This is a genomic window from Adhaeribacter aerolatus, from assembly GCF_007991635.1.
GTDB classification, from domain to species: Bacteria; Bacteroidota; Bacteroidia; order Cytophagales; family Hymenobacteraceae; genus Adhaeribacter; species Adhaeribacter aerolatus.
Genome location: NZ_BJYS01000021.1, coordinates 1 through 57,671 on the forward strand (window position 1 = coordinate 1; position 57,671 = coordinate 57,671).

Sequence of the window (57,671 nt, forward strand, 5' to 3'; positions counted from 1 at the left end):
AGTTTGGTGAAGCACTAGTAGAGAGACGACATGAAATTTAGTTTAGACCGACCTGTTTCAAAGCCAACGAAGTCATTAGCTTAATTTCTCTATTGTTCCTGTAAAAAAATGTATTTCCTTAATTAAATTCTATAATTTCTCAGAATTACTACGTAATGAAGGTGAAACTACTTAAAGAGAAAATTGAAGTAGATACTTAATTTGATTCGTTCAATACTGATTTAAGGGCATAACAGGCACTCTTTCTGGCCTGATTTGATTAAATTTATAGGATAAAATTAAGGAGAATAGGAACCATGAAGAAAGAAAAAGAAGCCCCTGCCTTTCCTATCAGAATCGAGAATTTTGATCAGTACGAAATAACCGATTGCTCAGCAATTTTAAGATACCTGGAATCGGTAGAAGCCAATAAAGTAAAAGATCAGGACTACCAAAAGATTGCTGATCGGGCCGAGCGCCGGATCAACTACATGATGTTTGAATAGAAAGTCGGCTTGTTCCAGGAATATTTACTCTCTGAAAGATATATGATTTCTCGGAGCAAGCATTAACTTTCTATATCTAATCCTTCCCTGATTTTACCCGCAGCAGTTTGTCTGCCATCTAGGTCAGGAAACCACTTTTAAATTAAAGTTCGGCGTTTGTAAATAGCCGTACAAGCGCACCCACAAGGGTAATATCATTTCGGTGGCCCGCGCATTGGTAATATCGCCTAAATCAATAATAGAAGTCCAGTTAAAATCTTGCTGTAACATTTGTATTACGCGCTCCTTAGCAGCTTTATCGTTGCCGCAAATAAACAAATCGTGCTCTCCGGCTACTAAAGAGGCATCTACCATTAAATTGCAGTTTACGGTATTCAGCGTTTTAACTACTTTGGTTTCCGGAAAAGCTTTCTGAATTTCTTCGCCCAGCGAAGTAGTATTGGCAAACTCCGGAATGAGCGTGGGGGGCATGCCTCTGGAAAAATCCAGCGGATTTGCTACATCAAGCAATATTTTACCGGCCAGGTTTGCGGCGCCGGCTTGTTGCAAAGCGGCCAGCGAAGCATCGCCTTTGGTGCAGTTAAAAATTATTTCGCCAAAAGCGGCAGCATCGGTAAATGTACCTTGCGAGGCGTTTGCCCCGGCTTGCTTTACCCATTCAATGGCCTTAGGGTTATCGGCGGCACGGCTGCCTAATTTAACCTCGTGATTTAATTTTATAAGCTTAGAACCAATGGTTGTTCCAACCATTCCGGTCCCCAGAATACCTATTTTCATTTCAATTTAAATTGTCTGTTATTTCGCACATAATTAAAAATTGAATTACCATAGCCCATCTGGGTCACCGGCTGGTGCATCTTCAACAGCGCTACCTTGTTCTAAAGAACCGGTATCGAAATTGTCTAATTCTTTAGCAATTCTTGAGGCGCTTTCAGCGGCTTTTTCCGCTGCTCTAGCCGCTTCAGACGCCTTTTCAGCAGCTTCTTGAGCTTCTCTGGCCGCCCTTTCCGCTGCTTCTTGTACTAGCTTTAATGCTTTATTTTCTTCGTTAGAATTGTCCGGAGTCACCATCTTTTTATAGAATTATTATAATTATTGAATTATTATAGAACTATCCTTTATGGTAAATTTTATATCGTTTATGTTAAATTGCTTTGTTTTTGAGTTGAAGTTTATAATAAGCCCATTCTTCTTTTTATTCGGGGACTTTTGATTCTCCTGGTAAATATTTACTCCGGTAAAATACCCGAAAAATATAAGCCCTAAAATAAAACAGGCAATTGCCAAGTATCGAAGTCTCCTTAATATAACTTTGCTGCTTTTTAAAATGGTATTTGTCTGCGATTTGATAGTTGTCGCTTCTGCCTGGGTTATGGTATCAGCATCGTTAAATTTATTTTGCTGAATCTGAAAAGTATCAACGGCAAACCACAATTTATCACTGGCATAAGCAGATCTGATAAAGGTAAACATCATAATACCCGTTGCAAGTGTAATAAATCCCCAACTGGTAAAAAGCAATTGTAAATAAATAGCAGTTTCTATTTTAACAATATCTTTGATAAAGGTTATAGAAAAAGCCAGGGTACCAGTCGAAATAAAAAGAAAGTTCTTCTCAAATTCGGCTAAATCCCTTGATAAAGAATTGTAAAGGCGGGCTTTATATTCCTTTAATTCTTTAATGGTCATTGAATTGCTAGGTGCAGGAGGCGTGGTGGGCTGCCTGAAAAGAGAGATAATAGTACCCCAAATGTTTCTCCTTCTGGGAAAAGCCATTACTGAAATTTTTTGTGGAATAAAGAATATATGTTATATGGCTTGAAAAATAATCAATGTGTTTAACTGATTTGATTATTCAAAGGAGGCCTTAATCCTATCTCAGCGCAAAGAAGCTAACTCTAAGCTAAAAAGTAGTCATAAAAGTAGCCAGCAAGCCCCGGATAAGTTGGACCAGACTGGTAGGATAAACGCCAATCCAAACCATTAGCAAAGCCAGAATAGCCATGGTGGCACCACTGGCGAAGGATAAAGCCGGATGCAATACTTTGCGCCGTTCTGTAGTAGCTTCGGTTTGGGCAAACATAGCCGCAATTACTTTTATATAATAATATAAACCTATCACACTGTTCAGCACGAGCATCAACACTAATAGCCACTGCTGGGTATTTACGCCGGAAGCCAGAATATAAAACTTACCCACGAAGCCCGCCGTGAGCGGAATGCCGGCTAAAGAAAGCAGCATAGCGGTGAATATGGCCGCCGTAGCCGGCCGACGCCAGAATAATCCGCGATAATCTTCCAGCTGGTCAGCGTCGCGTTCGGTATCGGATAAGAGTGCTACCACCCCAAATGCACCCATACTGGTAATAAAATAGGCTACCAGGTAAAAACTAACCGCCTCCACACCCAAGCGATTACCGGCTAAGAAGGCTACCAGTATATAACCCAAATGGGCAATGGAAGAATAAGCCAGCAGCCGTTTAATATTGTGCTGCCGGAGGGCCAGTAAATTGCCCGCCAGCATGGAGGCAATGGCAATAATGGTAAATATCAGCATCAGGTTTGCGTAGCGGTAAGCATCGGCCTGGGAGAAGAACCGAATCAAGAGGCCCATCATACCGCCTTTGGAAACGGTGGCAATAAAAGCCGTTACGGGTGCGGGCGCGCCTTCGTACACATCGGGAGCCCACATGTGAAAAGGTACAATGCCCAGCTTAAACCCAATGCCTACTATCATCAGCCCAAAACCGGTAAGCAGCAGCAGCGGCAATTCCGTAACAGATTTCAGATAAACGCCAATTTCGGGGAAAGACATGGTGCCGGTAACGGCATAAACCAAGGCCATCCCGAATAATAAAAACGCCGAGGACAAGGCTGCCAAAATTAAATATTTAATGCCGGCTTCGTCGGAGCGTTCGCGGGTACGCAGGTAAGCAATAAGCGAATACAGGGCTACGCTTAATACTTCAAGCCCCAGGAAAAGCGCCATAAAATGCTGGCTGATAACCAATACGCAAGCGCCAAGGGTAGCTAGAATTAGCAACAGGTAATACTCTTCTTTGCGTTCTTCGCGCTGCTCAAAATAAGCATACGACAGCAGGGTGACAAACAAGGAGGTAAGTAATATCAGACCCAGGTTAAATATTCCCCAGCCATCCATTACAAAAAAAGGCGGAATCTGATAAGAACTGCCATTAAGCTGCAAAAGCGTGAAAACGGCTACCAGGTGCGCCACGATGGTGATGCCGAAGATAATTTTGTGGTTTCGTTTTACCGCCACTACCAGCATGTTCAGGGTAGCAGCTCCTACCAAAATGAGCAGCGGCATCAGAAAATATAAATCACTTAAGCGCATGAATTCCTCCTTTCGTATTGAGTAAACTTACTGTATCAGCGGGTAGGGTTTGCATCGTCACTTGGGCCGGTGTTTCGGGTTTAATGGTCGGTTTTTTATAAGCTTCCAGTTGCTCATCTACCGAAGGTTTGGCCCGGTCCAGCACGGGTTGGGGATATAAGCCCAGCCAAAGAATAGCCAGAACCAAAGGCAAAGCAATAAGCACTTCCCGGAAAGAAAAATCGGTTAATGGGTGTTCCGTTTTATTTTTGCCCAGGAATACTTTTTGCAAAATCCGGAGCGAATAAACCGTGGCTGCCACCAAACCAATCGTAGCAAAAATGGTCAGGAGATTGTTGGCCTGCCAACTACCTACCAGCGTTAAGAACTCCGCAATAAAATTGCCTAAACCGGGTAAGCCCAAAGAGGCCATCGCAAAAACTAAAGCAAAAACGCCCATCTTCGGAATAGCCGGCCAGAAGCCACCCATTTGCCGGATGTCGCGGGTGTGCAGGCGCTCGTAGAGGAAGCCGGCCATTATAAATAAAGCACCGGTGCTGATGCCATGGGTAATCATTTGCATCACCACTCCCTGAAAAGCCCATTCGTTAAAAGAAAACACACCTAATATTACAAAACCCATGTGGCTGACGCTGGTGTAGGCAATCAGCCGTTTCAGGTCGGTTTGGGAGAAAGCCAGGATAGCGCCGTATAAAATGCCCACCACACCCAGCAGCATAGCCCAAGGAGCGAAAGACTGGGCGGCATCCGGAAATAAAGGAATAACAAAGCGCAGCAAGCCGTAAGCCCCCGTTTTTAACAGCAAACCGGCCAAGATAACGCTACCGGCCGTGGGCGCTTCGGAGTGGGCATCGGGTAGCCAGGAGTGGAACGGCACTACGGGCAGTTTTACCAGGAAAGCCATCAGGAAACCTGCCATCAACCACGGACCAATATTCGGGGGAAAAGTAGTGCCTAATAAATCGAAATAATTAAAGGTGTATGTGCCAGTGTTTGCCCCGTGAATAAAGTACAAGCCCAGAATAGAAAGTAGCATTAAAAGCCCGCTAGCCTGGGTAAAGATGAAAAATTTATAAGCCGCGTACATCCGATTGGCGTGGCCCCAGATACCAATCAGGAAGTACATGGGTATCAGCATAACTTCCCAGAAAAAGTAAAACAAAAATAAATCCATGGTGAGGAATACCCCTGAGATACCCGCCAGCACCCACAAAATATTAAAATGAAAAAAGCCCACTTTGGTTTTTATTTCGCGCCACGAAACCAGGATTGCCAATAAACCTAGGAAGAAGGTGAGCAGCAGCATGAGTAAACTCAAACCATCGAGCGCCAGCGAAAAACTAACACCCCATTGCGGCACCCAGGGCACCTCGTAGCGCATCATCCAGTTGGTGGCTTTAACCGTGGTAGTTGGGTTATTTAGCCAAAGTGAAATAGTAAGCAAAAAACTCGCCAGCGTAGTGAGCAAGGCAATCCACCGGGAAAAGTTAGCGTTAAACCGTCCGGCTACCCAGGCTAATATACCCCCAACCATCAGCAAAACAATGAGCAAGGCTAGTATCATGGCAGTAAACTTAAGGTGATTATTAGAAGCGCCCCCACTACCACGCCCATCATGTACCAGCGCAAAATGCCGCTTTGGGTTCGGGCTAAGCCCTGGTTAAGGCCGCGCGCGAGTGCTGCCAGCGCCGCGTATATTTTATCTATAAAATCGTTTTTGTTAACAGTAGCCAGGAATACAAATGGTCGCACAAAAAGGGTATCATATAATTTATCAAAGCCCCAGCCGGAATACCAGAACCGGTGAATAGCCATGGCTAAACCCGATTGCTCCAGATTGGTTTGCAATGCTGGTTTTTGGAGGTAAAATACGTACGCCAGGTAAACACCGCTCAGTGAAACTACTGCCGCTACTAACTGAAACATCCACTCCGAGTTAACTATAGCTTCATTGGCATGAATGGCCGGCAGCATGGGCGTCAGGAAGTCGGAGAATAATACCACGTGCCCGAAATTATGCGGTAATTCTATAAAACCCCCAACCAGCGAGAGCACCGCCAAAATTATTAGCGGCACCGTAATGATTGGGCCGGGTGGATGCGCCACGTGGGTCTTGGGATCGCCGTAGAACGTAATAAAAACCATCCGGAAAGTATAAATAGAGGTAATAAAAGCACCCGCGAGCCCAGCGGCGTACAACCAGGTGTTCCCCCGCTCCCCGGCCAGGGCATACCATAATATTTGGTCTTTGCTGTAGAAACCGGCCGTTATTAAAGGTAAGGCCGCCAGCGAGGCGGAGCCAATCAGGAAGGTCCAGAAAACGGCTGGCAATAATTTGTGCAGGCCGCCCATTCGGAACATATTCTGCTCGTGGTGCAGCGAAATAATAATGGCGCCTGCACTTAAGAAAAGCAGGGCTTTGAAAAAGGCATGAATCATAAAATGAAAGATACCGGCCGACCAGGCACCTACACCCAAAGCCAGAAACATGTAGCCAATCTGGCTGATGGTGGAGTAAGCCAATACTCGTTTTAGGTCCGATTGGGTAAGGGCAGCGCAACCGGCCAATAATAAAGTTATGGCGCCGATTATGGCTACTGTAAGCATCGCTACCGGCGCTAACTCAAATATTACATGCATGCGGGTAATCAGGTAAACGCCCGCCGTAACCATGGTAGCCGCGTGGATAAGCGCACTCACGGGGGTGGGGCCGGCCATAGCGTCCGGCAACCAGGTTTGCAGCGGTAACTGCCCAGATTTACCTACGGCGCCGCCAAGTAATAAAAAGGAGATAATGACGGCTGCCTGGGAACCTACCGCCCAGGTTTGGGGCGCTTCGGCCGCAATGGTTTGGATGTGCAGCGTACCAAATAGCTGAAAGAGCATAAACAACCCGATAGCCATAGCCGTATCGCCGACCCGGGTAATAATAAAAGCTTTGCGGGCCGCATAGCCATTAGCCGGTTCTTTGTACCAGAAGCCAATCAGCAGGTAACTGCACAAGCCCACGCCTTCCCAGCCCAGGTATAACAATAAAAGATTATCGGCCAGCACCAGCACCAGCATAGAGCCTACAAACAAATTCATGTAGGCAAAAAAGCGGGCAAATCCATCGTCATCGGCCATGTAAGCCGTGGAGTACAGGTGAATGAGAAAGCCAACAAAGGTGATTACGAAAATGAAAACCATCGATAATGCATCGAGGTGGAAAGCAATGCCCGGACTAAAACCAGCCACACTAAACCATTGCCAGACTACCTGATGGTACACCGGCTCGGTAGGGCCCGACGACAAAAACTGACTACCCAGAATTAAGGTAATTAATGCGGATACGCCTAAACTGCCTACGCCTACCACCGATACCAGGGCGCGGGAGAGGCGGGTGCCGGTAAGAATCAGGATAAGGGCACCGGCAAAGGGCAAAGCAGGAACTAACCAGAGTAGATTTTCCATAATTATCCGTTCATTACATTAGCCGCATCGCTGTCGAGGGTTTTTAAATTATGATAGAGCTGCAGGATTAAAGCCAGCCCAACCGAAACTTCGGCGGCGGCCATCGTGATGATGAAGATGAACATAACCTGGCCTTCGGGTTGTATCCAACGGGCACCGGCTACAATAAAGGCCAGCCCGGCCGCATTCAGCATTATTTCCACGGATATCAGCATGAAAATAATATTGCGCCGGATGAGCACACTAATTAAACCAATAATGAAAAGGATGCCGGCCAGTAATAAACCTTGTTCCATGGGTATGGTATTCATGCTTCGGTCCTTTCTAAAAAGCGGTGAACAATTTTTTTCTTTTGCCGGCCCAGGTGATAAGCTCCCACAATACCTGCCATCAAAAGCATACCACTTAATTCAACCCCCAGAATATAAGGCCCGAAAAGGGCCATACCCACGGCTTTGGCTTCTACTGGTTGCGTGGCAACTGCAGATGTTTCGGACGCCATAAAAATATAGGCCAACTCAGCGAGCAATATTAACGACAGCACGGCCGGCCCAATCCAGACGCTGGGCTTCAGCCATTCTTTTTCGTGCTGCACATCTTCGTGGGTCAGGTTCAGCATCATAATCACGAAAATGATAAGTACCACAATGGCCCCGGCGTAAATAATAATTTCGAGCGCAGCCATAAAGGGTGCTCCCAGCGTAAAGAAAACGACGGCAATGGCCATAAAAGAAACCACCAGGTAAAGCAGGGCATGAATAAGGTTGTATTGGGTTACTACCAGGATAGTAGCGATAATGGCAACAGCAGCGGCCAGGTAGAAAGTCAGTTCCATCGGATTAAGGAATTAAGCTTTTTACATCTACCGGCGGGTTCTCATTAATGGCTTCGCCTTTTCCTTTGCCCCCAATAGCCATGCCCGCTACTTTATAATAATTGTAACCAGGATATTTGCCCTGGCTATCGATGAGTAAATCCTTTTTCTCATAAACCAGGTTCTGGCGGTTATATTCAGCCATTTCGAAGTCAGGTATGAGTTGAATGGCATAGGTAGGACAAGCTTCTTCACAGAAACCACAGAAAATGCAGCGCGAAAAATTAATCCGGAAAAATTCGGGGTAGCGGCGGCCGGTTTCGTCCTCGGTAGCTTGCAGCGAAATACAATCTACGGGGCAGGCAGCCGCACAAAGGTAACAACCTACGCAGCGTTCGCCCATATCGGGGTCTCGGGTAAGTACAATGCGACCCCGCCAGCGCGGAAATAATTTGGCTTTCTCTTCCGGGTACTGGATGGTATCGCGCTTATGAAACGCGTGCAGAAACGTGAGGCCCATACTACGTAAAATACTAAACATATCAGCTCCTTTCTTTTTTATTTAGTATCAGGTATCTGGTAGTAAGTATCAGGTATCTGATATTTTATTGTTTATTTCTTTTGAATACTGTCTTGCTACTAACTACCCTATATTAATTACCATTCTGCAATAACACAATAGCCGCAGTTACCAGCAGGTTTACCAGGGTTAAGGGCAGTAATATTTTCCAGCCGAATTCCATTAACTGGTCGTAGCGGGGGCGGGGTAAAGATGCCCGCAACAGAATAAATATGCTGATGAAAACAAAAGTTTTTAAGGCAAACCAAACCACCGGGGGCAGGAAAGCCGGACCCAGCCAGCCGCCAAAGTATAGCGCTACTACCATGCACGATATAAGCGTAATGCCCAAATATTCCCCCACAAAGAAAATCCCGAATTTCATGCCTGAATATTCGGAGTGGAAACCCGCAATCAGTTCGCTTTCGGCTTCGGGTATATCGAAGGGCAGGCGGTGAGTTTCGGCTACGCCGGCAATAAAGAAAATAACAAAACCGATTACTTGGGGCACCACAAACCACATGCCCCGCTGGGCTTCCACAATCTCCCGTATGTTAAAAGAGCCGGATAACAGCACCACGCCCATTAAGGCCAAACCCATGAAAACTTCGTAGGAAATCATTTGGGCAGCCCCGCGCATGGCCCCCAGCAAGGCATATTTATTATTAGATGCCCAGCCACCCAGAATAATACTGTATGCGCCCATCGACGACATGGCCAGGAAGAATAAGATGCCAATATTCAGGTCGGCCACCACAATACCCGGAGCAAACGGAATAATTACAAAGCTCAGCAGCACGGTTACCATTACAATAGCCGGAGCCAGCACAAAAACCACTTTGTCGGCAAAAGGTGGTATCCAATCTTCTTTAAACAAAAGCTTCAGCGTATCGGCCAGCACAATAAACAGCCCGAAAGGTCCGGCCCGGTTAGGACCGTAGCGGTCCTGCCACAGCGCCAGCATGCGGCGCTCTACCCAGATGAGTCCGGCGGCTACGTTCATCATCACGAACAGTACACCACCTACAATCAGGAAATAATTTGGGGCTGATGCTTCCATGTTGTTTCTTGTTTAAAGATTTGGGCCCAGGCGGGTATTTCTTCGTAGGGCACGCCCGGTAAACCCAGGGGTAAACCGGCGGTGCCTTTGGTTATATCATCATTAATTTTTACCGGCAACCGGAAAATCTGCTTATTCACCGCAAACTCCAGAACCTTACCTGCTTCCAGCTGGAATGCTCTAGCATCCTCGGTGCAAATGGCCACATAAGGATCCGGCGCTCTTTCGGCAATACCCGGCGAGATAATACTCAGTTCTTCGCTGCCAAAAATATGGTAAAGGGGCACCAGAAATAAATGATGGTGCAGCGGTTTAAAATCTTCCGGCACTTCGGCATAATAATGGAAACTTGCCCCAGGCTGATTTATTAACCGGACACCGGGGTCGCCGTGGCGCAGGTGCCCGCCTACTTCTTCCTGGTATTTATGAACCGACTGCATGGAGTTCCAACCCGGCGACCAGAAAAAAGGAATAATAGAGGAAGGGGGCTGTCCGCGGTAGCCTTCCATGGTAAACGATAAGGGAGCATCCGGATCTTCGGGTGGTTTGGGTTCGCTTACGTTATGGTTGGCCAGCATGGCGGTGCGGCCGCTGTAACGGTGCGACTCACGGGGTATTTTCTGCCCGGCAATCCGGAATCCGGCGGGTGGCGCTACTGCTTCCAGGCCTTTAAATTGCTGGTCGGCTTCTGCCAGGGCTGCCGTTATATCATCCAGGTTTTCCCAGTTGGTCAGGCTGGGATTACGCAAAGCTTTGCCTATCTGAATTAACCAGCGCCAGCTTTCCTGAATATCTTCAGGATTAGGATATACCTGGTAAAACCGCTGGGCCCGGCCTTCATTGTTTACCAGCGTGCCATCGGCCTCGGCAAAGGTACCGGCCGGTAAAACAATGGTGGCTTTATCGGTGGTGGCTTGGTGCAGGTGGTCCAGTACAATTACCTGTTTGGCTTTAGCCAGAAAATTTTCCACTACGCTTTTATCGGCAACCCGGTAAAGATTATTTTCCAGGATGATGACCGCATCGGCATAGTTGTTCTGAATGGCTTCGAAAGCCGACTCCAGTTTGTGGCCGCCCAGCATGGCTAATCCCAGGCTGTTGCACTCGGGTACCGTTAACATAATGCCGGTTCCGCCATTTTTTTCGGCTAAAGCAGCGGCTATGTTGGCAGCAGCTTTGAGTACGGCTTCGCTGCCACTGGAGCAACCCGAAATAATTAATGGTTTTTTGGCCGCCAGCAAAGCCTGGCTTATCTGATGAGCCATGGCCTGTTCCTCTTCCAAAAGATGCAGTACCGCCGGCGATTGCTGGCTGATTAAACTGGCAACGGAAAAACCCAGGCGGGCAATCGCATCCGGCGAAGCGTGGCAGATAGCGGTGGCTACTTCATCGAGCTTGGTAGCCGCTATGGAGGCAATAAACAAGGGACCGGTCTGATCCTGCACCAACTCCCGGGCGGCAGCATCCTGCCACAGCGGAATGGAAGCCTGCACCACCTGTTCCAGGGGCTTTTGCCGTACCGACTGCCTGACGAATAGGGCCAGCATGGGTGCGGTATTGGTCAGGTCTTCGCCCAGAATAAAAACAGCATCGGCCGATTCCGCTTCCCGCATGCTAATTACCCGTGCCGGGGTGTCCTGTAATATTTTCAGACTTAAATCAACCAAGTCATGATCGTTCTCCGATTCGCCCACGTGAAAGTTTTCTTCGCCCACCAAAGCTTTCAGGGCAAAGTTCGATTCGAGGGAAGCCCGCGGAGAGCCAATGCCAATTATCCGTGCCTGCCTTAATTCACCCCATATTTCCTGTAGCGCAACATCTTTGGTAACTGCTTCGGGGAGGTGGGTGCGTACTAGCGCTTTCCGGATGCGCGCTGGGCTGTTTACAAATTCATAACCAAAACGCCCGCGGTCGCAAATAAAATACCCGTTTACTTCGCCGTTGTACCGGCTGGTTATTTGCCGCAGCGAACCGTAACGCTCACCAGCCGAAATATTACAACCCAGGCTACAATGCTGGCACACCGAGGGAGCCATAGTTAAATCCCACTTGCGGGTATAATGCTGTTTCAGGGTTTTATCGGTGAACACTCCGGTGGGGCAGACCTCGGCCAGGTTGCCGCTGAACTCATTTTCCAAAACGCCGTTTTCGTGGCGGCCAAAGTACACGTGGTTATGGGCGGCAAACACGTCCAGGTCGTGGCCGCCGGCATAATCTTTATAAAACCGCACGCACCGGTAGCACTGGATGCAGCGGTTCATTTCGTGGTTCAGGAACGGTCCTAAATATTGATTCTGGTAGGTGCGTTTTTTGTACTCGTAGCGCCGGTAATTGTGGCCGGTCATTACGGTCATGTCCTGTAAATGGCAAGAACCACCTTCGTCGCAAACGGCGCAATCGTGCGGATGGTTGGTCATGAGCCACTCGATAACGTGCTCCCGGAACTCCTTCGCCTCCGGCTCATCCACGGAGAGCCGGATATTATCCCGCACCGGTTCCATGCACGACATAATCAGCCGGCCTTTGGTATCGTCTTCGTCTTTAAAAACTTTTACCGCGCACTGGCGGCAAGCTCCCACCGAGCCCATGGCCGGGTGCCAGCAGAAATAGGGAAGATTAATGCCCAGCGTGAGGCAGGCCTCCAGTAAATTTTTGCCAGGTTTTACCTCGTAGGGTACATTATCAATATAAATAGTAGCCATTGCCTACTTCCAGGGACATTGTTTTTCGTTGATGTGCCGTTCAAAATCCTCCCCGAAATATTTCAGGGCGCTCTGCAGGGGTTCCATTGCTCCGGGGGCCAGCGCACAAAATGTGTTGCCGGGGCCTAAAGCTTTGGTATGAAAATTAAGTAACTGTATGTCTTCGGGTTTACCTTCGCCGCGGTCCAGCGAAAGCAATATTTTTTCTACCCAGGGCAGTCCTTCGCGGCACGGGGTACAAAAGCCGCAGGATTCCTGCGCGAAAAAGTGCTGCAGGTTGTGCACAAAGCCCACGGGGCAGGTGTGATCGTCGAGGATAATCATGGTGCCGGTACCCATGCGGCTGCCGACGGCGGCAATGGACGGATAATCCATCGGCGTATCGAGGTGCTCTTCCACAAGGAAATCGGTGGAGGCGCCGCCCGGCAAGGCACCTTTAAAACGGTAGCCATTCTTCATGCCGCCGGCGTATTCTTCTATCAGTTCCCGCACCGTAACACCCATGGGTAATTCCCAGGCACCCGGTTTATTTACTTTGCCGCTGACGCCGTAAATTTTGGTGCCCGCATCGCCGGTGCGGCTTAAGCCTTTAAACCAGGCCGCGCCGTTATTTACAATGTGGGGCAAACAGCAAAGGGTTTCTACATTGTTTACAATAGTGGGTTTGCCAAATAAACCGCTTACCTGCGGAAAGGGTGGTTTGGCCCGGGGCGTGGCCCGTTTGCCTTCCAGGGCATTTAACAAAGCAGTTTCTTCGCCGCACATGTAACGGCCAACACCGGTATGCAGGTGCATTTCCAGGCTGTAGCCCGATCCCAGAATATTCTGGCCCAGGTAACCGGCCGCATAAGCTTCGTTTATGGCTTTCGTAATTTCCTGGGCAGCCTTCTTGTAGGCCCAGCGCAGAAAAACGTAGGAAATATCGGCCTGAATGGCGTAAGAGGCTACAATCATGCCCTCGATTAACTGGTGCGGATTGCCTTCTAATAAAATGCGGTCTTTAAATGTGCCGGGCTCCATTTCGTCGGCATTGGCTACTAAATATTTCGGCCGCGGTACCTCCGGCCCCATGGGTACAAAGCTCCATTTTAACCCCGTATTAAAGCCCGCCCCGCCGCGCCCCCGCAAATTAGAGTCCTTCACCAGGTTGGTTACACCTTCCGGGGTTAGTTCTTTTAATATTTTATGTACCGCCCGGTAGCCACCCACCTGCTCATACTCTTTTAAGCTGAGCGGTTTTCGGTCGGGGGTAATATGTTGGGTCAGGGGCTTTTCCATAGGTCAGGAGCCTGGGCTTTATTTATTCTCGTTCTAATTATATCTGCTTAATATTTCGTCTAATTCCTCGGGCGTAACATTCTGGTACAAATCGGGGCCCACCATCAGGGCCGGGGCGCAATCGCAGGTGCCCAGGCATACATTGGGCAGCAGCGTGAAGCGGCCGTCGGGCGTGGTTTGGCCGTATTTAATGCCCAGCTTTTGCATCAGGTGCTCCCGTATTTTTTCGTAACCCATTACCCAGCAGCTGATGCTGTCGCAGAGCAGAATCACGTGCCGGCCCACCGGTTGCCGGAAAATAAGGTTATAAAAGGTTGCCACGCTGTCCAGTTCCTCCGCCGAAACACCCAGGAAAGCGGCAGTATCTTTCAAGGACTCGTCGGATACCCAGCCCCGGTGCTGCTGCACAATTTTCAGGGCTTCAATACCAGCTGCCTTCCGGACCGGCACCAAACTGATTTCATGCTCTATCTGGGATACTTCTTCGGCGGTTAACATTTTTTTATTGTTGAATTGTTGAATTGTTGAATTGTTGAATTGTTGAATTGTTGAATTGTTGAATTGTTCTTTTTAGCAGTCCTTTTTATTTTTGGTTTAAGAGTGCTTTTTATATCAATTAAATTATCGGTCGATATCGGCTAGCACGTAGTCCATGGCACCGAGTATGGATAGTAAATCGGCCACGGTATAGCCGCGGGTGATATAGGGCAGCATTTGCATGTGCGGGAAGGATGGGGTGCGAATCCGGGCCCGGTAAGGCGAGGTATTGCCATCGCTGATTAAATAATAACTGTTGGCGCCTTTGGTAGCTTCGATGCAACTCATGGCTTCCCCGGCCGGAATAACCGGCCCCCAGCTTACATTTAAAAAGTGGGTAATGAGGGTTTCAATATCCTGCATCGTGTGTTTTTTCAGGGGGGGGGTAGTAAGCGGATGGTCGGCTTTATAAGGACCTTCGGGCATGTGTTTCAGGCATTGCTCGATGATGCGCAGGCTTTGCCGCATTTCTTCTACCCGCACCAGCGCTCTATCATAGCAATCGCCGTTCTGGCCGGTAGGAATATCAAAATCGAAGAATTCGTAACCGGAGTAAGGGCGTTTTTTACGGAAATCCCAGTCGGAGCCGCAGGCCCGCAGGTTAGCGCCGGTTACGCCCCATTCAATGGCTTCCTCCAGGGTAAAAATGCCAATGCCTTTGGTGCGGGCTTTAAACAGGCTGTTTTTTAATACCATGGCATCGTACTCTTTCAGCCGTTTCGGGAAATAATCCAGGAAGCTTTGCACCAAAGTTTCCCAGCCTTTGGGCAAATCTTGCGACAGGCCGCCAATCCGGAACCAGTTGGGGTGCATGCGCCCGCCGCAAACCGCTTCTACTACCTGAAATACTTTTTCGCGGTCGGAGAACATGTAGAAAACGGGGGAGAGCTGGCCTAAATCCTGGGCAAAGGTACCGTACCAAACCAGGTGACTGGCAATCCGGAAGAATTCGCACATCATTACCCGGATTACTTTTACCCGTTCCGGCACTTCAATGCCGGCCAGTTTCTCCACGGCCAATAAATAAGCCAGGTTGTTCATGACGCCACCCAGATAATCTACCCGGTCGGTGTAAGGAATGTAGGTATGCCAGGATTGACGTTCGCCCATTTTTTCGGCACCCCGGTGGTGGAAGCCAATTTCCGGTACCGCATCCACAATATCTTCGCCGTCTAGCTGCAGAATAATGCGCAGTACGCCGTGGGTGCCGGGGTGCTGCGGCCCAATATTCATAAACATGAAATCGCTGTCTTCGCTCTGGCGCTCCAAACCCCACTCTTCGGGCTTAAATAATAAAGCTTCCTGTTCGCGGTCTTCTTTTTCATCCCACAACCGGAATGGTCCCATTTCAGTAGCGCGGGCAGGGTGTTCTTTGCGGAGCGGGTGGCCTTCCCAGGTGCGGGGCATTAGGATGCGGGCCAGGTGCGGGTGCCCTTCGAATTTAATACCGAATAAATCGAATACTTCGCGCTCGTACCAGTTGGCATTAGCCCATAAACTGGTAATACTGGGAGCCGACGGATATTCCCCGAACAAACCAACTTTAATTCGGATAAAGCAATTGCCGGTGTAAGAAAAAAGGTGGTAAACCAAGGTAAAGTCCGCCTGCGGTACGTGGTTGGTGCTCCGGTTACGGGTTCTTTCATCTACCGCGGTTAAATCGTAGAGAAAAGTAAAAGGACTGAATATTTCGTATTTCAGGTACCGGAGAATTTTTTGCACCTGGCCCAAAGGAATCCAGAGGGTGAGGATTTCATCCTTGGTGGTCTGTTCGGTGAAAGTAGCATCACTAAAACGCGACTGCAATTGCTCCAATATAACACGGTTACTTTTCATGTTCCGGAGTCCTTTCGGGCTTTATCTTTTCTCTGATTTTTCTATAAAGTCATGTGGCGGTTTGAGGTATTTCCGTTGGTTCCAATAGCTTTTAATTAGCTATAATTTGTCTTTCTATGTTGCCGTGGCAGAATTATTATTCCCAGCTTCTAATTTTATTTTTGTACAGGCTATCGCAAGCGTTCCGCTCGTGATAGTTAATGCAAGAATTAATTATTTTATTAGGAAAATATATTGGTCTACCCGGTTAAAACCAGTTGAATCTTGGACATAACCAGGAAGCTCGCCGCTGTAATATTTCGGCGCTAATATTTTAAAAGAATATTTATATTAAAATCTGGTGTAAGCCTTGATTAAACCTGAACTACTCCATCCTTTAATTGCCTTACAAACTCAACTCCGGCATTGGTAACGCCAATTATTTCAGTAGCAACCCCAATTTCTTTATAAGTGTCAAAGTAGGCTACTTTAGCCACCGGCAGGGTTAAACCTTGAATTACAGAATAGCCTTTATTACTTAATTCCGAAACAGCTTTATTGAATCCCTCTTCTAATACTGTAAAAGCAATATGCTGTACGCCCCCTTCCGGATGTTTTTCGAGGAAATCCTGGTAAATACTTTGACCAGAAACCGGTTGAATTAACTCCAGAAGAGTATCACCTGAATATGCCATATAAAGATGAAAAGTATAGTTTCCCGGTTTCCCTTTATAAGTACCTTCTGTTTCTTCTGCTCGGATGTTTTCCATCTTCGCAAAGTTTAATACTCCTAAAACTTCTCTAAAAAACTTTTCTGAAGCTAGAATATCTTTTACTACCCAAGCAATTTGACTGAATCGTGAACCGAAAGTTGTGGTTTCTACATGTTTTTCCATAAATAATCTTTATGTTGAAAAATGTTTACAGTTAGTTCTATGTCACAACTTTAAAGTTCAATATGAATCTGTTATACTTCATCAGGTGAGCGGAATTCGGTCATTTGCTGCCTGTATTCCTCTTTTCGGGCTTTTACATCTATTTTCTCCGGCCTAATAATCCCCTGTTCCCCTACGGTCCAACTAAGCGGCCTTTTTTCTTTACCCACCGATTCCGACAACAGTACCAAACCTTCCATAAAAGCATCGGGGCGGGGTGGGCAGCCCGGTACATACAAATCAACGGGTAAAAATTTATCAACACCCTGCACCACACTATATATATCGTACATGCCGCCGGAGTTGGCGCAGGAACCCATCGAAATAACCCAGCGGGGCTCCATCATTTGCTCGTGCAGCCTTTTAATAATGGGCGCCATTTTTATAAATACCGTACCCGCAATAATCATCACGTCGGCTTCGCGGGGAGTACCCCGGATTACTTCGGCGCCAAAACGGGCCAAATCGTATTTAGGCGTCATGCTGGTGGCCATTTCCACAAAGCAGCAGGATAACCCAAAGTGAAAGGGCCACATCGAATTTTTCCGGCCCCAGGCTACCAAGCTTTGTACCGAACTCAGCATGATGCTTTGTTGTACGGTTTCCTCAAAAGACCCGGTACCTTTTACCGTATTGGCCGGAGTATCGGGTTTACTTAGCCACCATTTCATGCGGTTTGTCTTTAAGGGTTAGCTTCTTGTAGGCTTGCAATATTTTCTGGCCGTCCGGGCCAAAATCCAGGGCTCCGTTGCGCCATTCGTATATTAGCACCACTACCAAAATAGCAATAAATACCAGCACCCCAATGTAGCCGTACCAGCCCAGTTCCTGAAAAGCAATGGCCCAGGACAAGATAAAAACCGTTTCGACATCGAAGATGACGAAGAGCATGGCTATGAGGTAAAACTGCGAGGAAAAGCGGAGACGTGCCGAGCCGGTACTGACAATGCCGCCTTCGTAAGGTTCGTTGGTAGCTCGTTCGTTATGCCGGCCGCCCAACACATAAGAAACGATCAAAATAACGCCTACCAGGCTAAAGACAATAGCCGCGTAAAATAATAAAGGCCAAAATAAAGGACTGCTTGTGGTGGTGCTCAAAACAGATTCCCCTCCCGGGAATCGTTTGGATTTTGGTTATATCATAAAAGTGGTAATATATTAAGACACACTGATTTATATAAAATAATCAGCGACCGGAAATATAATGTTCTAAATCTTCGATAATGATTCTTTGTTCGTCCATAATAAACCGCACCACATCGCCCATCGAAATCAGGCCGGCCAATTCACCTTTTTCTAATACCGGTAAATGCCGGATGGTGCCGCCGCTGGTGCTGGTCATTATTTTCATACAATCTTCTATGGTGGTATCGGGCGTAACCGTGGCCGGGTGCTCGCTCATGATTTCTCTTACCAGGGTCTCTTTGGAGGCTTTTCCCCGTAATATAACTTTGCGGGCATAATCGCGTTCGGTAAAAATACCAATAAAATGGCCGTTATCTACTACCAGGAGGGCTCCCAGGTTATTTTCAACCATGAGTTCCAGCCCATTAAATACGGTGTCGTTGGGGCTGATGGAAAATACCAGATTTCCTTTTTTTTGTAAAATATTTCTAACCTTACTCATGCTGCCTCTCCTCCTCGAGAGCTTAAAGTATAAATATTATTGAGGTTGCATATTTCTGCGGTACAAAATCAGGGTGTAGAAAACGGTTAGTTCAAGATAGTATAATTTTTTTATAAAATGCAAATTTTTCAATAAATAAATATTTTAAGAGAGAAATATAAATAAATAACTGGGTAATAAAATTTTTGCTTTTAGTTAAAGCCAAGTACGTGTTAACCGCTGGCTGCATTAAATATTCGGCTAGATTCATTTGGGTAATTTTAATAGTTTACAGAAAGTTTTGTTCCTAATATTTACAAGTAATAAAGGAAAGAAAAAGGAATTAAGTTTATGCTTTTATACATGTTTAGTAAGGAGTTGATATTCTATTAGATTTTAAAGACTTTCTTTTAAGATTAATAGCGAGCATCAGTTGCTATTTCGATTGATTTTTTTGAATACGTTTAAAATATTTATTATATAAGTTAAGAATATTTAAGGTTTTAGGTTGCTGAGTTTAAATTTTATATAATATTTATTTCTCTTTGTTTTGATGTTGATATTAATTTATTTTGAAACGAAATAAAAAGAAACAAAAGTTAATTTTTGGATGCTTAGATGAAAGTGGTTGGAAAGCAAAGACAGGGAGCAAAAGCAAATTCCGGATTTAACAGCTTTAAACCGGCCAGCAGGGGGAAGCTCCAGGAAAGATTTTCTATTACTATATTTTTAACTTCACTACAAATACTAAACTATGCTACACATTTTACTTAAAAAGCAGCGGTATTTATACCTGATGCTGATTACCTGGCACGTGTTATCTGTTGCCCAAGCCCAAAGTCTTACGGTAAAAGGAAAAGTTTCCGGCGAGGCTAACGTAGCTTTGCCGGGTGTAACTGTAATGGTAAAAGGAACCAATATCGGAACTGCTACCGACCCTAGCGGTAATTTTTCACTGAATGTCCCTGCGGAAGCTAATACGCTGGTAGTTTCTTTTATTGGTTATCAGACACAGGAAGTGCCTTTAAATAACCGTACCACCGTAAATATTTCGCTGGTGCCCGATGCCAAAACATTGGAAGAAGTGGTGGTGGTAGGCTACGGTACCCAAAAGAAAAGTAATTTAACGGGTGCGGTTAGTACTATTAATGCCGAAGCTTTGGCTAACCGGCCCATTACGAACTCTACCCAGGCCTTACAAGGCACACCCGGCATTTATGTAAACCAGGCAAGTGGCCGGCCGGGCGCCGATGCTGCTGCTATCCGGATCCGGGGCATTGGCACGCTTAACGATAGTAACCCGTTGGTTTTAGTAGACGGCGTAGAGTTTCCTTTAGGTTCGGTAAATCCGAATGATATTGAAAGTATTACCGTATTAAAAGATGCCGCTTCTGCTGCTATTTATGGCTCGCGCGCCGCTAACGGGGTGGTTCTGGTAACAACTAAAAAAGGCGTTAAAGGTAAATCGCAGGTTAGTTATAATTTTTACCACGGGGTACAAAACCCTACTTTCGTACCCGATGTGGTTTCGAATTCCATTGATTACATGGAAGGTAAAAACCGGGCTTTAACCAACGAAGGTCGACCACTTGAATATACGGCAGCTTTTATAGAGGAGTACCGGAACGGGATAGCAAACGGTGACCCCTATGTTTATGCTAATACCAACTGGTTCGATGTGATGTACCAGGATGCGCAAATTCAGGAACATGCGCTGCGGTTCTCCGGTGGTACCGAAAAAGGCCTTTTCTCGCTATCTTTAGGCTACCTAGATCAGGAAGGCATTTTACTTAATTCCGGGGCTAAAAGATATACCGTTAACACCAATTTATCTTCTGAAATTAAGAAGTGGCTTAAAGTTGGCGGAACCATCAGCGGTACGTTGTGGAATAACCAGGAAAGCTCTTATACCTCTAACGACGAAAATGGCGAAGGCGGTTTAATGGGTTTGCTCTACCGGGGGCTACCCATGCAGGTACCGGTGAATGAAGATGGTTCTTATGCTGACCAATGGTTTCGGGTGCCGGGCCATAACGTATTCCGGAATACCTATGCCTTGGCTTACGAAGGCTATAAGCGGGATGCCGCGTTCCGGGGGCTTTCTAATTTATTTGCCGAAATATCGCTGCCTCATAATCTTACTTATAAAATAACCGGGGCGGTTAACGTGGGTTATAATCTGCGTAAATATGCCAATCCCCAGATTATGCTTAAAAACCCGAAAGATGGCGTTATAACGCCCATGGGTAATGTGCCGGCCCGCATGGTAAGAGAGTTTAGCATCAGTGATTTAAACTTAACCAATTTCCATACGCTGACCTGGAACCAGAAATTTGGTGAAAACGAAGTGTCTGCTTTAGCTGGTTTTAGTATCGAAACCTTTGAAGATAAAAGCTTTAGTGCCGCTATTCAGGGCTTTTTAGATAATCAGTTAACCGAAATTAATGCCGGTTCTTCTTCTCCGGTGGTTAATGGTACTTCTTCCCGATCGGCTTTAATGTCTTACTTCGGCCGGGTTAACTATAATTTTAAAGGAAAATATTTAGCGGAAGCCAATGTGCGTTACGATGGTTCTTCCCGTTTCCGGGTTGGCAATCAATGGGGTTTATTCCCTTCCTTTTCTGCCGGCTGGAATATTAAAGAAGAAGACTTTATGCAAGATATTGGTTTCCTGAATAACCTGAAGTTAAGAGCTTCGTGGGGTAAATTAGGTAACCAGCGCATCGCTTTGTTTTCTTACGTGGCGCCAATTAGTTTCTATCCTTATTCGTTTGGCACCAACGTGGTTAGTGGTGCGGCGCTCAGTGCTGTAGCCGACCCGAATATTTCCTGGGAAACCACTATCATGACTAATATTGGTTTGGATTTTGGCTTCCTGAACAACCGTTTAACCGCCGAGTTGGAATATTTCGACAAAAAGACCGAAGATATTTTATTGCAAATTCCGGTGCCGGGCCAGGTAGGCGATTTAACCGGACCGATTCGTAATATTGGTAGTGTTTCTAATAATGGTATCGAAATTACACTAGGTTTCCGCGATAAAGTGGGTGATTTTAGCTATAATATTGGGGCCAATGCTACTTATGTTAAAAATATAGTTGAGAAAACGAATGTAGCACCTATCTTCTTCGAGCAGACCATTACTACCACCGGTTATCCATTCCGGTCGTTCTACGGGTTACAAGCCGAAGGTATTTTCCAGAACCAGGATGAAATAACAGCCCACGCGAAGCAAGGAACCGGCGCTACGAAACCCGGTGATATAAAATACCGCGATATAAACGGCGACAAAATTATTGATAACGGCGACCGGGTGGTCATTGGCAACAGTGTGCCCAAGTATAACTATAGCTTAAACCTGGGTGCCGCATTTAAAGGCTTCGATTTTAGCGCTATTATTCAGGGGGTGCAGGATGTTGATACGTACGTTAATGGGAATTTGGCTCAGCCTTACCGGAACGGTGCCGGGGTAACCCAAGAATGGTTAACTGATTCCTGGACGCCGGAAAATCCCAATGCCCGTTTACCCCGGTTAACCACCTCCACCGGTTATCCGCAAAACTTCCAGACTTCCAGTTTCTGGATTCAGGATGCTTCTTATCTGCGTCTGAAAAATATCCAGTTAGGTTATACCATTCCGCAGCGCTGGGTACAAATGATAAAAGTGTATGTAAACGCCCAAAATTATTTAACTATTTCGGATTTCAAATTAGGCGATCCGGAACGGAATATTACCCGGGCCGGCCTTATTGAATATCCGAATAATAAAATGATAACGGGTGGTTTAAATATTTCCTTCTAAGTTTTTAAAGAAGTATTTTATGAAAATATATATATTACTAAGTGCACTAACCTTGGGTTTAATAACTGGTTGCAAAGATGTGCTGGACATTAATCCGAGGGACCGGTACGTGCAGGATACCTTTTTCCAGAACCGGGAACAGGTACAAGCTGCTGTTAATGCTACTTATGCCGTGTTGCAAAACGGCGGGTTTTACGGCGGAACTGCCACCATTGCCCGCGAAAACTTATCGCCCAATACCTATTCCTATAATGCGGTTTATAACCTGGTATTAACGGGTAATTTCGATGCCAACACCGCCATATTTAACAGTGCATGGAACGCCAGTTACCGCGGAATTGGCCGGGCCAACAATGTTATCCAGAATATTGATAAGGTTGATATGGATGAAAGCCTGAAGAAGCGTTTTAAAGCCGAGGCCAAGTTCTTGCGGGCCCTGTATTATTTCCCGCTTTGGAATTTATTTGGGGGCGCACCGCTTATTCTGGATGCGCCTAGTTTCGAAACGCAGGCCACCTTGCCCCGCAATTCAGCCGAGGACATTCTAACCCAAATGCTGAAAGATCTGGACGAAGCCGCGGTGGATTTGCCGGTTTCGTATAGTGGCGTTGATAAAGGCAGAGCTACCAAGGGCGCTGCTTTAGCTTTTAAAGCACGCTTTTTATTGTATGCTTCGCGTTGGGCCGAAGCGGCGGCGGCGGCCAAGGCGGTGATGGATTTAAAGGTAGGGGCCAGCCCGGCTTATTCGCTTTTTCCCGATTACCGTGCTTTGTTTTACCTGGAAAATGAAGGCAACGCAGAAGTTATTTTTGATATTCAATATAAATATCCCGAATCAGGCCATGGTTTAGACATTACTTTAGATCAATTTAATACCATTGCCCCAACTCCTGACCTGGTAAATGATTATTATGCGAAAGATGGCTTGCCCATTACGCAATCACCTTTATACAATCCGGCAAAACCCTATGACAATCGCGATCCGCGTTTACAAGCTACGGTTATAGTGCCGGGTAGCCAGTACAAAGGTAAAACCGTAACGGCCACCCAGTACCCCAGAACCGGCTTTGGTCAGAAAAAATATACCATTTACCGCGATACGGAAGTGCCGGCCAGAACACTGCCGGACAACGAATCGGAAATCAATGTTATTTTAATGCGCTACGCCGATGTTTTATTAATGTATGCCGAAGCGCAGAATGAAGCGGTAGGACCAGATATTTCGGTATATAACGCTATTAACGCCGTACGCCGCCGCCCTGGTGTAAATATGCCGGAGGTGCCCGCCGGCTTATCGAAAGACCGGATGCGGTCCGAGATTCGTCATGAACGCCGGATAGAGCTGGCAGGGGAAGGCCTATATTATTATGATGTGCGCCGCTGGGGAATTGCACCTCAGGTTTTAAATGCCGATGTTAAGAATGATAAAGGTCAGCGGGTAGATACCCGTAGTTTTAATCCTGTCAGAGATATGTTATGGCCAATACCTTCTGTTTCTATTCAGGAAAACCCGGCGTTGGAGCAAAACCCTGGTTACGGTAAGTAATTCTTTCGGAATTGCGCAACATGTAAAAAATTTCAGTATCCTGATAATCATTTAATTGCTGTCGCCTTTAAATATACCAGAGTATCAGGTTTCTACTATAGCTCCTAAATAATTAAGGTCGGATGAATGTTATTCATCCGACCTTTTTACTTTATTTTAAGTTATAAATCTAACGTAACAGTAAATTAAAGAACTGCTCTAATACCACCTGGTAAAGGTTTAGAACTGGCGATAACACTATACTCGTCAGGCTAAGCTACTAGCGCTGGCGCAAGTTTAGCAAAGCGCAGCTTGTGGCTACTTATAAGGGCCAGTTTTCAACTGGCAGGAAGTTAAAAACTTCCTTTCATCCGTACACACCAGCTAAAAGCTGGCGCGAGCATATGTAAAATATTCTAATATATTCTTTAGCCGGACGACTATAGTGTTATCACCGTCCATGGCGTCGGATGCTGCCCGAAATGTAAATAGGAAACAACTACAAAATAACATCCTGTTAGCGTACACCTAATGGCTATTATTCAGCCTTCCTAATTAAGCTGCCTGAGCCTTTAAGGTTTTATAACGCTGGCGCAAGGCTTCCAGTTTGGCTTTGTATTTCGGGTCTTTCGCCAGGTTGGTCTTTTCGTGGGGGTCTTTTTTTAGGTCGTACAATTCTTCGTAGCCATGCTCAATAAAATTCATGTATTTCATTTCCCGGCTCACTACGCCTTCTACTTTGGGTAAGCGCGGGCTGCCGAGATAGGTGTGTTCGTAGAAAAAGTCTGTCCGGGCAGGTTTTTTATTGCGGCCGGCGGCTAACTGCATTAAATCTATGCCCTGCATGCCTGCCGGCACCGGAACCTTGGCCAAGCCCAGGAGCGTCGGCGCAACATCTACATTGAGGGCTATGTCAGTTACCACCTTTCTTTTTTCCTGGCTGTTGGCGCGGGGATCATAAACGATCAAGGGCACCCGGATAGATTCTTCGTGACCGTACCACTTTCCTTCCATGCCGTGCTCGCCTAAATAAAATCCGTTATCGCCGATGAAAATAATGATGGTGTTATCGGCTATGCCTAATTTTTCCAGCTTGGCTACCATGTTGCCCATTACCTCATCTACGCCGGTAATCAGGCGGTAATAATTTTTGGTGGTTTCCTGGGCTAATTCGGGCGTCGAAAATAAAGGCTTCCAGCGGACGCGGGCAATATTTTGCTCGTTGCGGAAAAACTCAGGGAAGCTGTTCCAATATTGCGGGGCGGCGGTTTCGGGGGTGGGGATGGTAACATTCTGGTATAAGCTTTTAAAGCGTTCCTGCACAATAAACCGGGGCGGATTACCGTCTTGCTCGTGGGGTGCCTTAAAGCTTACCGATAAGCAAAATGGGCCTTGTTTGCCGAATTTATCCAGAAAGTCCTGAATATCGTTGCCGGATTTATCGGTGTTATGAATAAAATTACCGGCTTCGTCTTTCATTTCATAATCGGGCTGCCCTTTTTCGGTACAACTCCAATAATCAAAATGCTCGTCGGGTTGATTTTTTGACCCTACACCCACTCCATATTTATTGATGAAGCCGATTTTGTACCCGGCATTTTTTAACAACAGCGGGTAGGTCTGCGCGAGTGCTTCAGGGCTGAAAGCAGTCGTAAAATCATTGATCTGGTGCCGGGATAAATATTGCCCGCTTAAGATACTGGCCCGGCTTACCATGCAAATAGCGGTGGTAACATAAGCGTTCTTAAATAGCAAACCCTTATTAGCCAACTTATCCAGGTTGGGGGTTTGAATTATTTTGTTGCCCATGGCTCCCAACGCATCCCACCGGTGATCATCCGTAACAACCACAATAATATTAGGCTGTCCGGCTTTTTTTTCTCCGAAGGCAAAAAAAGGGCTTGAAACCACGAGGCAAAGAAGAATAATGGAAATCCAGTTTCTTAATTTTTTCATACTTATAAACTTAATTTAAAGCTAAAGCTCATCAGGATCTATATTAAATATAATAATATATTGACTCTGTTTACTGCTCCACTATGGGTTTACCTTCATAGTTAATTTTGTGGTAAGGTACCGTTTCGGTTTCATCTACCACGTAATTCCATTTCCGAACATATTCCATGCCGGGCCGGAAATCGTCTTTGCGTTGTTTTAAACTGGCGATTAACAGGTTGTCCAGTTTCTTTTGCGTTTCGGCGTAAGGCGCCTTACCAGCGAGGTTATTTAGTTGAAACGGATCTTTGGTATTATCAAATAACAGCCAGGGACCTTGCAAGTCTTTCACGTAAGTATATTGGGTAGTTACCAAACCCCGGTATTCCCGGCCACCTTTGCCCCGGTGCCATTGCCCGAAAGGCTGCACGCAGGAAATTAACGTATGCGTTACCTTATCTTTTTGCGTACCTTTTAAAACCCGGGAAAAATCGACTCCTTCTACAGAGGCAGGAATCGGAATATTAGATAAGCCTAGTAAAGTAGGCATAATATCGGGGGTATTGAGGAGAATGGGCGATGTTTTGCCGGTGGTACCAAAAGCAGCCGGATAATGCAGCAGGAATGGTACCTTAATACTTTCAGCGTAGGGCTGTTGCTTGTTCCAGGAACCATGCGCGCCTAATAAATCGCCGTGGTCGGCGGTAAAAACCAGGATGGTATTTTTTTCGATACCGGCTGCCCGAATGGTTTGCCATAGTTTGCCAATACTCTCGTCTAGGGCAGTCATGTGGGCATAATATCCTTTCAGGTCTTTTATTACCTTCTCCCGGTGTTCGGCGGGTACATTGGGGTTTAGCTGCAGCTCTTTGTTTTCGTACAGTTTTTTATAAGCTTCCGGCGCGGTTTGGTAAGGATCGTGGGGAGGTCCCATCGAAACAAATAACACAAACGGATTGGTTTTTTTGGCGTGATCCGTAATAAAACGGCTGGCATCGGTAGCCTGGGCAATGGCATCGTAGCCCTCCCAGAAAAGCTGCTGCGGCGAATTGCCGGCGTAGTAAGGCGAGTTGTTATAATTATGGGTACATTCTAAAGCCTTCCAGTATTCAAAACCCTGGCGCCGGTTTTCCGGAATATAACTGGTGCGGCCGTGCCCGTCTATGTGCCATTTTCCGATAAAGCCGGTGGTGTAACCATTTTTTTTATAAACTTTAGCCAGGGTGGTTTTGGCGGTGTCCAGCATCACGTCGTTCATAAATACCCCGGTAGTTAACGGATATTGGCCCGAGAGCAAAGAGGCCCGGTGGGGCGTGCACACCGGCATACCCGATACTGCATTTTTTACATTAATACTCCTGGCCGCCAGTTTATCGAGGTTAGGGGTTAGTACATTTTTATCGCCGGCATAACCGGTGGCCTGCGCCCGCCATTGGTCCACAATAATATAAACAATATTGGGTTTGGCTGGCTGCTGGGCCACGCTGGGGTAAAGCGGCGTGAGATAACTTAAAAATATTCCGAGTACGGCTACAATTACTTTTAATTTATGCATAGTGATAGCTATAAGAGATTGTCAAATCCTGTTTAAATCAGGCTGCTATTAATAGCCTGTATTCTGATCTAATTTATTTACCAGCACTTGTTCTTCCGGTAAGGGCGCCAGTAACATATAAGGCGCCATGGCAAAGGCTGAGGCATACAAAAACGTTTTTTTGGCTTTTTCCCGTGCGCCGTGGGCAGTCATTACCTCCAGGGCTTTGCCGGTGCGTTTCAGGTCATACCAGCGCTGGTTTTCGAAGCAGAATTCTACCTGCCGTTCATTGGCAATTAAGTTTTCCAATTCTGTTTTGTTTAATCCGGTGAGGGCTTTGGTTAAGCCGGCGCGGTTGCGCACTTGCTGCACAAAAGGAATGGCTTCGCCGGTGCGTCCCAGGGCATTGAGGGCTTCGGCATACAATAATAACACATCAGAATACCGCAAAATGGGCAGATTATCGCCGGTCCGGTCGTCAGGGGCAGTTACGGGAGGCTTGTATTTGCCGCAGTACGGAATAGGCCGCACCTGACCATCCCAGTCCTTGCCCGTCCAATATTTTATCGAAACATCTTTGCGTTTATCTCCCGCTTCAAAGGCATTGATCAGGTCGTCGGTGGGTTGGTTCCAGCCGCCGCCTATTAAACTGATGGCGGGGCGGTTGGTAATAGCGCCGGCGGAGGTCCAGGGGGCAAAAAAGAAGATGAACCTATTGGCGAGCTCTACGCTGTTTTCCGAGAACTGAATGGCAAAAATAGTTTCTTTAAAATCTTTGTTCGTGGGGTTAAATACATCGACGTAATTGTTCAGCAGCGAATATTTGCCCGAACTGATGACGGCTTTTAAAGGGGCTTCGGCTTCGGCAAAACGCTGGTTTGTTATGTATACCTTACCCAACAGAGCTAGCGCCGCTGCCTCATTGGCCCGGCCATTTTCTTCTACATCTTTGGCTTTGGCAAACCGGGTAGCGGCTTCTTTTAAATCGGTAATAATTAGCTCATAAACCTGTTCTGCCGCTGATCTTTTAATATCAACTGCCTCTTGCGAAGTAATCGGCTTGGTTACCAGGGGCACGCCGCCAAATTGCCGTACCAGATTAAAATAATACAAGGCGCGTAGAAAATGGGCTTCGGCGGCACTGCGGTCCTGGTAAGTGATTTTAGACCAGGTTACGCCCGGGCGGTCGATTTCGCTGAGTAATTTATTGCAGCGGGTAATGCCGTTGTAAGAAAAATTCCAGAAGTTGGCGTAGGCCACATTGTTCGAGGCCAGGATAAACTGATCGATAACGCCTTTAGAAGCCTCGCCGGTAGCGGTATTGTACTGGAAACTGGCATTGTCCGAGGCCAGTTCGGCCATTACCCAATGCTCTACTTTCTCATAATTCCGCATAGGCACGTAGCAGCCATTGGCCAAAAGAATAAATTCTTTTTCGGACTGGTAAAAATTGCTTTCGTTTAGCGTGGTATCCGGATAGAGTTCCAGGAAATCGTCGGAGCAGGCAGTTAGCGCCAGCAAAGACAGGATATATAGAATCTTTTTCACCTTTGTAAATTTTATCTTTATAAAATATTTATTTTCCGCAGAAAGAAGTTTTCAGATTCAGAGCAGCTACCAATTAAAAAGTAAGGTTAATACCCACCGAGGTGGTGCGGGCTAAGGGATAAGACGTCATATCGAAGCCGGGTGCCAGCGTATTGTTTATATTAACCGATTGCCCTTCGGGATTAGCGCCGCCGTAGCGGGTAAACATGGCCAGGTTTTGGATGGTGGCATACAAGCGGCAATTTTTTACTACCCGGGTATATTCCACCCATTTTTCCGGCAAACTATAACCCAGCGTTACGTTGGCAATGCGCAGGTAAGAGGCATCTTCCACCCACAAATTAGAAACCCGGTGGCCCAGGCTAGGGGTCAGTTTCGGTACGCCGTAATGCATGCCATCGCCGGGTATATCGGGGTTGCGCCAGCGGTTGGCCCATTCTTTATTTACGTTAAAAAATCCCTGCAAATTATCTACGGTTTGGCGCAGCCCGTTCATTACCTGGCCGCCCGATTGCCCGTTTACGACTACTCCCAGGCTTAGCCCTTTGTAAGAAAAGTTGTTGGTAAAGCCAAAGGTAAAATTGGGGTGGGGATTACCAATAATGGTATAATCGAGCAGATCGGTAATAATGCCGTCGCCGTTAATATCGCGGTACTTTACGTTGCCTTCGTAAACCTGGGCGGTTTTAATAATATCCGGGTTGGCCATATCTTCAGGAGTATACAAGCCATCATAAATATAACCAAAGAATTGCCCGATGGGCTTGCCTACCACCGAGATGTGCGTGGGATTGTTATCGTTACTGCCGGCCAGTATGCGGTCGCCGTTATCATTTAAAGAAAGAACCTTGTTGCGGTTAAAAGCCAGGTTAAAATTTGTGGTCCAGGCCAGCGCGCCATCTAAAGGCATACCGCCAATGCCTAATTCCAGGCCCCGGTTCCGGACACTGCCTTTGTTTACCGTTTGGGTATTAAAACCGGTAATGGCCGGTATAATATCATCGAGCAGCATATTCTGGCTTTCCCGGGTATACAAATCCACTACCACCGATAAGCGGCCATCTAACACATCCAAATCTAAACCTGCATCTAACTGCTTCGATTCTTCCCAGGTTAAATTAGGGTTAGGCAAGCCCACGCTGGAGGCTGTTACTTGGGTATTGCCGAAGATGTAAGCGCCCGGTGTAATAGCAGCCAAGTGCGCGTAATTGCCAATATTATTATTACCGCTCTTGCCGTAGCTCGCCCGGAGTTTCAAATTTTCGATAAAGGCGTTATCTTGTAGAAAGCTTTCCTCCGAAATCCGCCAGGCGGCGGCCACCGAAGGAAATAATGCATAGCGGTTGTTTATCCCGAAGCGCGAAGAGCCGTCGGAGCGGAAAGTGGCCGTTAATAAATAGCGTTCGTTGAAGCCGTAATTTACCCGGCCCAGGTAAGATATCATGCTCCATTCGTTGGTGCCCTGGCCCCAGGTTTTAATGCTCTGGGCGGCGTTAATGGTTTGAATTAAATCATTGGCAAACGGGTCGGCATTCAGGTTAATGGAGCTGGCTGAAAGTTTCTGTGTGGTGTAACCCAGCAGCGCCGTTACCTGGTGTTTGCCGAAGGCTTTATCGTACGTAAGGGTGTTTTCCACGAGCCAGTCGAAGCTTTCGCCGCGGTTATTTACGGACCGGCCGGTACCGGCCACGGGCGGTTTATTCGCGGCGCCAACTGTGCTAGGCACATATTGAAAAAATTTAGACGTAGACCAGTTGGTGAATAAAGAGGTTTTGGCTTTAAAATCTTTCCGGATGGTAAACTGAACAAAAGCCGAACCCAGATTCTGGAAGTTAGCCTGTTGCTGCACGGTTTCCTTTAATACAAACAGCGGATTGGCAAAACTCCAGGCCGAGTGGTATTTACTTTGCGGCGAGGTAATATAAGGTTTCAATTGCCCATTTTCGTCGTAAGGGGTGGTAAAAGGATTGGCCCAGATAGCTGTGCCCAACACATCTTCCCGGTTCGTATTGGTGGCGGTGCGGTCCTGTTGGATATAACTGGGTTGTAAAGAGGCGCCCACCAATATGGCCTTCCCAATGTTAGACTCGATGCCCATTTTGCCGCTGAAACGCTCTACCCCGGTGTAGCGCAAGGTACCTTCCTGCTTAAAATAACCTAAACTAAAATTAAGCCGCGAATCTTTGGTGCCCCGCAGTAAGCTGACGTTGTGATCCTGAATGGCAGCAGTTTGCAACAGTAAATCGTACCAGTCGGTACCATTACCGCTAAGGTTATCCAGGTTCTGGTATTCGGCGGGATAATCGGCAACGGTAGCGGTGCGGTTTTCGAGCCGGCGAACTGTTACGTCTATTTTGTCGCGCTGCAGTTCGGCAAATTCCCGGAGGTTAAGCAATTCGGGGCGGCCTTTATGCGGCACCTGCTGCACGCCCTGCATCGACGAAACACTTACTTCGGTACGGTCAGTAGCGCCTTTTTTGGTGGTGATTAAGATAACCCCGTTGGCTCCTCTGGAACCATAAATAGCCGTGGAAGATGCATCTTTCAGCACCGTAACCGATTCAATATCATTTGGGTTTAAAAAGACCAGCGGATTAGTGTTTTGGTTCATCCCCGCCGAATAAGGCATGCCATCTACCACGTATAAAGGTTCGTTACCGGCCCCCAGCGAACCATTACCCCGTATTTTAACCGAAGTGCCGCCACCCGGCGTCCCCGAGAGTTGCTGAATCTGCACCCCCGCTACCTGGCCAATCAGTTTCTGATCAATGGTGGCTACGGGTAAGGTTTTGAGAGTTTTCTGATCTACGGTGGCTACTGCGCCGGTTACATCCTGCGAACGCAGGGTGCCGTAGCCAATTACCACCACCTCATCCAAAGCCTTGGTATCGGCGGCCAGCGAAACATTGATGACCGAACGATTACCAATGGCTACTTCCTGGGCATTAAAACCAATGAAAGAAAATACCAGGGTGCCATTAGCGGCATTTTCCGGAATTTCCAGGCTATAATTGCCCTCGCTATTGGTAACCGTGCCGGTAGTGGTGCCTTTTAAAACCACCGTTACGCCCGGCAGATTGGCACCCCCAACGGCATCTGTTACCTTACCGGTTAAAGTAATATCGGCTAATTTTAAATAATTAATTACCCTGTTTTCCAGGTGGCCATTCAGCGCATTATTTCCCGAAATAATAAAAATACCCGCGGCAATTTTTTTGTATTTCAGGTTTAGCGGCGGAAGCAGCTTATTCAGCAGGTCTTCCACATTTTCGGAATATTTTATTTCCGACTGAATAACTTTTCCTTCCAGAATTTTATCCTCGAACAAAAAGCTGATTTTGTACCGGGCTTTTATTTCGTTTAAAACATGTACCAGTTGTTTAGCCTTTTCGGATTTAGGAGTTGTTTTGAATTCCTGGGCTAAAACTATTTTTTGAGCAGGCGTAGTGTGAGGCAGCAGCAGGAGCTGCAGGCTCAGCCACAATAGGCTGATTTTCTTTAAATAAGTAGTCATTTCTCATTTAATTAAATAATGGTGGATAAAGAGAAGGTTTATTTTTTAAGCTTATTCAGGGGTATTGCTAGCCAGGAAAACCGTATCGCGGGTTTTCGTCACTTTTATATCCATCGATTCGGCGATAGCAGCGAGTAAAATATTTAAATTCAGGCCGGGCAGCTCACCGGTTAGCTGGCGTTGCGCCAAAGCCGGATCTTTAAACTGAACCGACAAGCCGTAAGTATCTTCCAGCATCCGGGCTATTTCGGCCAGCGGGGTTTTATAAAAAACGTACTTTTGCTGGTGCCACGAAGCATACAAGGCCGGATCAACCGTCTGTTTCCGGATAACTGTTTCTCCGGCTTTTATTTCGGCCAAATCGCCGGGTAATAAGCGTAAGCGGCTGGTATCGGTTGGTACAGCAGCATTGGCTACTTTAATCCGGCCTTCGGTAAGCACTACCTGGGCCGCATTGCGACGGGCTTTTAAGTTATACTGCGTACCCGTTACTTCTATATTTATTAATAAGGTATGGGTAATAAAAGGAGCCCCGGGCTTTTTAAAAATTACAAAATAAGCCTCGCCCTGTAACCACACCTCGCGCTTATCCCGATGCTGCCATTCTTTGGGATAGCTCAGTTTGGAATTGGCGTTTAATTTTACCACCGAGCCATCTGGTAAATTAATGGATTTGGTCTGGCCAAAAGCAGTCTGCACGTGTACCATTTCCGGCGGTTGGTTAACTGCATAAATTAACCAGCTGGTTAGCAGCAGCAATGCCACCGCCGCGGCCTGCAACCAAACCCGGTACGGTGCCGGTGTAGGCAATTGACGGGTTACGGTTGACTGCTGGCGGGCAATTGTTATTTGCTGCCAGAGTTGCGCCTGCTCCTGGGCGGAGAGCGCATCTTGCCGGAATTGTAAACGCTGCAAAAAAGACTGGGCCTGGGATATCTCTTCGGCTTTTTCCGGGTGCGCGGTCTGCCAGGATTCCCAAAACGCCTTGGTTTTCGAATCCGGATTACGCACCCATTTAATGAAAGAAGAGTCGAGAATAAAATCTTCGGCTGTAAAGTCGAGATATTCCATAACCTATTGGTGTAGCGAATAACCCAAACCAGGCATTCACTTATAATAAGTCAGGAATAAGTAAAAATGACCCTTCAGAAATTTAAAATTTTATAATATTTATGATAATCAGAATGCTTAGTTGGTTTTGTTGAAAATCTGGTAAGATGGTTTGGCCTGAAATTGAATATTTGCAAAAAAAATTACGCTGACCTTGCTTCGGAAATGAAGAGTAAAACCAATAAGACCTTGATGTTTACCAGGTTATTTTGCAGGTTTTCGATGGCTTTGTAAATCATTTTATATACCGAGCGTTGCTCAATTTGCATGATAGCCGCAATTTCTTCAAAAGAAAGGTTATCGTAAAACCGTAAAAAAATAGCTTCTTTTTGCCGGGCCGGCAATTTTTCTAATTCCTGTAATAATCTTTCGTGTTTTACCGCCGTGGTTTGGTCCAATATTAAAAGCTGCTCTGCCGAGAGCACCACTTCAAAATGATAGTTATCGGGTAAATCGCTGGTAAAATTTCTGGGGTTTAGCTTGCGCATGATTTCGTGGCGCAAGGCTTTAAACAGGTAATATTTAATAGAAGAAGTAGGCGAGAGGTTTTCGCGGGAGCGCCATAAATTCACAAAAACCTCCTGAATGCAATCTTTGGTTAAGTCGCGGTCGTGGGCCAGTTTATAGCCATAATTAAATAAATTAGCGGCATACCGGTTATAAATAGTGGTGTAAGCTGCTTCGCTGCCATTTCGGAATTCCTCCCAGATAAACGATTCGCTATGTGCCTGTTGCAGCTGCTCCACCGGAAATAATTTTTATATTTATTCATTTTAAATATAAGCTTTTTAAAACATTATTGTTCGTAATGTTCTAAAAATTAATCTTTTAGAATTCTCACCTATCCCGGTGGGTACGTCAAGTTGGGGCTGATAAAGGCGGCTGCTATATGATTAGTTATTATCAGCGGGAGCCAGGTTGGGCGTGGCGTAAACGGGCTTAGCTTATTATGCAAATAAAAGCGGGAAGAAAGTGGGTAAAATAAATAAATGCAAACCGGCAATAAAAATATACTGCCGGCTTGCAGTTATTCATTTTATGGCGCAGCCACCAATAAATTCGGGTAATCCGAAATAATGCCGTCTACGCCCAGTGCTTTTAGTTTGGCAATTTCCTCGGCGGTGTTAGCCGTCCACGGCACTACTTTCATGCCCCGGTCGTGTGAATCTTTTACCAGGCTGGGAGTTACCATTTTTAGATTGGGGCTGTAAACTGTTGGCGTAAAACCTAGTTCCTGCAAATTTTCGGCTACCGGTTTATTATTCTGCACCAGAAACGAGGTTCTGACCTGGGGGTATTTTTGATGCAGCACTTGGAGCGTCCGCAAATCGAAAGATTGAATAATTACCCAGGGCGTAATCTTTTTTTCCTGGATAACCCCCATCAGCAGGTTTACAAAATTTTCCGGGTCGGGGTGCAGCCGATTATCGCCGGCTGGTTTAGATTTGGTTTCGATGTTGTAAAAAACCGGCGGCTTGTTTTTCGCTTTCAGGTAAGTTTGCACTGAATCAATTACTTCGGCCAGCCGCGGAATATAGGTTTTCAGCTTTTGCTGTTGCGGAAAGCCCGTATGAAATTTCGAACCTACATCGAACCGGCGAACTTCGGCGTAATCCATTTGATAAAGGGCCATGTTTTCGGCCTCTTCTTTACTAATTTCTTTACCCTCGGGACTGAGCATAAACAAGTGGTTTATATAATCGTCGTGAGCCAATACTACTTCTTTGTCGCGGGTAATGTGGGCATCCATTTCGAGGGTAGTAACGCCCAGGTCAATGGCTTTGCGCATGGCCGGAATGGTATTTTCGGGCATCAAGCCGCGGGCGCCCCGGTGGCCTTCGGTACTGAACTGGGGCAGGGGAGATTGATGCTTAGAGGCACTGGGGCCGCTTTTGCAAGCGGCCATAAATAAAATAATCAGGCCAAGACTTACTATTTTGTACATGTTGTAAATTCTGAGTTGGGTTAAAGGTAACCTGAGTTAACCTTGAGATAGAATACCGAAATAAAGTTTCTAAATTTTTGAGAGGAAAAAACCGGTTTCTACCTGCTAATACTTGTTGAAAATTATTAATAGAGAATGAGTTAAATACCTAAACTGCTGCTACCCTAAAGTGAAAATATTAAGGTTAAAGAAATCCATATTTGTCATTCAGGAGGAACCTATTTGGCGGATTCAATGGCTTTAGCTACCTGATAATTTGATAAAATATTAGTTTGCCTTTTATTTTATTCCAACCTCTCAATCTAAATTCCCCAGAGCTACTGGCCTTGAATCAGTTAAATAGGTTCCTCCTGAATGACAAAAGAATCTAATACAAAAAAATCTAATAATTTAACTGGCTGAAATAATTGGGGTAATCGGTAATAATGCCATCTACGCCCAAAGCCTGCAGGGTTTTCATTTCGGCTAAGTCGTTTACCGTCCAGGGTACGCACTTGATGCCGCGGGCATGGCATTTTTGAACTAGTTCGGCGGTTACCAGTTTGTAATGCGGGCTGTAAATGTGCGGCTGAAACCCGATTTGCTCCAGGTTCTGCTCAAACGTCATTTCTTTTTTATCGGTCAGGAAGCCAATAATTACCTCCGGGTAACTGCGGTGTACTTCCTGAATTTGCCGGATATCGAAAGACTGAATGTAAAAACGGCTGTTGGGTAATTTGCGGCTGTTTACTACTTCCATTACCTTTCTTACCAGGGTAGCCGGCTCCGGCTGGTAAACCCCGTCGTACTGCGGATTAGCTTTTATTTCGATGTTGTAAATAACCGGCTTTAATTTTTTAGCCGCTGTATAATTATCCACCGAATCGATTAACTCACCGAGCAACGGCATGTAGGTTTTTAATTTCTGCTGTTGTGGAAAAGCCGGGTAGGGTTTAGAACCCACGTCGAACTGCCGGATGTCGGCGTAATTCATCTGGTGCAGCACGTATTTTTTGGCCTCTTCCTTCGGAATCTCTTCGCCGGTCGGCAGCAGCATATAATTTGGGTTCACATACGGGTCGTGGGTGATTACTACCTGCTGGTCTTTAGTAATGTAAACATCAACTTCCAGAATATTAGCCCCGGCATCTACAGCTTTGTACATACCCGGAATAGTGTTCTCGGGCATTAAGCCCCGGGCGCCCCGGTGGCCTTCTTTGTAAAAATCAGGAAAGCTTTTTTGCATAACTACGGCCGGCGATTGGGTTTTACAACCAGTATTTATAAGCAGAAATAAACAAGCTACAAGTAATGTAAGGCAATATTTTTTCATAATATTTTTAGGAACGGGGATTACACAGGTATGAATTTAATTTTGCTAATTTTTAGGTTAAGCGATTGATGAACCTTCTTTATATAGAAAGTTCCGTCTAACAGTCCGTGGCTATGCGGCTGCATTGCTAGAAACTTCCCTGTCGCCTTCTTTTTGAACTTGGCGGAATTCTCGCCAAGTTGATTCCTTGTCAAGTTCTCCTTCAGCATAGATATTCTTAATGTGTTCACCAATTGTTCTTCTAGATTTTCCAAATAAATCCACAATCTGCTGTTCTGTAGCCCAAACAGTAACGTGTTCACTATCAAGAATAACTTGAAATTCAGTGTTACCATTTTCAGGCTTGAAAATAACTAATTTATCATTTCTAATTTCTGGAATATTCATCCCTTAAAATTATAGCTTCTTAGATTAAGCCAACAACTGGGTATACAAAATACATTCTGTATAGCTATCGAAAATTAAATGATAACCGGAACTGGACTAACGAATTTACTATGTATAAATGAAGTATAGAAGAAGAGAAAGAATATTTCATTCTTTCTCTCCCTTTTAGGTGCCAATAAATGCTCCTGCAAAATATTCGTTTAAGTTTGGCTTGCCGCAACGTCAACCTGTGTAATATCCGTTAAGCTCTTAACATTAGATACAGCACCGCTGCCATACCGGCACCTAAAATGGGACCAAAAATGGGTACCCAGGCGTATTGCCAATCGCTGTGGCATTTATTTTTAATCGGGATAAGTGTATGCACGAGTCTTGGACCTATATCGCGGGCCGGGTTAATGGCGTAACCGGTTGTGCCACCCAGCGACAAGCCAATGGCCCAGACAATAAACGTAACTGGTAACGCTCCCAGCGAACCCATGCCAATTGGGGTTTTTTGGTCGCCCATTTCGGGGGTAGTAACATAATAAATAGCAAAAATAAGCACGAAGGTGCCTACCATCTCGCTGAATAAATTGGCATACGGGTGGCGAATGGCCGGACTGGTACAAAAAACCGCCAACTGCAACGAGGAGTCATCGGTAGTATCGAAATGTGGCTTATATAACAACCAAACAATGAGCCCCCCCAGAATGGCACCGCCCATTTGGGCCAATATAAATAATGGTACCTGAGCCCACTCAAATTTCCCGGTAAAGGCCAAACCCAGGGTAACGGCCGGGTTTAAATGAGCACCACTGTAAGGTCCGGCAATAACCACCCCGGCAAAAACCGCTAGAGCCCAGCCGGTGGTAATAACCATCCAGCCGGCATTATTGCCTTTGGTGCCTTTGAGTACCACATTCGCGACCACCCCATTACCTAATAATACTAAAATAAACGTTCCTATAAATTCGGCTGTAAATGCGGACATGTCTGTTTCTTAGCTGATGGTGGCGGATGAAGATTCCAATTCTGGTTCGTTGTCGCGGGCCCAGGCGCGGGCGGCTTTCACGGCTTTAAGCCAGCCTTTGGTATAGGTTTCTTTCGGAAAATTTTTGTCCGGCTCATATTGCTTACTTATTTGCCATTGCTCCTGAATTTCCTCGGTGCTTTGCCAGAAACCCGTTGCCAGCCCAGCCAGGTAAGCCGCGCCAATAGCGGTTACTTCGGTAATAGCTGGTTTTACCACCCGGGTCTGCAATAAATCCGCCTGGAACTGCATCAATAAATTATTAGCGGTAGCGCCGCCGTCTACCCGCAATTCTTCAATTTCTACGCCCGCATCGGCTTCCATGGCTTTTAAAACTTCCATGGTTTGGTAGGCAATACTTTCTAAAGAGGCGCGGGCAATGTGGGCTGCTGTAGTGCCGCGGGTTAAGCCCACCATGGTGCCGCGGGCGTGCTGATCCCAGTACGGAGCGCCCAAACCAGCAAAAGCCGGTACCAAATATACGCCGTCGCTGCTTTTTACTTTCTGTGCCAGTTCTTCTACTTCCGCCGAATGCGAAATAATACCCAACCCATCGCGCAGCCATTGTACCACGGCCCCGGCAATAAAAATACTGCCCTCCAAAGCATATTGCACCTGCCCGTTTATTTTCCAGGCTACGGTAGTTACCAATTGGTTATTCGATAAAATAGGTTTGTCGCCAATATTCATCAGCATAAAGCAGCCGGTGCCGTAGGTATTTTTAACCATACCGGGTTTGGTACACATTTGCCCGAACAAAGCGGCCTGCTGGTCGCCGGCAATACCCGCAATGGGAATGCGGGTAGAGAACAGATTGGTGGAGGTTTCGGCCACTACTTCGCTTGATGATTTAACCTCCGGCAGCATATTAACCGGTATCCCGAACAGTGCTAATAATTCCTCGTCCCAGGCTAGGGTATGAATATTGAATATTAAGGTGCGGGAGGCGTTGGTTACATCGGTTACGTGGGTTTTGCCATCGGTCATTTTCCAGATAAGCCAGGAATCGATGGTGCCAAAGGCCAGGTGACCGGCTTCGGATTTTTCGCGGGCACCCGGTATATTTTCCAGCATCCACTTTACTTTGGTAGCCGAAAAATAAGCATCTATTACCAGGCCGGTTTTTTCCTGAATCATGGTATCCAAGCCTTGCGCCCGCAGGCTGTCGCAAAATTCGGCGGTGCGACGGTCTTGCCACACAATGGCATTACAAATGGCCTCGCCGGTGCGCCGGTCCCAAACTACGGTGGTTTCGCGCTGGTTGGTAATGCCAATGGCTTGTATATCGCTGGCGTGTAAATTAGCTTTCAGAATCGCTTCGGCGGCAACGCCTACCTGCGTCGACCAGATTTCGTTGGCATCGTGCTCTACCCAGCCTGGTTGCGGATAAATCTGGGTAAATTCTTTTTGGGCCATCGAAACAATGGCACCTTGCCGGTCGAAAACAATAGCCCGGGAACTGGTGGTGCCCTGGTCAAAAGCCAAAATATATTTGCTCATGCTGCTTAAGTTTTTAAGTATTTTAATTTAGTAAGTGGTAGATAGCGGTTGTATGGGTATTTGGGGTTGAAGTAAATAATTTTCGGCCAATTGGGTAAATTCCAGCAATTGTTTTTCTTGCCAGGCTAGATCATAATCTAATTCGGCGGCCATAAGAGCAGCTACCTGCGGTGCCATTTGCATAGCGGCCCGGGCATCTAAAAACAATATGCGCAGCCGGCGGGCCAGCACATCTTCCACGGTCCGGGCCATCTCGTGGCGCACCGCCCAAACTACTTCGGCCTGCACCTGCGGAAAATCCGGGTGCAGGGGCTTACCCAATGCCGGTTCGTAATTTATTAATTCCCGGATAAAAGCCCTATCGCTGCCGTAAATATTTAAAGAATCATTTTTTACTTTCTCCGTAAAATACCCGTGAATTTTGAGGTTAGCTGTCGGGCAGGCAACTTCGGGCAGGTGGGCCACCGCAATTGCTTCGTCTACGGTTTCTTCGGCCATTTTGCGGTAAGTCGTCCATTTACCGCCCGTAATGGTAATGAGTCCGGAGTCTGCTACTATTAATTTATGGCTGCGCGATATTTCTTTGGTGCTGCCGGTGTTTTTGGTAGGAGCGGCCAGGGGCCGGAGGCCGGCAAAAACACTTTTTACGTCGGCGCGGGTGGGTTTCCGCACCAGGTATTTACCGGCGGTATCCAGTATAAAATCTATTTCGGTTTCGAGGGCGGTGGGTTCCAGGCTGTTCTGGTTCAGGGGCGTATCGGTGGTGCCCACTAATAAATGCTGGTGCCAGGGCACCACAAATAATACCCGCCCATCCGGGGTTTTCGGTATCATCAGGGCATTTTCGCCGGGCAGAAAAGAGCTATCCAGCACCACGTGTACGCCCTGGCTGGGCCGGACCAGCGGTTTGGTAGCCGGGGCATTCATTTGCAAAATATCGTTTACAAACACCCCGGTTGCATTTACCACCACTTTGGCTGGTAAATAATAGGTTTCTCCCGATTCCAGATCCTGGGCCTGTACGCCGGTTATTTTGCCAGTATTATCTTTCGTTAAACCCGTTACTTTGGTATAGTTCAAAACCACGCCACCTTGCTCGGCGCAGGTTTGGGCCAAATTTATGGCCAGGCGGGCATCGTCAAACTGCCCATCGTAATAGCGCACCCCGCCCTTAAGGCCCTCGGTACTAATATTAGGTAAGAGTTTTTTTACCATTTTTCCCGAGAGTAAACCCGTTTTGTTTAACCGGTATTTACCGGCCATTAAATCGTACACCGTCAGGCCTACGCCGTACAGCATTTCGTTCCACCAGGAATAATTCGGAATAACAAACGCCTGAATATTTACCAGGTGCGGCGCATTTTGCAGCAGCAGGCCACGCTCGTACAACGCTTCGTACACCAGTTTTACATCGCCTTGCGCCAGGTAACGCACGCCGCCGTGTACCAGTTTGGTGCTGCGGCTGGAAGTGCCCTTCGCAAAATCGGATTGTTCCAGCAGCAACGTTTTGAAGCCGCGGGCTGCCGCATCTACTGCCACTCCCAACCCGGTGGCGCCGCCGCCAACTACAATTATATCCCAAGCCGGGGTGTTTTTTATTTCCTGTAGAGATGCCTCACGCTTGAATTCTTTTCTACCTGCTCTTGCTGCTTTCATTTAATAGCTATTTAGCCGCAAATTTTATTTCTTTTTATTTCGTTTTAAAATAAACGGTTTAATATTTAAGAACAAAATGAAAGTTGTTTAATTTGCGTTTTATTTAAATTTTGGCGATTCTGCCGGAAAATAGATGAGATTTTATGTAGTTCGGGGTTTACTAGCCGGACCAGTAAAATTATCTTTTCAGATATAAAGAATATTTATTTCATTTAAGGTAAATTTAGGTCTAAACAGCTCTTTATGATCAACTTAACAGAAAGGCACCAACATATCCTGAATATATTACAGCAGGAAGGACAAGTAAATGTGCTGGATTTATGTGATGAACTGAGCGTTTCGTCGGTAACTATAAGAAAGGACTTGAAACTGCTGGAAGATAAAGGGCTGCTTTTCCGTACCCACGGGGGCGCTACCCAGCACAATCCTTATACCATTGATAAATCGGTTAATGAAAAAGAAAATATTCAGGCTGGCGAAAAAACCCGCATTGGGGCGGCGGCGGCTAAACTTGTAACCCCCAACGATTCTATCATGATTGCCTCCGGTACCACGGTGCTTGCACTGGCTAAAAATATTAAGCCCAAGGATAGTTTAACGGTTATTACCTCGGCCTTGCCCGTATCGCTGGAACTGGTTAGGCAGCCCGGCATAGAAGTATTGCAACTGGGCGGCTTGTTGCGGAAAAATTCTTCTTCGGTAACGGGGCCTTATTCCGAAAGTATACTGGCCGATTTTTCGTGCAGTAAATTGTTTTTGGGTGTAGACGGCATTGACCTGGAGTTTGGATTAACCACCACCAATGTAATGGAGGCCCATTTAAACCGGCAAATGATTAAGGTGTGCCAGAAAACCATTGTGCTGGCCGATTCTACTAAATTTGGTAAACGGGGTTTTGGCCGCATTTGCGGGTTCGAGGATATTGACGAGGTGATTACAGATAAAGGCACGTCGGACCATGTAATTAAATTTCTGGAAGGTGTGGGGGTGAAGATAACCCTGGTGTAGGGAAAGCAGCGGCTGGGCAGAACCTCACCCTAAATCCCTCTCCCGGGTGGACACCACCTTTGAGGCGAGGGACTTACATTACCTTTCAAATAAATTGTTTTTCAAATAATCTATTATCTGTTTTAGTAAGAAGAGTTGTAATAAAATAACCGTTAGGCGGGCACCCCTTCTCCCAGAGGAGAAGGGGCTGGGGGATGAGGTGCTAACATACGGTTGATTTACAGATATATTAACAAATAAACTTTTTATCTTTACCCATAGCAGAGATATCATTAAAGAATAATCCACCACAACTAAATAAAAACAAATGAATGTAAAATGGTTAGCGGCCGGGTTGGTGTTTACGGGCATCACGGCATTCACGCTAAAAAACGATTATAGGTTAAAACTGGAGGATAAATACCTGTCGGCAGAAACCAATTTGTATTTACCCGAAGATCTGGAGGCTACTTTGTGGGCTGAGTCGCCGCAGTTTTTTAACCCCACCAACATGGATGTGGACGCCAAGGGCCGCATCTGGATAACCGAAGCCGTCAATTACCGCCTCTATAACAACAAACCAAAAGGCCGTTTAACGCACCCCGAGGGTGACCGCGTGGTAATTCTGGAAGATAAAGACGGCGATGGCAAAGCCGAAACTTCTAAAGTATTTGTGCAGGATAAAGATTTAGTAGCGCCGCTGGGTATTTCGGTGATTGGCAATAAAACCATTGTATCATGCGCACCTTCGGTTATTGTGTACACCGACGAAAACGGCGATGATAAACCCGACAAAAAAGAAGTTTTCCTGACCGGATTTGGTGGTTTGGACCACGACCACAGCTTGCACGCGATGTTTGCCGGACCCGATGGCAAATATTATTTCAACGCGGGAAATGCCGGCCCGCACGTGGTAACCGATAAAGCCGGCTGGACGCTGCGCGCCGGTAGTAACTACACCGGGGGCTCGCCTTATAATAAAGAGAACAAAGGTAATATGGTAAGCGACGACGGTAAAGTTTGGGTGGGCGGCATCGCTTTGCGCATCAACCCCGATGGTACCGGCTTAACCGTATTGGGCCACAATTTCCGGAATTCTTACGAACTGACCCTGGATTCGTTTGGTAATATGTGGCAGAACGACAACGACGACGACGGAAATAAAGGCGTGCGCGTGTCGTACCTGATGGAAGGCGGCAATATGGGTTACGCGAGCGCCGATGGTACCCGCCGCTGGCAGGCCGACCGTCGGCCCGATCAGGAAACCATCACCGCGCACTGGCACCAGGAAGATCCGGGCGTGTTGCCTTTGGGCGATAATACCGGCGCGGGTTCGCCAACCGGCGTAGCCTTTAATGAAAGCGATTTACTCGGCGAAAAATACCGGGGCATGTTGCTGGCCTGCGAAGCCGGCCGCAACGTGGTGCTGGGCTACCGCCCCGAAGCCAAAGGTGCGGGCTATGCGTTAAACCGGCTTAACTTTATTACCTCCTTAAAAGAAGGTGAAGTAGAAGACGCCAAGAGCCGGGCGGACGAAAACGAAAAAACCAAGTGGTTCCGCCCCAGCGATGTGGTGATTGGTACCGATGGCGCTATTTACGTAGCCGACTGGTACGACAGCATGGTAGGCGGTCACCGCATGACCGATACAACTGGCACCGGCCGCATCTACCGCATTGCCCCAAAAGGAAAAAAATTAACTTCGCCCAAAATAAACCTTAAAAATACCAAAGGCCAGCTAGCGGCTTTATTAAACCCGGCGGTAAACGTGCGCAATGCTGGTTTTGTATTACTGCAAGCTAAAGGCGATAAAGTGGTGAAAGATGTAAAGAAGCTTTTATCAGATAGCAACCCTTACCACCGCGCCCGCGCTACCTGGTTGCTAGCAAACCTGGGCCCTAAAGGGGTTGCCGAAGTAGAAAATATGCTGAAAGACAGCGACCCGAATATCCGGATGACTGCTTTCCGGGCTTTGCGCCAGGTTAAACCCGATATTTTACCGTATGCCCAGCAACTCAGCAAAGACCCATCGGCCATCGTGCGCCGCGAAGTAGCCGTGGCCCTGCGCGATATGCCCTTGGAGAAAATCCAAAATATTGCCGTTGAGTTGGCCAGCCAGTACGATGGCCAGGATAGATATTACCTGGAGGCTTTGGGTCTGGCCCTGATGGGTAAAGAAGAGAAAATTTACCCGGTATTGCAGGCACAACTGGGCGGCCAGCCGCTTAGCTGGAGTCCGCGCTTTGCCGACCTGACCTGGCGTTTGCATCCCAAAGCCGCTATACCGGCCTTAAAGCAACGCGCCGGCGCTGCCGGGTTAACCGAAGATCAGCGCAAGAAAGCATTTGTAGCTTTAGGGTTTATTAAAGACCAGGGTGCCGTAGATGCCATGGCCGATTTAATGGCCAGCGATGTAAAAGGCGTAAAAGACCAGGCCATTTGGTGGTTGAACTACCGCAAAGCCAACGATTGGAGTGACTTTAACATGCCGGCTAACCTGCCGGCCCCGCCGGTGGTAATCAGCCCGGAAATGCAACGCCGTATGCTGGGTATGAAAAGCCGGTTACTGAGCAATGAAACTTCGGCAGCCGATAAAATTACGGCGGCTACTGCCATGGCCAAAGATAAAGTGGGTGGCGAAATGCTGATTGGTTTAGCCGCCGAAAAGAAATTATCGCCCGAAATGATAGCTGAGGTAAGCAAAGTAATATTTACAAACCCCGACCAGACGGTGCGGGTTCTGGCCAGCGATTACTTTAAAAAGCCCGGTGGCAATGCGGCTTTGTCTATTCCGAAGATTGCGAAAATGCCCGGCGAAGTAGTTAAAGGTAAAGCTGTGTTCCAAAGCAAATGTACGGCCTGTCACCGGGTAGGTAAAGATGGCAACGACATTGGGCCTGAGTTAACGGTAATTGGTAAAAAGTTCGAAAAGAACGGCTTGCTCGATGCCATTGTAAACCCAAGTGCCGGTATGGCTTTTGGCTACGAATCGTGGCTGATTACGAAGAAAGACGGTACCACTGCCTCCGGCTTTTTACAAGCCGATGGCGAAACCGTAGTGCTGAAAGGCATGGGTGGCCAGATATATAACATTAAAGCCTCCGATATTGCCTCGCGTAAACAGTTCTCAACCAGCATTATGCCGGAGCCGACCGCTCTGGGTTTAAACGAGAAAGATTTAGCCAACTTATCTACCTATCTGCTAACCCTGAAAACGGACCAGAACTAAGCGGTTACCGGCAACGAAGTTAAAACCCCTGCCTCAGTTATATTAAATAGCTCAGGCAGGGGTTTTCTTTATAACCATTAACCTTTACCTGCTAACTGTTTAGATTTGTGCTACCTGTCCTTCCTATAGAATGTTGATAGAGAAGAATAATTTACAGCTGCGGATAATTAAGCATCAAAAAGCTTTTTCAGCTTCACGAAAACAGAAACCCTTATTAAAATCGTTTTTGTTTTAATATTCTACTTTTTTACTTTGCCTTGTCGGAAACCTCAATTTTATTCAGAACTCTAAATTTTTTATTTATTTAATCGAAAAAATAAAACATGAAATCAGAAATTAAAAAAATTAGTCTGGTGCTCCTGACAGCATCCTTGTTCGCCTGCAATAATACCAATAACAGCAACACAGATGCTACCACCAATAGCGATGCTGCCCAAACCGAAACGGCGGCCGCGGAAAACCAGGGCGAGTGGATTGAATTATTTGATGGTAAAACCCTGAACGGCTGGCATGGCTTTAACAAAACCGGTACCGTAACCAACTGGACGATTGAAGATGGGGCACTGGTTTGTTTGGGTGTAGCCAAAGATGCCAGCGGCGGCGACATTATTACTGATAAGCAATTCGATAATTTTGAATTGGTATGGGACTGGAAAGTTGACAAAGGCAGCAATAGCGGGGTTATGTACCATGTAGTAGAAGACTCTAAATATAAGGCGCCTTACGAAACCGGCCCGGAGTACCAAATTATTGATGACATCGGTTTCCCGGAAAAGCTGGAAGACTGGCAGCAGGCCGGTGCCGATTATGCCATGCATGTAGCTAACGATAAAAAGAAACTGAAACCGGTTGGCGAGTGGAATTCAAGTAAAATTATTTTTAACAATGGCCACGTGGAGCATTGGTTGAACGGCGAAAAAATAGTAGAGTTCCAGGCCTGGACCGACGAATGGAATAAAGAAAAAGCCGAAGGCAAATGGAAAGATTATCCGGATTATGGTTCGGCCAAGACTGGGGGCATTGCCTTACAAGACCATGGCAACAAAGCTTACTTTAAAAATATTAAAATTAAAGAGTTGTAAATCTTAAATGAGGTAGAATTTGTTTCAATTCTTCTATTGGCGGTGTTTTCACCGCCAATTTGGTTTTTACTAATTATTCTACAGCAACTATCAGATGCAAGATTTTGTCTGTTGAGCTTACACTTATCAATCAGGAAGAAACTATGCGGCAGGTAGCCAAATAGGTTTCTCCTGAATCTTCGGATTCCCAGAATGACAAGCTTGAACAACATAGCCTGATAAACGTTACCAAGGCAAATATTGCCTAACATTGGTTTACAACAACCTGGCAGCAAAAGCTATATTGGCGTTTATCGCCGGATTAAAATTTCTGGATGAGGTAAACACCGGCCAACAATAACAACACACCCAGTATGCGTAACCAGGTAATCGGGTGGTGCGGAAAGCCGATTATGCCGAAATGGTCGAAAATAACCGCAAATATTAACTGCCCGCCCACAATAAAACCAAAGGTGCTGGCTGCCCCAATGCGCGGGGCTACCACAATCACCGAAATAATATAGAAAACGCCCAGGGCACCGCCAATCCATTTCCACCAGCTAATATCCGCAACAGTTTTAAAAGACGGTAAAAGGTGCGTAGACGTGAGTAACACATAGGTTACCAAAATAACCGTACCCACCAGAAAAGAAATCATGGCGGTAACTACCGGGTTTCCTACGGCCAGCCGCAACTGGGAATTGGCGCCCGCCTGAATGGTTACGGCTAAACCGGCCAGCAAAGCAATCAGGTAATAAAATTCTTTTGGCATACAATCAGCGACAATCTTAGGCAAGTAAAGAATAAGGGCAGCTAAGTTCCGGAATTAGTTAAGCGTAAATGCCATTACTTTTTTATTCTTCTCGTAACTGTCGCGGGCTTTTACCAGGGTATCAATCCAAGACGTTAGCCGGTAAGATTTCTGGTGAAAGTAAGACTGGTATTTGGTGAGATAATTAATGCATTTCTGGTACTGATGGGCATCCAGCCAGGGTTTTAACCGGAGTTTCAGCACGGTTATGGCCTGTTCGGTTGGGGCAGCCAGGGCAATATAGGCATCTACCTGGTCTTCTTCGAAACCCAGGAAATTAGTATTCAGCATTTTGGCCCCGAACTGCGATAGTTCAATATCATTATCTAACTGGTAAGGTTCGCGGTAGTTGGGGTAGCGGGCTTTAAAGGCCTCATACGACTCGGGCGTACCGCTGTCGTTAAATAATACATACAGTTTATCCCAGGCGTTGCGCACATTGCGGTTATTCGGGTATTTCGAAATAAACGTTTCGTAATCTTTTATCGACGGAAACGAAGTAAAACGGGCGTAAATACTGTCTTCGGCCCAGCGGCGGTACTTGCTGTCGGGATTTTCATTCACAAACTTCTCGTAGCCTTCCAGGGAGTTTTCGGTTAACAGCGATTTAAACTCCAGGTGCTCCATTTTTACGATGGCCTCTTCCAGGTAGGGGCTCTCCTGAAAATTAGAAATAAAGTTTTTGTAGGATTGTAAAGTACCATCGGCGGTCAAAGTTTTGTATAGCAATAAATCGTACTTTTTCCGGGCTTCGGGTATCTTTTTAGATTTAGGATACTTTTTCATGTAGTTGGCGTAAGCCTCGTACGTATTTACTTTCTGCACAATCAGGTATTCCAACTGGCTTTTCAGGATTTCGGCGCTTTCCAGTTGGGGCGAGGTAACGTGGGTTTTAATAAATTGCTCCAGCGCTACCGGGTCGTTGGCCAGAACGGCATTCTGAAAAGCCACCGAATCGATGTGCTGCTGCAAAGCCAGAATTCTATCTTCCTGCACTTCGGTTTTACGCAATTTTTTCCGGTCTTTCTCGCCCAGCGTTTTATATAGCTCGCGGGCATTTACCACGTGCACGTAGGCCCGTTCAATATCATATTGCGCAAAGTTTTTCTGGGCCAATATTTTGCTCAGGCCATAAGAGGCTACTACGTCGTTGGGGTTATCAGCCAGCCGGTCCGAAAAATAGGCATAGGCTTTATCGTAATTTTTTTGGCTTAAAGCTTTTAAACCTTTATCGAGGGCAAAAACCGGGTTTAATAAAAAAGTAAAAAGAAGTATAAACGCCAGCGGCCGAAGTAAATTCATAATCTGCTAATCAAATGAAATATATGTCTTTAACGAAAAAAGAACTAAGTAAAGATATATAAAACAAGGCAAAAGAATAGGCTTAAAATTTAAAGTTATTAAATTTTCAGGAAGAATGCGCCTCCGGAAATTCGGATATTGTCAGGCAAAATATTAAAAGGCACTTGGGCCTAATCGGGTAATTCGGTTAGTTCTACCACGTGCCCATCCGGATCTCTTAAAAATATTTGCCACATCCCATCGGGGCGCTGTTTAGGTCCGGAAAAATTTACCTGCTTGTCTTGCAGGTCGGCTTCGGCGGCCCGGATAGATTTAACCCGCACCGCAAAGTGGTTGCCGCGCGGTTCGACTATCACCGGGGCGGTTCGCTCGCCAATTAAGTGCAGTTGCTGTACCGGGCCTATCTGGAACCAGGCTCCCGGAAAAGTAAAAGCCGGGCGGGCCATGCGGGGTAGGTCTAATATTTCACCGTAAAAACGGCAGCTTTCTTCTACATCCTGCACATGCAAGGCTACGTGGTTTAAATCTAATATTTCCAATTTCTGTAGGGTGGTTTTATTTATTTGTAAGGTTTTGATGAGGTACGTTTTAAGGTGCTTTAGTTGTTGTGGTGAGTTTTTATCAATCTATAATTGAATAAAAAATTTTCCTTCATTTCAGGTCCTTTTGCTGATGTAAATTCTTGGTCTAAAAACGCTTCTAATTCATCATACCCATTGCCTTTTATTTTAAAAACACCTCGGAATTTATCAACTAAGTGAGGTTTACAACCAATTATATTGACGGTTGGAAATTCGGCAATGTAAATTCCCCAGGTATTGAGTTTACCAAAGACAAAAAAGTGATAAGGCATCATGCCAAAATAAGGGTCATGCTCTTTTATTTTTTCGTTAAATTCATCCAAGTTGCTTTCTACCGAAAAAGTTGCTTTAAATGGTACAGTTCGTTCGGTTGCAGGCTCAAGGTTTTCCTTAATTGTAAATTCTCGTTCGCCTAGCTCCTTCAGAACATCCATAAGTATGCTATATTCGGCATGTCCTTCTACCAAATGACCTCCAATCGTTAGTAGGAAATCAAAATCTTTACATTTAAAAACTTGTTCCGGCGGAAAAATTGCGCTTTTGCTCATTTCTGCTATTGTAAAAATGTGTTTTCCTTCTGTTCCCATTTTTTATTTACCACAACTGCTAAATAAACAAATTAATCTTTATCCCGCATCTTTTTTGCCTTTACAGTTAATTTAAGAGCATTTAACTCCTTAATAGTTTGCAGGGGAAGGTTAATGGTTTTCTTATGGCAGCTAATGTTGACTGGCAGTGAAGGAATAAATAATATATCAGCAGAGGCTGGAGAATAAAAAGACATGAGGCTGAGCCTCGCGACATCTGGTGATATTTTAAAGCATATAGCGGCTGCAAATCAGGTAACTGCCGGTGGGGAAATAGCGCGCGCAGATGAACATTCAGAAATAAATTTTTAAATTAAAAATTGTAAGAAGTATATGTTTTCCTATTTTACAAACTGAAAGATACTGTTCACTACAAACCCTCCAACTAATGATTAAATACCTGCAAGCCCGCTTTACTTATTTAATGGTTCTGCTGCTAATGGCCGGAACTGTTTTTACCACCGCCTGTAATCGTTCCGAATCAGGGAATACGGAAGGGGGCGAGGGTTCTGGCGAAAAATTGCGCATTGCGGTTATACCCAAAGGAACTACCCACATTTTTTGGAAATATGTGCACGCAGGAGCAGCCAAAGCGGCCAAAGAACTAGGGGTAGAAATAATTTGGCAAGGTCCGCAGAAAGAAGACGACCGGCAACTACAGATTCAGGTAGTACAGAATTTTGTAAGCCGCCAGGTAGATGGCATTGTGCTGGCGCCACTGGATGAGCGTAGCCTGGTGCCGCCTGTAAAAGCGGCCCGTAACCGGAACATACCGGTAGTTATTTTCGACTCGGATTTAGGCGCAAAGGAATACGATAGCTTTGTGGCTACCGATAATTACGCCGGCGGTAAACTGGCAGCTAAACGCATGGCCGAAGTACTGAATGGCAAAGGTAAAGTTATATTGCTGCGCTATGCCGAAGGTTCGGCCAGTACTACCGCCCGCGAAAATGGCTTTTTAGATGGCTTAAAAGAATACGCACCGCAAATCGAAATTATTTCGTCGAACCAATACGCCGGCGCTACCATGGAAAAAGCGTACCAGGCTTCACAAAACCTCTTAAACCGGTTTGGGCAGGTAGATGGTATTTTCTGCGCCAACGAATCATCTACCCAAGGCATGTACCGCGCCCTGCAAACCTCGGGCAAAGCCGGCAAAGTAAAATTAATTGGCTTCGATTCAAATGAAACGTTGTTAAAGGCTATCCAGGATGGGCATATCCACGGACTAGCCGTGCAAGATCCTTTCCGGATGGGCTACGAGGGCGTTAAAACTGCTGTAGCCATAATCCAGAAAAAGCCTTTCGAAAAGCGTATTGATACCGGCGTAACCATGATAACGAAAGAAAATATGGATACCCCGGAAAACAAAATATTGCTTAATCCCGAAATGGATAAGTGGCTGGATGAATAATAAGGCCGATTTTTATCTCCGGTAATTTCGGTTTTTATTCCTTTCTGTCTGGCCCCATCTTGAGCATTCCCGGTTTTCGGTTATGGTGAGATGGGGCTGGTTTTTACCCGTTGTTTGGCAACCTTGGCAGCAAGCCAGCCTTCTATTAATAAGTTCGTGTTAGCGTTAAAGCTCCTTTAATACCTCGGGGGTTAAAGGTTTGGTAAGAAAACCGGCAATAGGATAAAGTTCTGCCCTTTCCCGGTCTTTGGGATGAAAAGAACTGGTACACATGTAAATCCGGGTTTGGTCCAGGTTAAGCTCGGGAGTTTTGGTGAGTGCTTCCAAAAATTCAAAACCATCCATTACCGGCATCTTAATGTCTAAAAAAATAAGATCCGGTAGTTTTTCTCCGTTGGCTGTCAGGTCTTGCAGCTTCTTTAAGGCTTCCCGGCCGTTATGCGCTGTTAAAATCTCTTCTCCGATACCAGCTTTTTTTAAAATTTTTTTCGACAGAAAACACCAGTTATCATCATCATCTACCAATAATACCGTGTTCATCAGCATTGGCTTTTCTGGTTTATTCTTTTTTGTACTCGGTTCTTCCACTGTTTATTTTACGTTTAGGTCGGTCGGGAATTTGCGGCAATGTTTAAAAATCAAATTTACATTTCTGCTTTAAAATATACCTTAAATTCGGTGCCTTTATCTTCTTCGCTTTTTACTTCTATTTTACCCCCGGCATTATCCAAAATACGTTTTACCATAAAAAGTCCTACGCCGGTGCCCTCTACATGATCGTGAAAACGCTTAAACATGGTATAAAGCTGTTCTTGCTGCCGGGCATTCATGCCCAGGCCATTATCTTCTACACTTAATAGTACAAAAGGTTCTTCCAGCCGGGTATTAATATTGATGATACAATCCCGTTCCGGCGATTGGTATTTAATGGCATTACTAATCAGGTTGTATAAGATGCTCCGGAAATTTTTCCGAGAAAACTTAAGCTGATGAACCTGAAAGTCGGTTTTAACAAAATAATGCTCTTGTTTCGGAACAAAACCTAAATCCGCAATAATATCTTCGTAAACTTCCTTTATATTAATTATTTCGGCGGACGGATTTTCACTGAAATCTTTGTGCAGGCGGTTAATTTCGGTGAGGTCATCAATGGTGCGCTTCAGGCGGTTAATAGAGGCTGTAATGCGCTGCACAATCTCTTCTGTGTCTTGGTTTAAATTGCCTGCCTGCGTTAACTCCTCTTGTAATACCTGCACCAGGGCTTCTATGTTGGTAATCGGCGACCGCAGGTCGTGGGATGCCGTATATATAAAGTTATCCAGATCCAGGTTTATTTTATGCAGCTGGTCGTTTTTATGTTCCAATGCACCTTGCTGGCGTTCGGCCAGTTTGTCCTGCAATTCTTTTTGCTTGGTTATATCGCCGGTAATTTTAGTATAACCTACATGCTCCCCTTCGGCCGAATAGATAGGCGTAAGCGTTACACTGGCCCAGAACAAGGAACCATCTTTGCGCTTGCGCCAGTCTTCTACATCGTAAACACCATTTTCTAAAGCTTTATCTAATTCTTCTTGGGGTTTGCCGGCTTGCTGGTATTCGTCAGGGTGCAACATACCGTAATATTGGCCTATTGTCTCTTCTGGAGTATACCCTTTAATGCGTTCACAGCCTTTGTTCCAGGTAGAAATAATGCCGTTTGTATCCGTAGCAAAAATGGCGTAATCCTTTATTTGTTTTATAAAATAAGAGTTTAAGCTTTCGTCCGAATAATGTGGGTTCATAAATATTATTATTTTCCAGATTTATCTCTTCTACTAAAAATTATAAAACAGGTTTAACTTTTGCCTGTTGCTGGTTAGCAACCAGCACGTTTCGAAAATGTAGCAGTCAGTAATAAAAATTAAAATCAGGGCGAGGTTGAAATTAGGTCCGGCAAATATTTAATTCTATATCCCTGTTTTTAATTCTCATAATGGCCAGTTTTCCTGATTATTATTTAAATTAATGGCCTGAAAAGCGTTGCCTGGTTAAAAGCAGGCGGCTATAACTGAGTTGCCGGCTGGTAAATGGCCGTGGCTATATCTTTTAAGCCAAAAATAGGCTGGGTTTGACGAACGTAGTTTGCTAAAGTGTTTTAGTAACGATGTAGCCAATTATGCCGGATTAATATTAGCTTGCAGTTGACCAGGAGCAGGGTTGTTTGGGGTATATTAAGCCGGTCAGTGGATTCAGGCCAAAATTCTGAACAGGTTTTTATTTTGTATAATAGCGCCTGCTTTACTTCTTCTAAAAACTTAACTAAAAGTTAAAAATATATACAACATGCAGCAGGAATCGGCAGTAGCCGGCAATTGGCTCTTGCGTCTGGAGAATATGGCCAAAAGTTTTGGCCCGGTAAAAGCGTTGCGGCAGGTAAACCTACAGGTAAAAGCCGGCGAAGTACACGCGCTGGTGGGCGAAAACGGTGCCGGCAAAAGTACTTTAATGAAAGTACTTAGTGGGGCCCACCAGCCCGATAGCGGCAACATGTACCTGGATGGCCGGGAGTATAAACCCCATTCGCCGGCGGCAGGGCGGCTGGCCGGTATTGCTATGATTTACCAGGAACTCATGCTGGCGCCGCACCTGACCGTAGAAGAAAATATTCTGCTGGGTCTGGAGAAAACAAAATTCGGGTTTTTGCAAAACCAGAAGCAAAAAGTACACGAAGCGCTGACCTGGCTGGGGCAGGAAAATTTGCGCCCGAACATGGCCGTAAACAGATTAAGCATTGGCAAACAGCAACTAGTAGAAATTGCCCGGGCTTTGGTTACCGATGCCCGCGTGGTAATTATGGATGAACCAACCAGTTCTTTAACGGCGGCCGATGCCCAGGCTTTATTCGGGGTAATCCGGCGGTTAAAAGAAAAAGGTATTTCGGTTATTTACATCAGCCATTTTCTGGAAGAAGTTTTTGCTGTTTGCGACCGCTATACCGTGTTGCGCGACGGCGAAACGGTAGCTACTGGTAACCTCACCGAAATTTCTACGCCGGGTTTAATCCGTCACATGATTGGGCGCTCCGTTGATGAGTTGTACCCGGCCATACCCCACCAACTCGGCGAAACCGTGCTGCAGGTAGATAGCCTGGTTACCCAACCTTACCACAAAACCGTTTCTTTTACTTTGCGCCGCGGCGAAATATTAGGCATTTCGGGTTTGGTAGGTGCTGGCCGCTCCGAAGTTATCCGGAGTATTTTTGGGCTGGAAAAGGTCCGGCAAGGTCAGGTAAAAATTAAAGGAAAACCCGATTTACAGGCCATCTACCTAAACCCAAACCAGGCCCTGAATGCTGATTTGGATTTGCTCAGCGAAAACCGCAAAGAAGAAGGGCTGGCTTTAAATTTATCTATTGCTACTAATTTAACTTTATCGGCTTTAAACAAATATGCTAAAAATGGTTTGTTAAATCTACAGCGGGAGCAGGCGGGCGCCGCCGACTGGATGCAGCAGTTACAGGTAAAAAGCCAAGATCCGCTGGCGCCTATCAGCAGTTTATCGGGTGGCAACCAGCAAAAAGTTTGCATTGCCCGCCTGCTGCACCACAACAGCGATATTTTGTTTTTAGACGAGCCCACCCGGGGCATTGATGTGGGTAGCAAGGCCGAAATTTACCGCCTCATCCAAACGCTGGCCGGGCAAGGCAAAGCCATTGTGGTAGTTAGTTCGTACCTGCCCGAGTTATTAGGTATTTGCGATACCCTGGGGGTAATGTACCGGGGGCAGTTATCTAATATTAAACCAATAAAAGACTGGACCGAAGACGACATTATGCACTTTGCTACTTCAGGTGTTGAGGCTGAAAGTTAAGTACAGGAAGGAGCCAGATAAAATAATGCTAATCTGGTTCAGTTGAAATATCCAATTTAAATACTAATTACTTTAATCTGTGCTTCTCTATTTAGAGAGTATTATTCCTTGAAAATTTAAAAGTAAGTTCTAAAATATACACCACAATAATTAATCGCTTACCGCTCTCCACCACATGAATATTACCGGTAAAAAAGTATTGTCCCAGTTTGGCCCTTTTCTGGGTTTAATTTTTGTTTTTGTTTTATTTTCTATTCTGTGCCCGCCGGCATTTACCTCGGTTTATAATATTAAAACCATACTAACCCAGAGTGTGATTGTAGGGATTGCGGCTTTTGGCATGACCATGATTATTATTTCGGGCGGCATAGATTTAAGTGTCGGCTCGCAGATTGCTTTGGGTACGGTAGTCGTAGCTACGGTGCTGAATATGGGCGATACCGGGGCCGAAATGGGATTTATGTGGCCTTTGCTGGCGGCCTTAGCGGCCATTGCTGCCTGTGCCGTGTGCGGTTTTATTATTGGGCGCTTTATTTCGGGGTTTAATATTGTGCCTTTTATTGTTACCCTGGGCATGATGCAGATTGCCCGCGGCGTTGCCAAATGGATTGCCAAAGAACAAACCGTTACAACGCCTCCGAACTGGCTACAGGATTTAATGCTGCTCGACCCCCAACCCGAGTGGCTCTTTTTCGGTCCGGGCGTTTGGATTACCTTAATCTTGTTTATTCTGATGACGGTGCTGCTGCGGTACACGGTTTTTGGCCGCTACATATTTGCCATTGGCTCCAACGAACAAACCGCCCGCCTGTGCGGCATTCCGGTGAAATATTACAAAACAGCCATTTACACCTTTAGCGCCTTTTTTACCGGCGTTGCCTCAATTATGCAGTACAGCAACCTAACGGTAGGCGACCCCACCGCTGCTAATGGGATGGAACTGGATATTATTGCGGCTGTGGTAATTGGGGGCGGCTCCCTAAGCGGGGGAGAAGGCAGTGCCCTGGGTTCTATTATTGGCGCTTTAATTATGGCGGTGTTGCGCAATGGTTGTAATATGTTGGGCTTACCTAATTACGTGCAGGAAATTATCATTGGCGTAATTATCGTGGGCGCTGTACTCGTGGATAGGCTAAAGCACCGGATTAAGGCTTAATTTCCAGCTTTCTCAGATGCATCATACTATCAGCAATATAGCTGTACTTTAGCTGCTCAACTTTCCGAATGTTTTTCTGATTTGTAAGCCGTGTACTCCCTGGAGCAGTAACCTGTAACAAAAATGCAACCTGAAATAAAGAGACTAGGAAAGACAGATATTGACGAATTTGTAGCACTTATTCGGGTATTTGAGGATGTTTTCCAGATGAAAAATTGGAAGATGCCGGTGCGAGCTTACCTGCAGCAACTGTTAGAAAAAGATAGGTTTTACGTTTTTGTCGCTATATCCGATAATAAAGTGGTAGGTGGCCTAACGGCCTATACCTTGGACCAATATTATTCCACCAGGCCGCTGGTTTATATCTTCGACCTCGCGGTAAAAACGGAATTTCAGCGGAAAGGAATCGGGAGCAGGTTAATAGCTGAAATAAATGATTACTGTAAGCAAATTGGAGTAGAAGAAGTCTTTGTACAAGCCGATGAAGTAGATGACTACGCCCTGGAATTTTATCGTTCAACGGGCGGGATAGCTGAGAAAGTGGTGCATTTCAATTACCCTTTAAATACGCAATAACATTACCTGATAACTACCATAATACCCCTGCTTTGCAAAGTTTAACCTGCAGAAAAAAGGTTTCTTTCTTTCTTACCGGGTATTTTTATAGTGCCTGGTGCTTCTGATTTTCCCTATCTTCCATATCACTTAACTCAATTTTTAAGGCATTTACCGAAATCTGGATTTCCCGGATAGAAAGGGCGAGTGAGGCCATTAACAAAACCAGGCTAAAGGCAAACAAATATTTGCCAATAGTGAGCTCGCCGGCAAAAAGCACGAACATACACAGTACGCACATAAACATGCTACTAATGCCCAGGGTTTGCATGTTCCGGATTAATATAAGCCGCTCGCGCAGGTTGCTAATCTGGCTCATCAGCAAAGTGCTATGGGTACGCACGTATTGCTCTTTCAGGTTGCGCACCAGCGAGGCCAGGGCAATAAACCGGTTGGTAAAAGCCAGCAGCAGCAACGAAATAGCCGGAAATAACAATGCCGGGGTGGTAAGGGTAATTTCCATACAAAGTACCTCAAGTTCTGAGGCGTGAATTTACCAGCTCTTACCTAACTTTAATAATTGTAGGAGCAGGATTTAATACAGAATTGTAGTTTGATAACAGAATTATTATCTGATTCTGTAGTGGAGAAGCTAATTGCTTTAAGATTTAACGCGGAAACAACAGCCGGAAAGTGCTGCCCTGGTCTACTACCGAATGTACTTCTATTTTAATCTGGTGGTAATTGGCGATGGTTTGCA

At 46.0% G+C, this 57,671-nt stretch carries 48 protein-coding genes (1 of these 48 running past the window's edge); 10 read left to right on the forward strand and 38 right to left on the reverse strand.

Features of this window, described 5'->3' with window-relative positions; genetic code table 11:
• The first annotated feature begins 296 nt into the window (after window positions 1-296).
• Window positions 297-485, forward strand: coding sequence for a hypothetical protein (locus tag AAE02nite_RS14260; protein WP_146898571.1), 189 nt, complete (start codon window positions 297-299; stop codon window positions 483-485).
• Window positions 486-608: 123 nt separating this feature from the next.
• Here AAE02nite_RS14260 and AAE02nite_RS14265 read toward each other — a convergent pair whose 3' ends face one another.
• From AAE02nite_RS14265 to AAE02nite_RS14350, 18 genes are all read right to left on the reverse strand, one after another.
• On the reverse strand, window positions 609-1,262 hold the full coding sequence (locus AAE02nite_RS14265) for an NADPH-dependent F420 reductase (protein WP_146898574.1): 654 nt from the start codon (window positions 1,260-1,262) through the stop codon (window positions 609-611).
• A 45-nt stretch (window positions 1,263-1,307) separates the two neighbouring features.
• Entirely contained in the window at window positions 1,308-1,556 is a 249-nt protein-coding gene (locus AAE02nite_RS14270; RefSeq protein ID WP_146898577.1) for a hypothetical protein, read from the reverse strand.
• A gap of 21 nt (window positions 1,557-1,577) precedes the next feature.
• Entirely contained in the window at window positions 1,578-2,174 is a 597-nt protein-coding gene (locus AAE02nite_RS14275) for a hypothetical protein (RefSeq protein ID WP_146898580.1), read from the reverse strand.
• Between the two features lie 214 nt (window positions 2,175-2,388).
• Complete coding sequence (locus tag AAE02nite_RS14280; RefSeq protein ID WP_146898583.1) at window positions 2,389-3,840, reverse strand: NADH-quinone oxidoreductase subunit N; 1,452 nt, start codon at window positions 3,838-3,840, stop codon at window positions 2,389-2,391.
• Window positions 3,827-5,404: an NADH-quinone oxidoreductase subunit M gene (gene nuoM, locus AAE02nite_RS14285; protein WP_146898586.1), complete on the reverse strand. Its 1,578-nt coding sequence runs from the start codon at window positions 5,402-5,404 to the stop codon at window positions 3,827-3,829. The genes AAE02nite_RS14280 and nuoM overlap by 14 nt, the downstream gene beginning before the upstream one ends.
• On the reverse strand, window positions 5,401-7,293 hold the full coding sequence (gene nuoL / locus AAE02nite_RS14290) for an NADH-quinone oxidoreductase subunit L (protein WP_146898589.1): 1,893 nt from the start codon (window positions 7,291-7,293) through the stop codon (window positions 5,401-5,403). The genes nuoM and nuoL overlap by 4 nt, the downstream gene beginning before the upstream one ends.
• Window positions 7,294-7,295: 2 nt before the next feature.
• Window positions 7,296-7,604, reverse strand: coding sequence for an NADH-quinone oxidoreductase subunit NuoK (gene nuoK / locus AAE02nite_RS14295; protein WP_146898592.1), 309 nt, complete (start codon window positions 7,602-7,604; stop codon window positions 7,296-7,298).
• Entirely contained in the window at window positions 7,601-8,128 is a 528-nt protein-coding gene (gene nuoJ, locus AAE02nite_RS14300) for an NADH-quinone oxidoreductase subunit J (RefSeq protein WP_146898595.1), read from the reverse strand. The genes nuoK and nuoJ overlap by 4 nt, the downstream gene beginning before the upstream one ends.
• Before the next feature lie 4 nt (window positions 8,129-8,132).
• Window positions 8,133-8,648: an NADH-quinone oxidoreductase subunit NuoI gene (gene nuoI, locus AAE02nite_RS14305; RefSeq protein WP_146898598.1), complete on the reverse strand. Its 516-nt coding sequence runs from the start codon at window positions 8,646-8,648 to the stop codon at window positions 8,133-8,135.
• 112 nt (window positions 8,649-8,760) lie between these two features.
• Window positions 8,761-9,726, reverse strand: coding sequence for an NADH-quinone oxidoreductase subunit NuoH (gene nuoH, locus AAE02nite_RS14310; protein ID WP_146898602.1), 966 nt, complete (start codon window positions 9,724-9,726; stop codon window positions 8,761-8,763).
• Complete coding sequence (gene nuoG, locus AAE02nite_RS14315) at window positions 9,696-12,428, reverse strand: NADH-quinone oxidoreductase subunit NuoG (protein WP_146898605.1); 2,733 nt, start codon at window positions 12,426-12,428, stop codon at window positions 9,696-9,698. The genes nuoH and nuoG overlap by 31 nt, the downstream gene beginning before the upstream one ends.
• 3 nt (window positions 12,429-12,431) lie before the next feature.
• On the reverse strand, window positions 12,432-13,706 hold the full coding sequence (nuoF, locus tag AAE02nite_RS14320) for an NADH-quinone oxidoreductase subunit NuoF (RefSeq protein ID WP_146898610.1): 1,275 nt from the start codon (window positions 13,704-13,706) through the stop codon (window positions 12,432-12,434).
• 33 nt (window positions 13,707-13,739) lie between these two features.
• Window positions 13,740-14,204 carry an NADH-quinone oxidoreductase subunit NuoE gene (gene nuoE / locus AAE02nite_RS14325; RefSeq protein WP_146898614.1) on the reverse strand — a complete coding sequence of 155 codons (465 nt, stop codon included), beginning with the start codon at window positions 14,202-14,204 and terminating at the stop codon, window positions 13,740-13,742.
• A gap of 123 nt (window positions 14,205-14,327) precedes the next feature.
• Complete coding sequence (nuoC, locus tag AAE02nite_RS14330) at window positions 14,328-16,079, reverse strand: NADH-quinone oxidoreductase subunit C/D (RefSeq protein ID WP_146898618.1); 1,752 nt, start codon at window positions 16,077-16,079, stop codon at window positions 14,328-14,330.
• A gap of 353 nt (window positions 16,080-16,432) precedes the next feature.
• Complete coding sequence (locus tag AAE02nite_RS14335) at window positions 16,433-16,954, reverse strand: VOC family protein (RefSeq protein WP_146898622.1); 522 nt, start codon at window positions 16,952-16,954, stop codon at window positions 16,433-16,435.
• A 71-nt stretch (window positions 16,955-17,025) separates the two neighbouring features.
• The gene (locus tag AAE02nite_RS14340) at window positions 17,026-17,664 is read right to left on the reverse strand and encodes an NADH-quinone oxidoreductase subunit B (RefSeq protein WP_146898626.1); all 639 of its coding nucleotides are present in this window, start codon (window positions 17,662-17,664) and stop codon (window positions 17,026-17,028) included.
• Window positions 17,645-18,091: an NADH-quinone oxidoreductase subunit A gene (locus AAE02nite_RS14345; RefSeq protein WP_146898629.1), complete on the reverse strand. Its 447-nt coding sequence runs from the start codon at window positions 18,089-18,091 to the stop codon at window positions 17,645-17,647. Before AAE02nite_RS14345 ends, AAE02nite_RS14340 begins: the two co-directional genes overlap by 20 nt.
• An 88-nt stretch (window positions 18,092-18,179) precedes the next feature.
• Window positions 18,180-18,620 carry a CBS domain-containing protein gene (locus AAE02nite_RS14350; RefSeq protein ID WP_146898632.1) on the reverse strand — a complete coding sequence of 147 codons (441 nt, stop codon included), beginning with the start codon at window positions 18,618-18,620 and terminating at the stop codon, window positions 18,180-18,182.
• 733 nt (window positions 18,621-19,353) lie between these two features.
• Between AAE02nite_RS14350 and AAE02nite_RS14355 the strand changes: the two genes are divergently transcribed.
• Window positions 19,354-22,401 (forward strand): SusC/RagA family TonB-linked outer membrane protein, encoded by a 3,048-nt coding sequence (locus AAE02nite_RS14355; protein ID WP_146898635.1) that lies wholly within the window; start codon window positions 19,354-19,356, stop codon window positions 22,399-22,401.
• Between the two features lie 19 nt (window positions 22,402-22,420).
• Window positions 22,421-23,947 (forward strand): RagB/SusD family nutrient uptake outer membrane protein, encoded by a 1,527-nt coding sequence (locus tag AAE02nite_RS14360; RefSeq protein ID WP_146898638.1) that lies wholly within the window; start codon window positions 22,421-22,423, stop codon window positions 23,945-23,947.
• Between the two features lie 534 nt (window positions 23,948-24,481).
• On the opposite strand, the gene AAE02nite_RS14365 is transcribed toward AAE02nite_RS14360, so the two are convergent.
• The 12 genes from AAE02nite_RS14365 to AAE02nite_RS14420 form a co-directional block, all read right to left on the reverse strand.
• Window positions 24,482-25,882 carry a sulfatase family protein gene (locus AAE02nite_RS14365; RefSeq protein WP_146898641.1) on the reverse strand — a complete coding sequence of 467 codons (1,401 nt, stop codon included), beginning with the start codon at window positions 25,880-25,882 and terminating at the stop codon, window positions 24,482-24,484.
• Window positions 25,883-25,952: 70 nt separating this feature from the next.
• Window positions 25,953-27,416, reverse strand: coding sequence for a sulfatase family protein (locus AAE02nite_RS14370; RefSeq protein WP_146898644.1), 1,464 nt, complete (start codon window positions 27,414-27,416; stop codon window positions 25,953-25,955).
• A gap of 48 nt (window positions 27,417-27,464) precedes the next feature.
• Entirely contained in the window at window positions 27,465-28,943 is a 1,479-nt protein-coding gene (locus AAE02nite_RS14375; RefSeq protein ID WP_146898647.1) for a RagB/SusD family nutrient uptake outer membrane protein, read from the reverse strand.
• A gap of 73 nt (window positions 28,944-29,016) precedes the next feature.
• Window positions 29,017-32,457 (reverse strand): SusC/RagA family TonB-linked outer membrane protein, encoded by a 3,441-nt coding sequence (locus AAE02nite_RS14380; protein ID WP_146898650.1) that lies wholly within the window; start codon window positions 32,455-32,457, stop codon window positions 29,017-29,019.
• A 51-nt stretch (window positions 32,458-32,508) separates the two neighbouring features.
• Window positions 32,509-33,528 (reverse strand): FecR family protein, encoded by a 1,020-nt coding sequence (locus tag AAE02nite_RS14385; RefSeq protein WP_146898653.1) that lies wholly within the window; start codon window positions 33,526-33,528, stop codon window positions 32,509-32,511.
• A 182-nt stretch (window positions 33,529-33,710) separates the two neighbouring features.
• Window positions 33,711-34,313: an RNA polymerase sigma factor gene (locus tag AAE02nite_RS14390; protein WP_246151045.1), complete on the reverse strand. Its 603-nt coding sequence runs from the start codon at window positions 34,311-34,313 to the stop codon at window positions 33,711-33,713.
• A gap of 290 nt (window positions 34,314-34,603) precedes the next feature.
• Complete coding sequence (locus tag AAE02nite_RS14395) at window positions 34,604-35,512, reverse strand: glycerophosphodiester phosphodiesterase family protein (RefSeq protein ID WP_246151047.1); 909 nt, start codon at window positions 35,510-35,512, stop codon at window positions 34,604-34,606.
• 382 nt (window positions 35,513-35,894) lie between these two features.
• Entirely contained in the window at window positions 35,895-36,824 is a 930-nt protein-coding gene (locus AAE02nite_RS14400) for a glycerophosphodiester phosphodiesterase family protein (RefSeq protein WP_246151049.1), read from the reverse strand.
• Window positions 36,825-36,935: 111 nt separating this feature from the next.
• Entirely contained in the window at window positions 36,936-37,211 is a 276-nt protein-coding gene (locus tag AAE02nite_RS14405; protein ID WP_146898656.1) for a virulence RhuM family protein, read from the reverse strand.
• Between the two features lie 241 nt (window positions 37,212-37,452).
• Window positions 37,453-38,184 carry an MIP/aquaporin family protein gene (locus AAE02nite_RS14410; protein WP_146898659.1) on the reverse strand — a complete coding sequence of 244 codons (732 nt, stop codon included), beginning with the start codon at window positions 38,182-38,184 and terminating at the stop codon, window positions 37,453-37,455.
• 9 nt (window positions 38,185-38,193) lie between these two features.
• On the reverse strand, window positions 38,194-39,723 hold the full coding sequence (gene glpK / locus AAE02nite_RS14415; protein WP_146898662.1) for a glycerol kinase GlpK: 1,530 nt from the start codon (window positions 39,721-39,723) through the stop codon (window positions 38,194-38,196).
• A 27-nt stretch (window positions 39,724-39,750) separates the two neighbouring features.
• Complete coding sequence (locus tag AAE02nite_RS14420; protein ID WP_146898665.1) at window positions 39,751-41,379, reverse strand: glycerol-3-phosphate dehydrogenase/oxidase; 1,629 nt, start codon at window positions 41,377-41,379, stop codon at window positions 39,751-39,753.
• A gap of 243 nt (window positions 41,380-41,622) precedes the next feature.
• Between AAE02nite_RS14420 and AAE02nite_RS14425 the strand changes: the two genes are divergently transcribed.
• The 3 genes from AAE02nite_RS14425 to AAE02nite_RS14435 all read left to right on the forward strand — a co-directional run bounded on the left by AAE02nite_RS14425 (window position 41,623) and on the right by AAE02nite_RS14435 (window position 46,677).
• Window positions 41,623-42,387 carry a DeoR/GlpR family DNA-binding transcription regulator gene (locus AAE02nite_RS14425; protein WP_146898668.1) on the forward strand — a complete coding sequence of 255 codons (765 nt, stop codon included), beginning with the start codon at window positions 41,623-41,625 and terminating at the stop codon, window positions 42,385-42,387.
• A 307-nt stretch (window positions 42,388-42,694) separates the two neighbouring features.
• Complete coding sequence (locus AAE02nite_RS14430) at window positions 42,695-45,595, forward strand: PVC-type heme-binding CxxCH protein (RefSeq protein WP_146898671.1); 2,901 nt, start codon at window positions 42,695-42,697, stop codon at window positions 45,593-45,595.
• Window positions 45,596-45,918: 323 nt separating this feature from the next.
• Window positions 45,919-46,677 (forward strand): 3-keto-disaccharide hydrolase, encoded by a 759-nt coding sequence (locus AAE02nite_RS14435; RefSeq protein ID WP_146898674.1) that lies wholly within the window; start codon window positions 45,919-45,921, stop codon window positions 46,675-46,677.
• Window positions 46,678-46,978: 301 nt separating this feature from the next.
• Here the strand turns inward: AAE02nite_RS14435 and AAE02nite_RS14440 are convergent, their stop codons facing one another.
• The 4 genes from AAE02nite_RS14440 to AAE02nite_RS14455 all read right to left on the reverse strand — a co-directional run bounded on the left by AAE02nite_RS14440 (window position 46,979) and on the right by AAE02nite_RS14455 (window position 49,937).
• On the reverse strand, window positions 46,979-47,428 hold the full coding sequence (locus AAE02nite_RS14440; RefSeq protein ID WP_146898676.1) for a DMT family transporter: 450 nt from the start codon (window positions 47,426-47,428) through the stop codon (window positions 46,979-46,981).
• 54 nt (window positions 47,429-47,482) lie between these two features.
• The gene (locus AAE02nite_RS14445) at window positions 47,483-48,769 is read right to left on the reverse strand and encodes an outer membrane protein assembly factor BamD (RefSeq protein WP_146898679.1); all 1,287 of its coding nucleotides are present in this window, start codon (window positions 48,767-48,769) and stop codon (window positions 47,483-47,485) included.
• A gap of 170 nt (window positions 48,770-48,939) precedes the next feature.
• On the reverse strand, window positions 48,940-49,308 hold the full coding sequence (locus AAE02nite_RS14450; RefSeq protein ID WP_146898682.1) for a VOC family protein: 369 nt from the start codon (window positions 49,306-49,308) through the stop codon (window positions 48,940-48,942).
• 59 nt (window positions 49,309-49,367) lie between these two features.
• Window positions 49,368-49,937, reverse strand: a complete 570-nt coding sequence (locus tag AAE02nite_RS14455; protein WP_146898685.1) for a hypothetical protein — start codon at window positions 49,935-49,937, stop codon at window positions 49,368-49,370.
• Window positions 49,938-50,325: 388 nt separating this feature from the next.
• Here AAE02nite_RS14455 and AAE02nite_RS14460 point away from each other — a divergent pair, with 388 nt between their 5' ends.
• Window positions 50,326-51,351, forward strand: a complete 1,026-nt coding sequence (locus tag AAE02nite_RS14460; RefSeq protein ID WP_218033505.1) for an ABC transporter substrate-binding protein — start codon at window positions 50,326-50,328, stop codon at window positions 51,349-51,351.
• A gap of 165 nt (window positions 51,352-51,516) precedes the next feature.
• On the opposite strand, the gene AAE02nite_RS14465 is transcribed toward AAE02nite_RS14460, so the two are convergent.
• Entirely contained in the window at window positions 51,517-51,891 is a 375-nt protein-coding gene (locus tag AAE02nite_RS14465; RefSeq protein ID WP_246151051.1) for a response regulator, read from the reverse strand.
• Between the two features lie 104 nt (window positions 51,892-51,995).
• Complete coding sequence (locus AAE02nite_RS14470; protein ID WP_146898689.1) at window positions 51,996-53,132, reverse strand: sensor histidine kinase; 1,137 nt, start codon at window positions 53,130-53,132, stop codon at window positions 51,996-51,998.
• A gap of 541 nt (window positions 53,133-53,673) precedes the next feature.
• Here AAE02nite_RS14470 and AAE02nite_RS14475 point away from each other — a divergent pair.
• The 3 genes from AAE02nite_RS14475 to AAE02nite_RS14485 all read left to right on the forward strand — a co-directional run bounded on the left by AAE02nite_RS14475 (window position 53,674) and on the right by AAE02nite_RS14485 (window position 56,932).
• The gene (locus AAE02nite_RS14475; protein ID WP_146898692.1) at window positions 53,674-55,200 is read left to right on the forward strand and encodes a sugar ABC transporter ATP-binding protein; all 1,527 of its coding nucleotides are present in this window, start codon (window positions 53,674-53,676) and stop codon (window positions 55,198-55,200) included.
• A gap of 175 nt (window positions 55,201-55,375) precedes the next feature.
• Window positions 55,376-56,356: an ABC transporter permease gene (locus tag AAE02nite_RS14480; protein WP_146898695.1), complete on the forward strand. Its 981-nt coding sequence runs from the start codon at window positions 55,376-55,378 to the stop codon at window positions 56,354-56,356.
• Between the two features lie 123 nt (window positions 56,357-56,479).
• Window positions 56,480-56,932 (forward strand): GNAT family N-acetyltransferase, encoded by a 453-nt coding sequence (locus AAE02nite_RS14485; RefSeq protein WP_146898698.1) that lies wholly within the window; start codon window positions 56,480-56,482, stop codon window positions 56,930-56,932.
• An 85-nt stretch (window positions 56,933-57,017) separates the two neighbouring features.
• On the opposite strand, the gene AAE02nite_RS14490 is transcribed toward AAE02nite_RS14485, so the two are convergent.
• Entirely contained in the window at window positions 57,018-57,434 is a 417-nt protein-coding gene (locus tag AAE02nite_RS14490) for a DUF2721 domain-containing protein (protein WP_146898701.1), read from the reverse strand.
• Between the two features lie 145 nt (window positions 57,435-57,579).
• Window positions 57,580-57,671: the final stretch of a sensor histidine kinase gene (locus AAE02nite_RS14495; RefSeq protein WP_146898704.1), read on the reverse strand. The gene runs 1,231 nt beyond the window's last position; the window shows 92 of its 1,323 coding nt (coding positions 1,232-1,323); its start codon lies beyond the right edge, outside the window; the stop codon is at window positions 57,580-57,582.

Coding starts and splice junctions, on each gene's coding strand:
- AAE02nite_RS14260 (WP_146898571.1), top strand. CDS start 297: ATGAAGAAAGAAAAAGAAGCCCCTGCCTTTCCTATCAGAATCGAGAAT.
- AAE02nite_RS14265 (WP_146898574.1), bottom strand. CDS start 1,262: ATGAAAATAGGTATTCTGGGGACCGGAATGGTTGGAACAACCATTGGT.
- AAE02nite_RS14270 (WP_146898577.1), bottom strand. CDS start 1,556: ATGGTGACTCCGGACAATTCTAACGAAGAAAATAAAGCATTAAAGCTA.
- AAE02nite_RS14275 (WP_146898580.1), bottom strand. CDS start 2,174: ATGACCATTAAAGAATTAAAGGAATATAAAGCCCGCCTTTACAATTCT.
- AAE02nite_RS14280 (WP_146898583.1), bottom strand. CDS start 3,840: ATGCGCTTAAGTGATTTATATTTTCTGATGCCGCTGCTCATTTTGGTA.
- nuoM (WP_146898586.1), bottom strand. CDS start 5,404: ATGATACTAGCCTTGCTCATTGTTTTGCTGATGGTTGGGGGTATATTA.
- nuoL (WP_146898589.1), bottom strand. CDS start 7,293: ATGGAAAATCTACTCTGGTTAGTTCCTGCTTTGCCCTTTGCCGGTGCC.
- nuoK (WP_146898592.1), bottom strand. CDS start 7,604: ATGAATACCATACCCATGGAACAAGGTTTATTACTGGCCGGCATCCTT.
- nuoJ (WP_146898595.1), bottom strand. CDS start 8,128: ATGGAACTGACTTTCTACCTGGCCGCTGCTGTTGCCATTATCGCTACT.
- nuoI (WP_146898598.1), bottom strand. CDS start 8,648: ATGTTTAGTATTTTACGTAGTATGGGCCTCACGTTTCTGCACGCGTTT.
- nuoH (WP_146898602.1), bottom strand. CDS start 9,726: ATGGAAGCATCAGCCCCAAATTATTTCCTGATTGTAGGTGGTGTACTG.
- nuoG (WP_146898605.1), bottom strand. CDS start 12,428: ATGGCTACTATTTATATTGATAATGTACCCTACGAGGTAAAACCTGGC.
- nuoF (WP_146898610.1), bottom strand. CDS start 13,706: ATGGAAAAGCCCCTGACCCAACATATTACCCCCGACCGAAAACCGCTC.
- nuoE (WP_146898614.1), bottom strand. CDS start 14,204: ATGTTAACCGCCGAAGAAGTATCCCAGATAGAGCATGAAATCAGTTTG.
- nuoC (WP_146898618.1), bottom strand. CDS start 16,079: ATGAAAAGTAACCGTGTTATATTGGAGCAATTGCAGTCGCGTTTTAGT.
- AAE02nite_RS14335 (WP_146898622.1), bottom strand. CDS start 16,954: ATGGAAAAACATGTAGAAACCACAACTTTCGGTTCACGATTCAGTCAA.
- AAE02nite_RS14340 (WP_146898626.1), bottom strand. CDS start 17,664: ATGAAATGGTGGCTAAGTAAACCCGATACTCCGGCCAATACGGTAAAA.
- AAE02nite_RS14350 (WP_146898632.1), bottom strand. CDS start 18,620: ATGAGTAAGGTTAGAAATATTTTACAAAAAAAAGGAAATCTGGTATTT.
- AAE02nite_RS14355 (WP_146898635.1), top strand. CDS start 19,354: ATGCTACACATTTTACTTAAAAAGCAGCGGTATTTATACCTGATGCTG.
- AAE02nite_RS14360 (WP_146898638.1), top strand. CDS start 22,421: ATGAAAATATATATATTACTAAGTGCACTAACCTTGGGTTTAATAACT.
- AAE02nite_RS14365 (WP_146898641.1), bottom strand. CDS start 25,882: ATGAAAAAATTAAGAAACTGGATTTCCATTATTCTTCTTTGCCTCGTG.
- AAE02nite_RS14370 (WP_146898644.1), bottom strand. CDS start 27,416: ATGCATAAATTAAAAGTAATTGTAGCCGTACTCGGAATATTTTTAAGT.
- AAE02nite_RS14380 (WP_146898650.1), bottom strand. CDS start 32,457: ATGACTACTTATTTAAAGAAAATCAGCCTATTGTGGCTGAGCCTGCAG.
- AAE02nite_RS14385 (WP_146898653.1), bottom strand. CDS start 33,528: ATGGAATATCTCGACTTTACAGCCGAAGATTTTATTCTCGACTCTTCT.
- AAE02nite_RS14395 (WP_246151047.1), bottom strand. CDS start 35,512: ATGTACAAAATAGTAAGTCTTGGCCTGATTATTTTATTTATGGCCGCT.
- AAE02nite_RS14400 (WP_246151049.1), bottom strand. CDS start 36,824: ATGAAAAAATATTGCCTTACATTACTTGTAGCTTGTTTATTTCTGCTT.
- AAE02nite_RS14405 (WP_146898656.1), bottom strand. CDS start 37,211: ATGAATATTCCAGAAATTAGAAATGATAAATTAGTTATTTTCAAGCCT.
- AAE02nite_RS14410 (WP_146898659.1), bottom strand. CDS start 38,184: ATGTCCGCATTTACAGCCGAATTTATAGGAACGTTTATTTTAGTATTA.
- glpK (WP_146898662.1), bottom strand. CDS start 39,723: ATGAGCAAATATATTTTGGCTTTTGACCAGGGCACCACCAGTTCCCGG.
- AAE02nite_RS14420 (WP_146898665.1), bottom strand. CDS start 41,379: ATGAAAGCAGCAAGAGCAGGTAGAAAAGAATTCAAGCGTGAGGCATCT.
- AAE02nite_RS14425 (WP_146898668.1), top strand. CDS start 41,623: ATGATCAACTTAACAGAAAGGCACCAACATATCCTGAATATATTACAG.
- AAE02nite_RS14430 (WP_146898671.1), top strand. CDS start 42,695: ATGAATGTAAAATGGTTAGCGGCCGGGTTGGTGTTTACGGGCATCACG.
- AAE02nite_RS14435 (WP_146898674.1), top strand. CDS start 45,919: ATGAAATCAGAAATTAAAAAAATTAGTCTGGTGCTCCTGACAGCATCC.
- AAE02nite_RS14440 (WP_146898676.1), bottom strand. CDS start 47,428: ATGCCAAAAGAATTTTATTACCTGATTGCTTTGCTGGCCGGTTTAGCC.
- AAE02nite_RS14445 (WP_146898679.1), bottom strand. CDS start 48,769: ATGAATTTACTTCGGCCGCTGGCGTTTATACTTCTTTTTACTTTTTTA.
- AAE02nite_RS14455 (WP_146898685.1), bottom strand. CDS start 49,937: ATGGGAACAGAAGGAAAACACATTTTTACAATAGCAGAAATGAGCAAA.
- AAE02nite_RS14460 (WP_218033505.1), top strand. CDS start 50,326: ATGATTAAATACCTGCAAGCCCGCTTTACTTATTTAATGGTTCTGCTG.
- AAE02nite_RS14465 (WP_246151051.1), bottom strand. CDS start 51,891: ATGAACACGGTATTATTGGTAGATGATGATGATAACTGGTGTTTTCTG.
- AAE02nite_RS14470 (WP_146898689.1), bottom strand. CDS start 53,132: ATGAACCCACATTATTCGGACGAAAGCTTAAACTCTTATTTTATAAAA.
- AAE02nite_RS14475 (WP_146898692.1), top strand. CDS start 53,674: ATGCAGCAGGAATCGGCAGTAGCCGGCAATTGGCTCTTGCGTCTGGAG.
- AAE02nite_RS14480 (WP_146898695.1), top strand. CDS start 55,376: ATGAATATTACCGGTAAAAAAGTATTGTCCCAGTTTGGCCCTTTTCTG.
- AAE02nite_RS14485 (WP_146898698.1), top strand. CDS start 56,480: ATGCAACCTGAAATAAAGAGACTAGGAAAGACAGATATTGACGAATTT.
- AAE02nite_RS14490 (WP_146898701.1), bottom strand. CDS start 57,434: ATGGAAATTACCCTTACCACCCCGGCATTGTTATTTCCGGCTATTTCG.